Annotated in this window: 51 protein-coding genes and 1 riboswitch (1 of these 52 cut by a window edge); of the genes, 19 read left to right on the forward strand and 32 right to left on the reverse strand. The window is 71.0% G+C overall.

Annotated features, from left to right (window positions below; translation table 11 throughout):
* Positions 1-560, reverse strand: the beginning of a protein-coding gene (locus tag ACLBX9_RS19815; protein ID WP_447720141.1) for a type IA DNA topoisomerase. It extends 1,825 nt beyond the left edge of the window; 560 of the gene's 2,385 nt are visible here — the first part of the coding sequence; it begins with the start codon at positions 558-560; its stop codon lies off the left edge, out of view.
* A gap of 516 nt (positions 561-1,076) precedes the next feature.
* Between ACLBX9_RS19815 and ACLBX9_RS19820 the strand changes: the two genes are divergently transcribed.
* Positions 1,077-1,400, forward strand: coding sequence for a hypothetical protein (locus ACLBX9_RS19820; RefSeq protein WP_447720142.1), 324 nt, complete (start codon positions 1,077-1,079; stop codon positions 1,398-1,400).
* Between the two features lie 118 nt (positions 1,401-1,518).
* A riboswitch (cobalamin riboswitch) is annotated at positions 1,519-1,716 on the forward strand.
* A 108-nt stretch (positions 1,717-1,824) separates the two neighbouring features.
* The gene (locus tag ACLBX9_RS19825) at positions 1,825-3,987 is read left to right on the forward strand and encodes a TonB-dependent receptor (RefSeq protein ID WP_447720143.1); all 2,163 of its coding nucleotides are present in this window, start codon (positions 1,825-1,827) and stop codon (positions 3,985-3,987) included.
* Between the two features lie 272 nt (positions 3,988-4,259).
* Here the strand turns inward: ACLBX9_RS19825 and ACLBX9_RS19830 are convergent, their stop codons facing one another.
* A complete protein-coding gene (locus tag ACLBX9_RS19830; protein WP_447720144.1) occupies positions 4,260-4,925 on the reverse strand; it encodes a response regulator in 666 nt (221 codons plus the stop codon).
* A gap of 9 nt (positions 4,926-4,934) precedes the next feature.
* On the reverse strand, positions 4,935-6,275 hold the full coding sequence (locus ACLBX9_RS19835; protein WP_010684502.1) for a sensor histidine kinase: 1,341 nt from the start codon (positions 6,273-6,275) through the stop codon (positions 4,935-4,937).
* A 175-nt stretch (positions 6,276-6,450) separates the two neighbouring features.
* Here ACLBX9_RS19835 and ACLBX9_RS19840 point away from each other — a divergent pair, with 175 nt between their 5' ends.
* Positions 6,451-7,362: an MBL fold metallo-hydrolase gene (locus tag ACLBX9_RS19840; RefSeq protein ID WP_447720145.1), complete on the forward strand. Its 912-nt coding sequence runs from the start codon at positions 6,451-6,453 to the stop codon at positions 7,360-7,362.
* Between the two features lie 110 nt (positions 7,363-7,472).
* Here ACLBX9_RS19840 and ACLBX9_RS19845 read toward each other — a convergent pair whose 3' ends face one another.
* The 4 genes from ACLBX9_RS19845 to ACLBX9_RS19860 all read right to left on the reverse strand — a co-directional run bounded on the left by ACLBX9_RS19845 (position 7,473) and on the right by ACLBX9_RS19860 (position 12,258).
* Entirely contained in the window at positions 7,473-7,664 is a 192-nt protein-coding gene (locus ACLBX9_RS19845) for a hypothetical protein (protein WP_447720146.1), read from the reverse strand.
* 61 nt (positions 7,665-7,725) lie between these two features.
* Complete coding sequence (locus ACLBX9_RS19850; protein WP_447720147.1) at positions 7,726-10,194, reverse strand: branched-chain amino acid ABC transporter ATP-binding protein/permease; 2,469 nt, start codon at positions 10,192-10,194, stop codon at positions 7,726-7,728.
* A 4-nt stretch (positions 10,195-10,198) separates the two neighbouring features.
* A complete protein-coding gene (locus ACLBX9_RS19855) occupies positions 10,199-11,068 on the reverse strand; it encodes a branched-chain amino acid ABC transporter permease (RefSeq protein WP_010684498.1) in 870 nt (289 codons plus the stop codon).
* Between the two features lie 8 nt (positions 11,069-11,076).
* Entirely contained in the window at positions 11,077-12,258 is a 1,182-nt protein-coding gene (locus ACLBX9_RS19860) for an ABC transporter substrate-binding protein (protein WP_447720148.1), read from the reverse strand.
* 196 nt (positions 12,259-12,454) lie between these two features.
* Between ACLBX9_RS19860 and ACLBX9_RS19865 the strand changes: the two genes are divergently transcribed.
* Positions 12,455-12,871: a nuclear transport factor 2 family protein gene (locus ACLBX9_RS19865; protein ID WP_012320244.1), complete on the forward strand. Its 417-nt coding sequence runs from the start codon at positions 12,455-12,457 to the stop codon at positions 12,869-12,871.
* A gap of 4 nt (positions 12,872-12,875) precedes the next feature.
* Here the strand turns inward: ACLBX9_RS19865 and ACLBX9_RS19870 are convergent, their stop codons facing one another.
* Positions 12,876-13,577 carry a GntR family transcriptional regulator gene (locus ACLBX9_RS19870; protein ID WP_447720149.1) on the reverse strand — a complete coding sequence of 234 codons (702 nt, stop codon included), beginning with the start codon at positions 13,575-13,577 and terminating at the stop codon, positions 12,876-12,878.
* 360 nt (positions 13,578-13,937) lie between these two features.
* Here ACLBX9_RS19870 and ACLBX9_RS19875 point away from each other — a divergent pair, with 360 nt between their 5' ends.
* From ACLBX9_RS19875 to ACLBX9_RS19885, 3 genes are read left to right on the forward strand one after another with little or no spacing between them, the layout of a single operon-like run.
* Positions 13,938-14,138, forward strand: coding sequence for a hypothetical protein (locus ACLBX9_RS19875; protein WP_447720150.1), 201 nt, complete (start codon positions 13,938-13,940; stop codon positions 14,136-14,138).
* Positions 14,135-15,367, forward strand: coding sequence for an amidohydrolase family protein (locus ACLBX9_RS19880; protein WP_447720151.1), 1,233 nt, complete (start codon positions 14,135-14,137; stop codon positions 15,365-15,367). Before ACLBX9_RS19875 ends, ACLBX9_RS19880 begins: the two co-directional genes overlap by 4 nt.
* Positions 15,364-16,560: an amidase gene (locus tag ACLBX9_RS19885; protein WP_447720152.1), complete on the forward strand. Its 1,197-nt coding sequence runs from the start codon at positions 15,364-15,366 to the stop codon at positions 16,558-16,560. The genes ACLBX9_RS19880 and ACLBX9_RS19885 overlap by 4 nt, the downstream gene beginning before the upstream one ends.
* Before the next feature lie 369 nt (positions 16,561-16,929).
* Here the strand turns inward: ACLBX9_RS19885 and ACLBX9_RS19890 are convergent, their stop codons facing one another.
* Entirely contained in the window at positions 16,930-17,925 is a 996-nt protein-coding gene (locus ACLBX9_RS19890; RefSeq protein WP_447720153.1) for a GlxA family transcriptional regulator, read from the reverse strand.
* A 145-nt stretch (positions 17,926-18,070) separates the two neighbouring features.
* Here ACLBX9_RS19890 and solA point away from each other — a divergent pair, with 145 nt between their 5' ends.
* The 5 genes from solA (at position 18,071) to ACLBX9_RS19915 (ending at position 22,682) form a co-directional block, all read left to right on the forward strand.
* Entirely contained in the window at positions 18,071-19,240 is a 1,170-nt protein-coding gene (gene solA, locus ACLBX9_RS19895) for an N-methyl-L-tryptophan oxidase (RefSeq protein WP_447720154.1), read from the forward strand.
* An 83-nt stretch (positions 19,241-19,323) separates the two neighbouring features.
* Positions 19,324-20,163, forward strand: coding sequence for a transporter substrate-binding domain-containing protein (locus ACLBX9_RS19900; RefSeq protein WP_010684490.1), 840 nt, complete (start codon positions 19,324-19,326; stop codon positions 20,161-20,163).
* Between the two features lie 139 nt (positions 20,164-20,302).
* Positions 20,303-21,052 carry an amino acid ABC transporter permease gene (locus ACLBX9_RS19905; protein ID WP_010684489.1) on the forward strand — a complete coding sequence of 250 codons (750 nt, stop codon included), beginning with the start codon at positions 20,303-20,305 and terminating at the stop codon, positions 21,050-21,052.
* Positions 21,049-21,900: an amino acid ABC transporter permease gene (locus tag ACLBX9_RS19910; RefSeq protein ID WP_447720155.1), complete on the forward strand. Its 852-nt coding sequence runs from the start codon at positions 21,049-21,051 to the stop codon at positions 21,898-21,900. The genes ACLBX9_RS19905 and ACLBX9_RS19910 overlap by 4 nt, the downstream gene beginning before the upstream one ends.
* A 5-nt stretch (positions 21,901-21,905) precedes the next feature.
* The gene (locus ACLBX9_RS19915) at positions 21,906-22,682 is read left to right on the forward strand and encodes an amino acid ABC transporter ATP-binding protein (RefSeq protein WP_447720156.1); all 777 of its coding nucleotides are present in this window, start codon (positions 21,906-21,908) and stop codon (positions 22,680-22,682) included.
* A gap of 27 nt (positions 22,683-22,709) precedes the next feature.
* Here ACLBX9_RS19915 and glnT read toward each other — a convergent pair whose 3' ends face one another.
* The 5 genes from glnT to ACLBX9_RS19940 all read right to left on the reverse strand — a co-directional run bounded on the left by glnT (position 22,710) and on the right by ACLBX9_RS19940 (position 27,848).
* Complete coding sequence (gene glnT, locus ACLBX9_RS19920) at positions 22,710-24,017, reverse strand: type III glutamate--ammonia ligase (protein WP_447720157.1); 1,308 nt, start codon at positions 24,015-24,017, stop codon at positions 22,710-22,712.
* Positions 24,018-24,092: 75 nt separating this feature from the next.
* Positions 24,093-25,421 carry an FMN-binding glutamate synthase family protein gene (locus tag ACLBX9_RS19925; protein ID WP_447720158.1) on the reverse strand — a complete coding sequence of 443 codons (1,329 nt, stop codon included), beginning with the start codon at positions 25,419-25,421 and terminating at the stop codon, positions 24,093-24,095.
* A 14-nt stretch (positions 25,422-25,435) separates the two neighbouring features.
* Positions 25,436-26,116 (reverse strand): GltB/FmdC/FwdC-like GXGXG domain-containing protein, encoded by a 681-nt coding sequence (locus ACLBX9_RS19930; protein WP_447720159.1) that lies wholly within the window; start codon positions 26,114-26,116, stop codon positions 25,436-25,438.
* 36 nt (positions 26,117-26,152) lie between these two features.
* Positions 26,153-27,061, reverse strand: a complete 909-nt coding sequence (locus ACLBX9_RS19935; protein WP_447720160.1) for a class II glutamine amidotransferase — start codon at positions 27,059-27,061, stop codon at positions 26,153-26,155.
* Positions 27,062-27,161: 100 nt separating this feature from the next.
* A complete protein-coding gene (locus tag ACLBX9_RS19940; protein WP_447720161.1) occupies positions 27,162-27,848 on the reverse strand; it encodes a helix-turn-helix domain-containing protein in 687 nt (228 codons plus the stop codon).
* A gap of 193 nt (positions 27,849-28,041) precedes the next feature.
* Between ACLBX9_RS19940 and ACLBX9_RS19945 the strand changes: the two genes are divergently transcribed.
* On the forward strand, positions 28,042-28,395 hold the full coding sequence (locus ACLBX9_RS19945; protein ID WP_447720162.1) for a transposase: 354 nt from the start codon (positions 28,042-28,044) through the stop codon (positions 28,393-28,395).
* A 156-nt stretch (positions 28,396-28,551) separates the two neighbouring features.
* Here ACLBX9_RS19945 and ACLBX9_RS19950 read toward each other — a convergent pair whose 3' ends face one another.
* The 12 genes from ACLBX9_RS19950 to mobB form a co-directional block, all read right to left on the reverse strand.
* The gene (locus ACLBX9_RS19950) at positions 28,552-29,508 is read right to left on the reverse strand and encodes an acetamidase/formamidase family protein (protein WP_447720163.1); all 957 of its coding nucleotides are present in this window, start codon (positions 29,506-29,508) and stop codon (positions 28,552-28,554) included.
* A gap of 20 nt (positions 29,509-29,528) precedes the next feature.
* The gene (gene urtE / locus ACLBX9_RS19955) at positions 29,529-30,242 is read right to left on the reverse strand and encodes an urea ABC transporter ATP-binding subunit UrtE (protein WP_447720164.1); all 714 of its coding nucleotides are present in this window, start codon (positions 30,240-30,242) and stop codon (positions 29,529-29,531) included.
* A complete protein-coding gene (locus tag ACLBX9_RS19960) occupies positions 30,239-30,949 on the reverse strand; it encodes an ATP-binding cassette domain-containing protein (protein WP_447720165.1) in 711 nt (236 codons plus the stop codon). Before ACLBX9_RS19960 ends, urtE begins: the two co-directional genes overlap by 4 nt.
* Positions 30,946-32,046, reverse strand: a complete 1,101-nt coding sequence (gene urtC / locus ACLBX9_RS19965; RefSeq protein WP_447720166.1) for an urea ABC transporter permease subunit UrtC — start codon at positions 32,044-32,046, stop codon at positions 30,946-30,948. The genes ACLBX9_RS19960 and urtC overlap by 4 nt, the downstream gene beginning before the upstream one ends.
* Positions 32,043-33,662, reverse strand: a complete 1,620-nt coding sequence (gene urtB, locus ACLBX9_RS19970) for an urea ABC transporter permease subunit UrtB (protein WP_447720167.1) — start codon at positions 33,660-33,662, stop codon at positions 32,043-32,045. The genes urtC and urtB overlap by 4 nt, the downstream gene beginning before the upstream one ends.
* Positions 33,655-34,896: a transporter substrate-binding protein gene (locus tag ACLBX9_RS19975; protein WP_447720168.1), complete on the reverse strand. Its 1,242-nt coding sequence runs from the start codon at positions 34,894-34,896 to the stop codon at positions 33,655-33,657. The genes urtB and ACLBX9_RS19975 overlap by 8 nt, the downstream gene beginning before the upstream one ends.
* A 229-nt stretch (positions 34,897-35,125) precedes the next feature.
* On the reverse strand, positions 35,126-37,204 hold the full coding sequence (locus ACLBX9_RS19980) for a molybdopterin-containing oxidoreductase family protein (protein WP_447720169.1): 2,079 nt from the start codon (positions 37,202-37,204) through the stop codon (positions 35,126-35,128).
* Positions 37,205-37,646: 442 nt separating this feature from the next.
* Positions 37,647-38,267 carry a 5-formyltetrahydrofolate cyclo-ligase gene (locus ACLBX9_RS19985; protein WP_010684473.1) on the reverse strand — a complete coding sequence of 207 codons (621 nt, stop codon included), beginning with the start codon at positions 38,265-38,267 and terminating at the stop codon, positions 37,647-37,649.
* 79 nt (positions 38,268-38,346) lie between these two features.
* Complete coding sequence (locus ACLBX9_RS19990; RefSeq protein WP_244625561.1) at positions 38,347-38,577, reverse strand: hypothetical protein; 231 nt, start codon at positions 38,575-38,577, stop codon at positions 38,347-38,349.
* 638 nt (positions 38,578-39,215) lie between these two features.
* Complete coding sequence (locus tag ACLBX9_RS19995) at positions 39,216-39,509, reverse strand: avidin/streptavidin family protein (RefSeq protein WP_010684471.1); 294 nt, start codon at positions 39,507-39,509, stop codon at positions 39,216-39,218.
* A gap of 190 nt (positions 39,510-39,699) precedes the next feature.
* Positions 39,700-40,956, reverse strand: a complete 1,257-nt coding sequence (locus tag ACLBX9_RS20000) for a molybdopterin molybdotransferase MoeA (RefSeq protein WP_447720170.1) — start codon at positions 40,954-40,956, stop codon at positions 39,700-39,702.
* A gap of 4 nt (positions 40,957-40,960) precedes the next feature.
* Complete coding sequence (gene mobB / locus ACLBX9_RS20005) at positions 40,961-41,479, reverse strand: molybdopterin-guanine dinucleotide biosynthesis protein B (RefSeq protein WP_447720171.1); 519 nt, start codon at positions 41,477-41,479, stop codon at positions 40,961-40,963.
* 250 nt (positions 41,480-41,729) lie between these two features.
* Here mobB and ACLBX9_RS20010 point away from each other — a divergent pair, with 250 nt between their 5' ends.
* The 3 genes from ACLBX9_RS20010 to fdhF all read left to right on the forward strand — a co-directional run bounded on the left by ACLBX9_RS20010 (position 41,730) and on the right by fdhF (position 46,853).
* On the forward strand, positions 41,730-42,044 hold the full coding sequence (locus ACLBX9_RS20010; RefSeq protein ID WP_447720172.1) for a hypothetical protein: 315 nt from the start codon (positions 41,730-41,732) through the stop codon (positions 42,042-42,044).
* A 62-nt stretch (positions 42,045-42,106) separates the two neighbouring features.
* Positions 42,107-43,825: an NAD(P)H-dependent oxidoreductase subunit E gene (locus ACLBX9_RS20015; protein WP_447720173.1), complete on the forward strand. Its 1,719-nt coding sequence runs from the start codon at positions 42,107-42,109 to the stop codon at positions 43,823-43,825.
* Between the two features lie 55 nt (positions 43,826-43,880).
* Positions 43,881-46,853: a formate dehydrogenase subunit alpha gene (gene fdhF, locus ACLBX9_RS20020; RefSeq protein ID WP_447720174.1), complete on the forward strand. Its 2,973-nt coding sequence runs from the start codon at positions 43,881-43,883 to the stop codon at positions 46,851-46,853.
* A gap of 299 nt (positions 46,854-47,152) precedes the next feature.
* Here fdhF and ACLBX9_RS20025 read toward each other — a convergent pair whose 3' ends face one another.
* The 3 genes from ACLBX9_RS20025 to ACLBX9_RS20035 form a co-directional block, all read right to left on the reverse strand.
* A complete protein-coding gene (locus ACLBX9_RS20025; protein ID WP_010684465.1) occupies positions 47,153-47,482 on the reverse strand; it encodes a winged helix-turn-helix domain-containing protein in 330 nt (109 codons plus the stop codon).
* Positions 47,483-47,681: 199 nt separating this feature from the next.
* Entirely contained in the window at positions 47,682-49,670 is a 1,989-nt protein-coding gene (locus ACLBX9_RS20030; RefSeq protein ID WP_447720175.1) for a molybdopterin biosynthesis protein, read from the reverse strand.
* Complete coding sequence (locus ACLBX9_RS20035; protein WP_447720188.1) at positions 49,667-50,758, reverse strand: molybdopterin-binding protein; 1,092 nt, start codon at positions 50,756-50,758, stop codon at positions 49,667-49,669. Before ACLBX9_RS20035 ends, ACLBX9_RS20030 begins: the two co-directional genes overlap by 4 nt.
* A gap of 387 nt (positions 50,759-51,145) precedes the next feature.
* Here ACLBX9_RS20035 and ACLBX9_RS20040 point away from each other — a divergent pair, with 387 nt between their 5' ends.
* Genes ACLBX9_RS20040 through ACLBX9_RS20050 form a run of 3 tightly spaced genes read left to right on the forward strand, consistent with a single transcriptional unit; the run spans position 51,146 to position 53,366 of the window.
* A complete protein-coding gene (locus ACLBX9_RS20040; protein ID WP_447720176.1) occupies positions 51,146-51,841 on the forward strand; it encodes an ABC transporter permease in 696 nt (231 codons plus the stop codon).
* Positions 51,838-52,548 (forward strand): ATP-binding cassette domain-containing protein, encoded by a 711-nt coding sequence (locus ACLBX9_RS20045; protein WP_447720177.1) that lies wholly within the window; start codon positions 51,838-51,840, stop codon positions 52,546-52,548. Before ACLBX9_RS20040 ends, ACLBX9_RS20045 begins: the two co-directional genes overlap by 4 nt.
* Positions 52,521-53,366 (forward strand): substrate-binding domain-containing protein, encoded by an 846-nt coding sequence (locus ACLBX9_RS20050; RefSeq protein ID WP_447720178.1) that lies wholly within the window; start codon positions 52,521-52,523, stop codon positions 53,364-53,366. The genes ACLBX9_RS20045 and ACLBX9_RS20050 overlap by 28 nt, the downstream gene beginning before the upstream one ends.
* A gap of 493 nt (positions 53,367-53,859) precedes the next feature.
* Here ACLBX9_RS20050 and ACLBX9_RS20055 read toward each other — a convergent pair whose 3' ends face one another.
* The 3 genes from ACLBX9_RS20055 to ACLBX9_RS20065 form a co-directional block, all read right to left on the reverse strand.
* Entirely contained in the window at positions 53,860-54,225 is a 366-nt protein-coding gene (locus ACLBX9_RS20055) for a response regulator (RefSeq protein ID WP_447718273.1), read from the reverse strand.
* Between the two features lie 21 nt (positions 54,226-54,246).
* Positions 54,247-55,656: a sensor histidine kinase gene (locus ACLBX9_RS20060; protein ID WP_447718274.1), complete on the reverse strand. Its 1,410-nt coding sequence runs from the start codon at positions 55,654-55,656 to the stop codon at positions 54,247-54,249.
* An 18-nt stretch (positions 55,657-55,674) separates the two neighbouring features.
* Positions 55,675-55,935, reverse strand: a 261-nt coding sequence (locus ACLBX9_RS20065; RefSeq protein ID WP_447718275.1) for a PAS domain-containing protein, incomplete at its 5' end; no start/stop codon positions are given.

A 55,935-nucleotide genomic window follows, 5' to 3' on the forward strand; every position in this document is an offset into this window, starting at 1 on the left:
GGCGGGCGCAGGCGCAGCGAGATGGCCCGGGTGCCGTTCAGCCCGAGGTGGTAGTCCTCGTACTGCCTGCACAGCGCTTCGAGGTAGGCGGCGTAGTCGCGCTCGCCCGAGCCGACCTCCTTGGCCAGGGCCGCGAAGGCGCGCCGGATCGAGACATCGTCGAGCGCGCCGAGCTTGATCCGGTCGACGCGGCCACGCCAGCCGAGGTGCTCCAGCACCTCCCAGGCGATCATGGAACCCTCGCGCCCGGGATCGGTCGCGATGATCACGCGCTCGACGCCGCTCAGCGCCTGCCGGATGGCGGCGATCTTCGGCTCGTGCGATTGCCCGGACCGGTTCGTGCCGCAACTGACCGGGATCGTGGCGAGCGTGATGGGCAGCGCGTCGAAGCGCCAGGGCTTCCACTCGGGTCGGATACTGCCTGGCTCTTCGGCGGACAGCAGGTGCCCCTCGGCGGCCACGCAGACGGTGTTCGGTGAGCGGAAGAAGCGCTGCAGCTGCCGCATCGCCGAGGGTTTCTCGAAGAAGAACAGCGTGCGGCCGGAACGTGAAGGTGACATGTCGCTGCCCACGGTAGCGCCCGCCGCGCCCGACCACGAGTTCACATTTTGTTCCATAGCGGCCTCGCATGCAACCGGCTCGGCTCGAGAACGTCGCGGCGCGATCTCGGTCAGCGCACCGCGTGCAAGGAAAGACAGGTGGCTGTCCGGTTTGCGGCCGCAAGCGGCCCGTCCGTTTCCAGACTCAGCTGGTGGAGAAGCGGACGGTCGCCACTCTCAATCTCATCGCCTGGGGTGGCGACGACAGAGCCTTCGTGCGGTCTTGAGCGCTCACGCTGCTCGGGAGCATGGGTTCCGCCGCTGGTTGCACGGTTGTCCGTCCGCTCGAACCGGCCGGGCGGCAATGACCGAAGACGACGACAGTGATCGCCCTGGCGCATCCGGGCCCGCGCACGTCGACGACCTGTCTGGCAGGGAAGCCGCGCGCCGCGTTCGGCCATTCGTCGCACCGGGCGACCTCACCGAACTGTGGCGGCTGTGGGCCGTTGCCGCGTGACCAGCACAGATGAGGTCACGATGTCGAATCCCGCGAAGGGTCAGTCCGGTGACGGCCAGCACCATGCGACGCGGAGCGCACAGGAGCAGAAGACGGCCGAGGTCCAAGCGGCCGGAAGCGCCAAGGCCGATGCCGGCCATCCTGTGGTGATGGAGGGTGGGAAAGCCGAGACGCCGACGGAGGGCAGAGGCCATCCGAAATCGGCCGCGTCCAACGCACCGTCCGGCGCAACCAGCGACGCCGCCACGAGCATGGCGACGGCGGGCAAGGCCGAGAAGGAAGCCGCGGCGGCGGCAGGTGCCGACAAGGATCAGCACGGTCGCGGGCATCGCAAGGCTGAATAGCGGGACCGCACGCAGCGGGAGCGGCCGGCCACTCCCACAAGGCGCGCTCCCGAACGCAGCCAAAAGGGCACACGTCACAGGAACGCGCTCTGTCGCGTTGACGGAGCTTTGGCCGATCACCTAGCCTGACTGTGACGGTTCCCCTCGGGGATCAAAAGGGAACGCGGTGAGGGGTTCGCCCCGAAGCCGCGGCTGCCCCCGCAACTGTGAGCGGCGAGCCCAGCACCACCGCGTCACTGGATGAGACCCATCCGGGAAGACGGTGCGAGGGCGGCGACCCGCGAGCCAGGAGACCTGCCGTCAGCCGTGGTCACACGCGAAACGCGCCGGGCGGGGTGTCCTGGTGGGTGTCGAGACAGCCGCGCTGACGCGGTTGTCTCGGACTTGTTCGCGGTGACGTGCCACTGCCGTTGCCGAGGCTCCCGTGTTCCACCGTCAAACCGGCCGAAGGCTCTCGACCTTGTCGGGCCTCGGCCTCGCCGCACTCGCATCAGCGGCTGTAGCCCAGGACCGATCCACGTCGCGTGCGGCGACCACCGAGGCAACGCTGGAGGAGATCTCGGTCACGGCGGAGACCGCCGCGGCCACGGCTCCGCAAGCCGGTCCGTCCGCGAGCGCAGGCTATGTCGGAGGCACGACCGGCATCGGCGGGATCAGCACACCGGTGGACTCCGCCAGTTCCGGCGTCATCACGGGTGCGCAGGTCAACAGCCGCCCCGTGACCCGCCCCGGCGAGGTGCTGGAGGCGGTGCCGGGGCTGATCGTCACGCAGCACTCGGGCGAGGGCAAAGCCAATCAGTTCTTCCTGCGCGGCTTCAACCTCGACCACGGCACCGACATCGCGCTGTTCCTCGACGGCATGCCGCTCAACATGCGCACCCACGCCCACGGCCAGGGCTACGCCGACATCAACTTCCTCATCCCCGAGCTTGTCGGTGCCGTGGAGTTCCACAAGGGGCCGTATTTCGTGCGCGACGGCGATTTCGCATCCGCGGGCTCGGTGCGGATCGATTACCTCGACGCGACACCCAGGAACGTCGCCCTGACGTCGATCGGCAGCTTCGGCTACAAGCGCGCCCTGTCGATCACCACCGTGCCACTGGGCGAGGGCAACCTGCTCCTGGCTGGCGAGGCGCAGGTCTATGACGGCCCGTGGGTCGTCCCGGACGCGCTGCGCAAGATCAACGGGGTGGCCCGCTACAGCCAGGGCACACCGCTCGACGGATTCTCGATCACCGGCATGGCCTACGCAGCCCGGTGGACGGCGACCAACCAGATCCCCGAGCGCGCCGTCGTCGCTGGCCTCATCAGCCGCTACGACACGATCAATCCCGCGGATGGCGGAGACACCTCGCGCTTCTCGCTCTCGGGCAAGTTCAGTGCGACGGACGATACGGGCGTGACGCGGGCCTCGGCCTACATCATCCGGTCCCAGTTGAACCTGTTCAACGATTTCACCTACTTCCTCAACGACCCGGTCAATGGCGACCAGTTCCACCAGCTCGATCAACGCATTATCGGCGGCGGCGAGGCCCTGCACATCTTCCAGGGCGACCTGTTCGGGCGCCCGATGGAGAATGAGATCGGCGTGCAGACGCGGACCGACTCGATCCGGGTCGGTCTGTTCAACACCACGAACCGGCAGTACCGTTCCGGGGTGCTCGACGATCGCGTGCTGGAGACGAGCGGGGCCTTCTACTTCGACAACCGAGTCCGCTGGACCGATTGGCTGCGCACCTCGATCGGCTTCCGCGCGGACGGCTACTCCGCCAGCGTCGTCTCGGACACGCCGGCCAATTCCGGCCAAGCGCGGGACGGCATCGTCAACCCGAAGCTCGGCCTGACGCTCGGGCCGTGGTTCGACACCGAACTCTACGTGAATTACGGCGGCGGCTTCCACTCGAACGACGTGCGCGGCGTGACCGCCACCGTCGACCCGACGTCGTCGCTGTTCAACACCACCCGCTCGCCGTTCCTGGTGCCGTCCACGGGCTACGAGGTCGGGCTGCGCAACCGCTCCATCGCCGGTCTGGAGACGAGCCTCGCCCTGTTCCGGCTCGACTTCGCCTCGGAGAACCTGTTCCAGGGCGACACCGGCACGACGGAGCCGAGTCGCCCGACCCGGCGCTTCGGTGTCGAGTGGACGAACCGCTACGCCGTAACGCCCTGGCTGTCGCTGGAGGGGGATCTGACGATCACCAACGCCCGGTTCTCGGACTACGATCCGGTCGGCAACCGCGTGCCCGAGGCGCCCACCACCATCGCCTCGGCGGGCGTCACCTTCGGCGAGCCGCTCGGCTGGTTCGGCTCCCTGAGATTCCGCTACTTCGGCCCGCGACCCCTGATCGAGGACAACTCGATCCGCTCGCGACCGACCGCGCTGTTCAACGGCCGGGTTGGCTACAATTTCGAGACCGGCATCAGCGTCTCGCTGGACGTGCTGAACCTGACCAACAGCAAGTCCGACCAGATCACCTACGCGTACGTGTCCCGCCTGCCTGGCGAGGCGGCGGAGGGGCTGATCGACCGGGTCTTCCATCCGGTGGAGCCCACGGCCGTGCGCCTGACCATCGCGGGTCGCTTCTGAACCCGCCCGCGTGCGTCCGGACGCTCGGAGTGCCTCCTCTGGGCCGGAGGCCCGCGCGGAGACGACGGTCCGCGTCCATGCTTTGCTGCTCGAAGGCGGGCCGGCGCAGATCCACACCGAGCGGCCCGTCCGCTTGCGACCCAACCCAGCCGCCCCGACCGCTGCCGACTCTTCTCAGAAGCGGCCGCTCGTCAGCCGTCCGGCAACTTCGGCTCGGGGTGGATGTCAGTCTGTTGGCTTTTGGTCGAGAAGTCGTCAGAGCGCACGAAATCCTATGACTTCCGCAGGGGCATTCGTTCCTCGGAGGGCGATACAAGCCCGGCCCCGATCGCGATCCAGACGAGATGGGCATCGGTGCGCGCCCCGAGAGTGGCGCGGATCACCGAGAGGTTGTTGTGCACCGTCTTGAGGCTCAGACACAGCGCCTCGGCTACGCTCTGGGCGGTCATCCCGCCCGCGGTCAGGCTCAGGATCTCGAGCTCCCGCGGGCTGAGGTCGTCGAGCGCCGTGCGCCCCCCGGCCACCTCGTCCTGGGCGATCGCGTGCGCGATGTCGGCGCATATCGCTCGCTCGCCGCGGAGCACGGCGGCCACCGCCGCCAGCAGCTCACGGGGTGAGCTCGCCTTGCTGACATACCCGCTCGCCCCTGCGGCGAAGGCTTGGCGCGCGATCACCGCTCCGGTGCGCATGCTGAACACGACGATGCGGGCGGCCCCGTCCCATTGGCGGATGTGACGGATGGCCTCGATGCCGCTCGGGCCGGGCAGCGACAGGTCGAGGATCACGAGATCGGGCTCGTGAGCCTTGTATTGGCAATAGGCCGCTGCCGCGCTCTCGGCTTCCGCGACCACGACCAAGCCTGGCTGTCGCTCGATCAGGCGGCGATAGCCCTTTCGCACGACGGGATGGTCATCGACGAGGAGGATGGACGTGGCCATGCGGCGACCTCAGCCGACGGTTGGCACGGATGCGCAGGCCCGGATTCCAGTGCCGGTGCCGGTGAGCGAGAACGCTCCGCCGAGGGCGGCGAGCCGTGCGCGGATGCCGACGAGCCCCCGGCCGGTATGGGACGCGGCTCGGGACGCATCGCCGCCGCCGTCGTCGTCCAGCGTCAGCGTCACCGTCCGTGGCCCGGCCTCCGACCGGTCGAGCCGCAGGAAGACCCGGCTCGGCCTGCCGTGGCGCAAGGCGTTCGTCAGGAGTTCCTGCGCGATCCGGTAGAGGCTCGCCGCGACGTTCTCGGGCATGTCGGTGAGATCGCCCGTCACATCGAGATGCAGGGCCGGGCCGGACCTGAGTTGTCCTCGCCAGTCCGCGACGAGGCTACGCAGCGCCTCCTCCAGACCGGCTTCGGCGAGATCCGGCAGTTCGAGGCGGGCCAGCGCTCCACGCAGGCTCTCCCGCATGGTGGCGATGATCGCCTCGATGCCCTGGGCGTCATCGCGAAGATCCGCGCGCTCCGGGGGCGCTGCCAATTCGATCGCTGCGGCACGGGCACCCACGGCGGCAAGGCACTGGCCGAAGGCATCGTGCAGGTCGCGCGCGAGGGCCTGCCGCTCGTCTTCCTGAACCGTGACGAGCCGCTGCATCAGGCCCGCGCGCTCGGCTTCGGTGTGGGCGAGCCGGTCGGCGAGTGCGTTGCAGGCGCGGGCAACGCGGTCGAACTCGGTGGCGGCGAAGCGTGGCAGCGACGGTCGGGGGCCGGCCGTGTCGAGGTTCTCCAGCCCCTGCACGATCCGCCCGGCCGGGGCGACGAGGCGCATCACGGCGAGCCAGTTCAGCAGCACCGTCGCCGCAGCCAGACCGAGGGCGAGGCCCGCTGCAAGGCACGTCCGCCGCCAGAGACGCGCCGCCGATGCCATCGGATCGGGCCATGTCGTGACGCTGCCGATCGTGCGCTCGCGAAACACGACCGCCCGGATCGTTGGCGCGGTATCGGTTCCCCGGACGAGCGCCGTTCGGAACCACGCGGGGGCGGCATCGAGGCCGTCCCAGTCACCGCAGAAGCGGCGGGGCAATTCCACGCCGAGATGGATGTCGGCGCAGATGCCCGGCAGGAGCGTGAGGACCGCCGGTGCGGCTTGCGGCGCGCTGACCGGCATCGCGGCCGGCCCGGCGCTTCCGAGGCCCGGCTGCCGCGCCAGCTGCGCGGCGATCCGATCCGCCGACATGGCGGCTTCCGCACGGAGGCTCGCATGGGCGTCCCAGGCGGCCCATGCGATCGCCCCCGCCAAGCAGAGCACGGCGACCACGAGAAGGCGAAGACCGAGATGCGTGGGCAGGCTCATGGATCAAACGGCCGCGCTCGGAGCGAGGGCGTGATTTGGCACCGGGATCGTCGGGGTGCGCAAGCCATCGCTCGAGCAGACGGGAAGAATGCCCGGATCTCCGCGGGCGGACTTCCCTGGTCTGATCCCGGCACGATCCGGAGGATGGCGCTGTCCCCTCTCCGAGGAGTCGGCCATGTCGCCTCAACTCTCCCGCCGCACCCTGCTGGCCGCGTCCGCCCTGGTCCCGCTCGGGCTGCACCGCCCTGCGGCAGCCGCGCCCGTGAGGGGTCCGTACCGGGTCGGCGCGTTCACGGTGACACCGTTGCGCGACGGGCTCTTTCCGCTGGAGCCGAGCATGATCCCGGCCGCCGGGAGCCAAGCCGGACAGGCCTTGTTGAAGGATGCCGGCCTTCCCGCGACGGGCCCGTCGCCGGAGCCGGTCAACGCGTTCCTGATCCGACGCGGGGAACGGCACTGGCTGCTCGATGCGGGCTGCGGCACCGTGCTCGGGCCGGGGTTCAACCGTGTGACCGCGGCACTGGCGGCGGAGGGCGTGCGGCCGGATCAGGTCGAGACCATCTGGCTGAGCCATCTGCATGCCGACCACGCGGGCGGTCTCCTGACGCCGAACCGCCTCGCGCGGTTCGCGAACGCGGAACTCGTGTTGCAGGAGCGTGAGGTGACCTACTGGTCGGATGCGGCGGCCAGAGCCTCTGCTCCGGCCGCGTTGAGCCCGATGTTCGATACGGCGCAGGCGGTGCTGGCGGCCTATCCCGACCGGATCCGGCGTGTCTCCGGCGAAACGGAACTCGCGCCGGGCATCCATGCGCTGCCGCTGCCCGGCCATACACCGGGGCATATGGGCGTCATGATCGCGGACGGATCCGATCGGCTGCTGATCTGGGGCGATATCGTCCACTCGCGGGTGCTGCAGATGCCGCACCCGGATTGGACGGTGATCTGGGATGCCGATCCGGCGGAGGCGATCACGACGCGACGGCGCATTCTCGACCGCGCGGCGGCGGAGGGCTTGAGGGTGACCGGGATGCACCTCGCCACGAGCGGACGCATCGAGCGCGCCGATGCGGGATACGCGTTGACCTAGGCATATGCTCCCGGGATTGGATGTGCCGGGACGATCCTGAAGCGGGGGGACTTCGTCGTAGGGGCGCCGAGGCTGACGCGCCGGGTATCAGGCCGCGCAGGGTCTTGAGCCTACGAGCGTGGTGCGTGCGCGCCGCCCGGCACGGTCACGTCCGCGACCGCGACCGCGACCGCCCCCGGCTGGCTACCCGGGTGGCTCGCCGCCACCCCCAGGAACCGCCGGCTCAAGGTCGGGTCGGGGTGCCCGGTGAGTTCGAGCCGGTGCCCCGGCACGGGCCGCGCGCCGGCCCGTGCCCTTACCATGGCGCGCCTCATGATGCCGGAGGCGTACCTGCCCCGAGCGCGTCCCGGCACCGTGTCCCCGTCAGGCCGCTCCGAGATAGGCCGCTTCCAGCCCCTTGTCCGCCGACAGCTCCGCGGCCGTCCCGCGCGCGACGACCCGGCCCTGCTCCAGCACGTAGCCGCGATCGGCGACCGTGAGGGCCAAAGCCGCCATCTGGTCCACGATCAGGATGGTGACGCCCTCGTCGCGCAGCTCGGCCACGGTGGCGTAGAGAGCGTTGATCATCGCGGGGGCGAGGCCCAGCGACGGCTCGTCGAGCAGCAGGATGCGCGGATGCGCCATCAACCCGCGGGCGATCGCCAGCATCTGCTGCTCGCCGCCGGAGAGCAGGCCCGCCCGGCTTGCCGCCCGCTCGCGCAGCCGCGGGAACCGGTCGAGCAAGCGCTCCACCTCGGCCGGGTCGATCGGCGTCCCGCGCCCGAAGGCGCCGAGGCGGATGTTCTCGACGACGCTCAGCTCCGGGAAGACCTGCCGGCCCTCCGGCACCAGGACGAGGCCGCTCCGGGCGATCCGGTGGGCGGGCAGCGCGTCGATGCGCCGATCGTCGAACACGACCGATCCCGCGACCGGGCGGAGAAGCCCCGCGAGCGCCCGCATGGCCGTGGACTTGCCGGCGCCGTTCGCGCCCAGCAGGGCGACGGTCTCGCCCGGCCGCACGTCGAGATGGACGCCGTCGAGGACCGGCGCGGCGCCGTAGCCGGCGGTCAGGTCGAGGACGGCGAGGACGGCATCCGCCGGCCCCTGCCACGGCGCGCTCCGCGGCCGGGCCGGCGTGTCGGCGCCGCCGAGATAGGCGCGCAGCACCGCCGGGTCGCGCCGGATCTCGGCGGGCGTGCCCCGCGCGATCGGACGTCCGGCATCCATGACGAGGATGTGGTCGGAGATGCCCATCACCAGGGGCATGTCGTGCTCGACCAGGACCACCGCGACGCCGCTGTCGGCGATCCGGCGGATCAGCCGGGCCAGCCGGTCGGTGTCGGCCCGCGACAGGCCGGCGGCGGGCTCGTCGAGGAGCAGGACCGCAGGGCTGCCGGCGAGCGCCCGGGCGATCTCCACGAGCCGCCTGTCGACATGGGGCAGCTCGGCGGCCGGGCGGTCGAGGGCGCCGCGGTAGCCCACGAAGGCGAGGAGCGCGGCGGCCGTCGCGCGATCCCGCACCCGCGCGCGGCGCCAGAGTCGGCCCGGCGCGAGGCCGAGGGCCACGTTGTCGACCACCGGGAGCGAGCCGAACAGGCGCGTGGTCTGGTAGGTGCGCGCGATGCCGGCGCGGGCGACGACGTAAGCCGGCCGCCCGGCGAGGTCGCGTCCACCCAGCCGGATCGCCCCGGCGCTCGGGCGGTAGAAGCCCGAGACCATGTTGAGCACGGTGGTCTTGCCGGCGCCGTTCGGCCCGATCACGCTGGTGACGGCCGCCGGTCGGGCGGTGAGATCGACCCCCTCCGCCGCCGTGATGCCGCCGAAGCGGATGCCGATGCCGTCGAGGACGAGGGCCTCGCGCGCCGCCGTGCCGGGCAGCGGCGCCGCCCCGCCATCCCCTGCGGCCGGCGCCTCGCGGCCGCGGGGCAGCAGCCGGGCGAGGCTGCCGACCAGCCCCGAGGGCACCAGCCACAGCACCGCCAGGGTCGCGACGCCGAAGAACAGCAGGCGGTACTCGGCGAGGCCGGACAGCGCCTCCGGCAGCAGCACGGTGACGAGGGCCCCGAAGAGCGGACCGAGCACCGTGCCGGCGCCGCCGACGATCACCGACAGGACGAACAGGATCGACTGCGAGAACGGGAACGAGCTCGGCGCGATGAACAGCATCAGCGGCGGCAGTACCGCCCCCGCGAGGCCGGTCAGGGCGGCGGAGATCGCGAAGGCCAGGGTCTTCACCCGGACCGGATCGAAGCCCAGAGCCGCCGCGGCGACGTCGGCGTCGCGCACGGCGCGCATCGCCCGGCCGAGGCGGCTGCGGGCGAGGACATCGAACCCGGCGAGGCTCGCGCCGGCCGCGAGCACCGCCAGCACCGCGAGCCCGGCCGCGGTCACGGGTTCGCCGAACAGCGTCGGCGCGTCGGTGACGACGAGGCCGTTCTGGCCGCCGGTCAGCTCGCCGCCCTCGATCAGGCCGTGCTCGACGATGAAGCCGAAGGCGATCGTCAGCATGGCGAGGTAGGGGCCCTTCACCCGCATCGCCGGCACCGCCACGAGGCCGCCGACGAGCGCGGCGATCAGCGCCGCGGCCGGGAGCGCCAGCCAGAAGCTGACGCCGTGAAGTGTCAGGATCGCGCTCGCGTAGGCGCCGATCGCGTAGAAGCCGGCCTGGCCGAAGGAGATCAGCCCGGTCAGGCCCAGGAGCACGTTGAGGCCGACGCCGGCCACCGTGGTCAGCGCCACGAGGGCGATCACGAAGTGGCTGTAGCCGGTGGTCAGCGCGACGAGGCCGAGCGCGGCGGCGGTGAGGCCGGCGATGCCGAGCCGCATCGCCGGGGCCGAGCGCAGACGGTGCATCGCGTCAGACCTTGTTGACCGCGGCGCGGCCGAGCAGGCCGTCGGGGCGCAGGGTAAGGGCTAGGATGATCACCGAGAACACCACGAGCTGCGTGTAGGTCGAGCCCAGGGTCGCGGTGACGCCGGCCTCGACGAGGCCGTAGAGGAGCCCCGCCAGGATCACTCCGGTGGCGGAGCCGATGCCGCCGAGGATCGCCACCGCGAAGGCCTTGATGCCGAACAGCGTGCCGAGCTCGGCCGAGACCGAGAAGAGCGGCGCGATCAGCAGGCCCGCGATGCCGGCCAGCACCGCCGAGAGCGCGAAGGCGCAGGCCACGGTGCGGCGCACGTCGATCCCCATCAGGCGGGCGGCGTCGGCGTTCTGCGCCACGGCGAGCAGGACGCGGCCGAGATCGGTCTTCCGGAACACCGTGCGGATCGCGAAGGCGAGCGCGATCCCGACGACCGGGATCACGAGCTGCAGCGGGTAGATGCCGGTTCCGAGGATCTCCACCGGCTTCGTGGCCAGCGGCGAGGGCAGGCTGCGCGGCTCCTTGCCGAAGGTGAACAGCACGGTGTTGTCGAGGACGATGCCGCCCGCCACCGTCGCCAGGAGCCACGCGTCCGAGCCGCGCGCCACGAACGGGCGGACCAGCGCCCGCTCCACCACGAGGCCGAACAGGGCGCAGCCCACGAGCGCCAGGACGATCGCGGCCGGCATCGGCCAGCCGAGGGTGACGCCGAGCGCGTAGGCCAGGACCGCGCCCAGGGTGACGACGCTCCCCTGCGCGAAGTTCACGGTCCCCGACACCGCGTAGGTCACGTGGAAGCCGAGCGCCACGAGGCCGTACATGCTGCCGAGGCCGAGGCCGCTGACGAGGATGGAGGTCAGCATCGCCGGGCTCAGTTGGTCACCGCGACGATCTCACCGTCCTTGAAGCGGGTGAACACGTAGTCCTCCGGGCCCAGCGCGTCGTGCCGGCCGGGGGCGAAGGGCTTGTCGTAGGTTTTGATCAGGCCCGGGTAGGTGCCGATCTTGTAGAAGCCGTCGCGGACCTTCGGGCCCTCGGTGGAGCCGGCGGCCTGGATGGCCAGAGCCAGCAGGTGTGTCGCGTCGTAGGCGTTGGCGATGCCGACCGCGGGGGTGACGTCGGCCATCGACTTGATCGCCGGGTACTTGGCCTTGAGCGCGTCGAGCACCGCGGTCGCCTTCGGCGACGCGTTGCCCGCGAAGGTGAAGGTCTGGATGAAGTGCACCTTGCCGGCGCTCGGGCCGGCGAGCTCGTCGAAGCGGCCGCCCGCCGGACCCCAGTGCGAGACGACCGGCACCGACCAGCCCATCCGGTCCAGCGACTTCACCACCTGAGCCGAGGGGCCGACATTGCCGACGAGGAACAGCGCGTCGGCGCCGGCCTCCTTCAGCCGCGACAGCTGGGGCACCATGTCGACGTCGTTGGCCTCGTACTTCTCGATGCCGGCCGCCGGGAGGTTGGCGGCCTGCAGGGCGTCCTTGAGGCCCTTCTGGTTCGACTCGCCCCAGGCATTGTTGATGAGGATCATGCCGGGCTTCTTCGCCCCGTAGGTCTTCACCGCGTAGGCGACCAGCGCCTCGTCGACGAGGGCGTCGACAGCCGAGACGCGGAAGGCGTAGTTGTCGGCGGCGCCGTTGCGGGTGATGCCGGTGCCGGCCGCCCAGGGGCCGATGAACGGCACCTTCATCTGGTTGGCGATGGGCACGATCGCCATCGAGACCGGCGTGTCGAGGCCGCCGACCACCGCGACGACGCCGACCCTCTGGATCAGCTCGCGGGTCGCCAGCACGCCCTTGGACGGGTTGGCCTCGTCGTCGCGGGCCACGAGCTCGAGGGAGCGCCCGAGGACGCCGCCCTTGGCGTTGATCTCGTCGATGGCGAGCCCGATCCCGCGGGAGATCGCCTCGCCGGATTTCGCGGACTGGCCGCTCAGGGCCGTCACGAGGCCGATCTTGACGGTGTCGGCACCGTGCGCGGTCGTGACCGCGAGGCCGAGCAGCGCGCTCGTCGTCACCGCGATGCGGCGCAGGGTCGGGGGCAGGAAGGAGGCCATGGCGTGTCTCCGAGGGCGGGGCGCCCCAACCGTCCGCAACCTCCATGCCACCCAGAATTGGCAGATTCGGCCGCTGCACGGACCACTGACTGTAGGCCCGTAGGCATCCTGTGCTCAATCCAGCGTCAAAGTGCATACACTTCCTGCATGCACTGTCGCGGATTTTGCGGCACTCTGGACCGACAGGAGGCCTGCCATGACCGACGTGACCCACGATGCAGCGACCGCCCGCGACGCCGCCAACGTCACCGCCTACCTCGAGGCCTCGATGGTCCCGGATCCCGAGACGGCCGCCCGCTACATGGCGCCGGGCACCCGGATCGTGTTCACCGGCGCCCGGGTCTTCAACCATCCGTCCGAGGTCACGGCCTTCAATGCCGGCCGCTACGCCTGGGTGAAGAAGCGGATGGAGCGGCTGGACGTGGTCCCGGGCGACGGCGTCACCACGGTCTACAGCCTGGGCACCCTGTACGGCGCGTGGCCGGACGGCACGCCCTTCGAGGGCAACCGCTACGTCGACCGCTTCACCGTGCGGGACGGGCTGATCGTCGGCATGGAGGTCTGGAACGACAGCGCGGAGCGCCTGCTGACCAAGCACGGCCTCACTGCCTGACGGCTCAGGCTCCGCCGCCCGCCACGTAGGGGGCCAGCAGGCGTCCGAGGTCGCGCTCGCGCGGGGCCGGGGGCACGATGCGCGCCCGCTCCGCCACCGCGTCGAGGTGGTGGTCCATGAGCGCGGCGGCGCGGTCGGCATCGCCCGCGACCAGGGCGGCGACGATATCGCGGTGCTCGTTCACGGCGCAGTCCGAGGAATGCGGCCGGCTGTAGAGGGACAGGATCAGGGCGCAGCGGTAGCCGAGCTCCGCGACGTAGCGGGTCAGCACGGCGCTGCCGGTCATCTCGGCGAGCATCAGGTGGAATTCCGTCGCGAGCCGGATCGACAGCGCCTCGGGCCCGCCCCGGGCGGCCTCCTCGCGGGCGATCTGGTCCAGCAGCGCCTGACGCTGCGCCGGGCTGAGCTGCCCGGCGAGGCGGCGCACCACCAGCCGCTCCAGGCCGAGGCGCACGTCGAAGGTGTCGCGCGCCTCCTCCCAACTCGGCGTCGCCACGACGGCGATGCGATTGCGGCGCAGGTCGACCAGACCTTCCCCGGCCAGCCGCAGCAGGGCCTGCCGGGCGATGGTGCGGCTCACCCCGAACCGCTCGCCGAGGGCGTCCTCCGGCAGGCGGTCGCCGGGGGTGAGCGCCCGTTCCACGATGGCCCGGCGCAGGGTCTGGCAGATCGCGCCCACGCGATCCCCCTCGTCCGCCGCCTTCATCGACGTCGCGGCCTTCGCGCCGTCGCCCCTGCGGACTGGTCGATCATGATCCTCTCCGGGGCCGCACTCCGCTCCGGCGACCCGGGCGGACGTCCGGTGCGCTGTCTGCCGAAACGGACCTCCCGGTGCAACGGTCACGCCACGGGTTTCAGGCCCGCGCGAGGCCCGACGGCCTCTCCGGCGGACCGGTCCGAAGCAAGGCATCAGAGTTCAGGTCTCGCTGGCCTCCGTCATCGCTCGATGATGGATCACTATTTCAAAGCGTGTTTTTCAGCGCGGACAGGGGTCGCCAAGTCCGTTGGGACACAACAAGTCCGTTGGCATACAATTTGCCGAAAATACTGCTTCACGAGGTTTGCCATGCCGCGCTCATCGCATGCCCGCTCCAACCGCCGCGCCTTCGCGACCCTGCCGGTGCGTCCACGTCTCGGCGGAGCCGCGCGGCCGGGTGAGCCGGCGCAATCCGATGCGGCCGGGCATGTCGCGCGCGAAGCCTCCTACCTCGGCGGCGACCGGACCGATGCGGGTTCACCCCTGATGCCCTCGAAGGTGCACGCATGAGCTTCGATCTCGTCCTTCGGAATGGGCGCTTGGCGGAGGCGGACGCCGAGCCGATCGACATCGCGATCCGGGACGGCCGCGTCGCCGCGCTCGGCCGCGCCCTCGTCTGCGACGCGCCGGAGGAGGATCTCGGCGGCAGACTCGTCGTGCCGGGCTTCGTCGAGACCCACGTGCATCTCGACAAGTCCTGCCTGCTCGGCCGCTGCGCGTGCCGCGAGGGCACGCTGGCGGAGGCGGTGGCCGCGGTCGCGCAGGCCAAGCGCGCATTCACCGAAGACGACGTCTACGCGCGGGCGGAGCGGACGCTGCGCAGGGCCGTCACGCAGGGCACGATGCGCATGCGGACCCACGTCGAGGCCGATCCGCGCGTCGGGCTGACGAGCGTGCGTGCGCTGACGCGCCTGAAGCGGGATTATGCCTGGGCTGTCGCGCTGCAGCTCTGCATCTTCCCGCAGGAAGGCCTGCTCGACGATCCGGGCTGCGAGGCGGTGCTGGTCGAAGGTCTGGAGAGCGGCGCCGATGTCATCGGCGGCGCCCCCTACATGGATCGGGATTCGCATGGGCAGATCGCCCGCATCTTCGCGCTCGCGCGACGCTACGACGTCGACATCGACCTCCACCTCGACTTCGGCCTCGATCCCGCGCATCTCGACGCCGTCGAGGTGTGCCGGCTGACGGACCAGTACGGGTGGGGCGGGCGCGTCGCCGTGGGCCACGTGACGAAGTTCTCCTCCGTCCCGCCCGACCAGCTCGAGCGGATCGGGCGGATGCTCGCCGCCTCCGGGGTCGCGGCCACCGTCCTGCCCGCCACGGACCTCTTCCTGACCGGCCGCGACCACGACAGAGACGTGCCCCGCGGCGTCACGCCGGCCCACCGCTTGCGCGAATTCGGCGTCACCTGCTCGCTGTCGACCAACAACGTGCTGAACCCGTTCACGCCCTTCGGCGACTGCTCGCTCGTCCGGATGGCCAACCTCTACGCCAACATCTGCCAGATCGGCACGCCCGCCGGCCTCGCCGGGTGCCTGGAGATGGTGACGTCGCAATCGGCGCGCCTCCTGAACCTCGCCGACTACGGGATCGCGGAAGGGAACCCCGCCGACCTCGTCGTGCTCGACACGGACACGCCCGCGAACGCAGTCTCCGAGCTGGCGCAGCCGCTCTTCGGACTGAAGGCCGGTGCGCGTACCTTCACCCGTCCCGCTCCCACCCTCCACGAGCCGCGATGAGCATCACCGACACGATCGGCGCCTTCTGCGCCCACGGCCTCGTCGAGCGGCAGGATCGGGCGGACGGGCCTCTGGCCGGCCTCACCTTCGCGGTGAAGGACTTCTTCGATCTGGCCGGCGTGCCGACCGGGGCGGGCTCGCCCGAATGGCTCGCCACCCATCCGGTGCCGACGCGGACGGCCCCCGCCGTCGAGCGCCTGTTCGAGGCCGGCGCGAGGCTCGTCGGCAAGACGCACACCGACGAGCTCGCCTGGAGCCTCAACGGCGAGAACGCCCATTACGGGACGCCCATCAACGTCGCCGCACCGGGCCGCATCCCCGGCGGCTCGTCCTCGGGGTCCGCGGCGGCTACGGCGGCGGGCCTCGTCGATTTCGCGATCGGGTCCGACACGGGCGGCTCCGTCCGGCTTCCCGCGTCCTATTGCGGGCTCTACGGCATCCGCACGACCCACGGCCGGATCACGCTCGAAGGCGCCGTGCCGCTCGCCCCGAGCTACGACACGCTCGGCTGGTTCACCCGCGATCCCGAGCTGCTCCGCCGCGTCGGCCACGTCCTGCTCGCGCCGGTCGCGGAGCGGCCCCGTCCGCGCCGCCTGGTCGTCGCGCGCGACCTGTTCCACAGGGCGGGTCCCGACGTCGAGGCCGCCCTCGCCCCGGCGCTGGAGCGCCTCGCCGGGCTGTTCGCCGTGGTGGACGAGGCGACTGTCGCGGGCGATGACCAGGACGCCTGGCGCAACGCCTTCCGCCTCATCCAGTCGGCCGAAGCCTGGGCCTGCCACGGCGCCTGGATCACGGCGACGCGGCCGAGTCTCGGACCCGGCGTACGCGAACGGTTTGCGGCCGCCGCGGTGCTGGATCGCGGCGCAGTCGCGGCGGCGGAGCGGCTTCGCGCGACGATCCGCGAACGGATCCTCGGCCTGGTTTCCGATGCCGTTCTGGTCCTGCCGAGCGCGCCGGGGATCGCGCCGCTGCTGAACACGCCCGAGCCCGTGCTCGACGTCTTCCGGGCCCGGGCGCTCGATCTCCTGTGCTCCGCCGGCCACGCCGGCTTGCCGCAGATCTCCATCCCGGCCGCGCAGATCTCGGGTTGTCCGATCGGCCTCTCGATCGCGGCCGAGCCGGGCCACGATGAAGCTCTCCTCGCACTCGCGTCGGAACTCGGGTCGCTCACAACCGCCTCGCAGCGGCAATAACCCGCCGGCCGTCCCCTTCGTCTGATGCCTTCGACGGACGCCCGTCGCAGGGCCGCAGGATCTGGCATACAGTTTCCGTGAGGATGCTTCGGTCGGCGGGGCTCGGCCGTCATCACGAGCGAAGCGAAGTGACCCGAGGCAGCGGGCCGTCTGCCGGCGCGGCGCAACTGGGTTGCTTCGCTTCGCTCGCAAAGACGGCAGAGCCGAAGCGATCAACCGGAAACGGTATCGGGCGAGATCTGTCCGTTCGGCCGGCGCCGAGATCCCGACCGAACACGGCCGCCCGCGCCTGTCACAGTGCCGGATCTGGTTTTCCGGCTACCCATGGCTGCGGCCATGCCGTGGCCTGCGACTCGGCCCAAATACCACTCAGATCACATCCCGGTCCGCGGATGGGCTGCAGCCGAACTGCGCGCGGTAGCGGCGCGAAAAATGCGCCGCGCTCGAGAACCCGCAGGCGGTCGCGATCTCTCCGACCGTCAGGGGGCTCTGGCGCAACAGGCGCCGCGCGTGGGCCAGGCGGATGGCCCGGTACTGCGCCGAGAAACGCAGGCCCCGCTTGTCGAGGAAGAGCCGGTCGAGGTGACGGGCGCTGACGGCGGCGAGGCGGGCCATGGCCTGACGGCTCAGCGGCGCCTCGACCGTCTTCTCCATCGTTTCGAGAACCGTGAGCAGGCCCGGATGGTGGACACCGTACCGCTCCGCCGCGGACGCGCGCTGCGGGTCGTCCGCGGCCCCCACCGCCGTGTGCAGGAACCAGTCCGAGACGCGGCGCGCGAAGGCCGCGCCCATGCGTTCGGCGATCAGCCGGTGGGCCATGTCGAGGGGGGCGACCCCGCCGCCGCAGGTCAGGCGGTCGGCATCGGCCACGTAGCGCGCCCGCGTGAGCCGTGCCTCCGGAAATGCCTCAAGCGTGGCGCCGGCATATTCCCAGTGCAGGGTGAAGGCGCGCTCCTCCAGCAGCCCCGCCGCGGCCATCAGGTAGGGGCCGCCCGATATGCCGCCGATGCGGACGCCGAACCGGGCCATGCGCCGCAAGGCCGCGTGGATCGCCGGCCTGTCCCACCCGGTCGGCTCGCCGCCCGCGCAGATGAAGAGGGTGTGGAGATGCCCGCGCTCCCGCGGCAGCCCCTCGGTCAGGACCTCCACGCCGGAGGAGGACGCGACCCGTCCCGCGGCCTCGCCGAAGTAGCGCAGGCGATAGAGGGCGCGCCCCGCCAAGTCGTTGGCCGCCCGGAACGGCTCGCAGGCCGAGGCGAACGACAGCAGCGCGAAACCCGGGACGAGGAGGAAGCCGATCTCCTGCGGCCGGTCCCCCGATTCCGGGGGGCCTGCATCCGCCGTCTGCGTTCCGAGTTGGCTCATCCGTGCAAGAAACCGTCTGCTGCGGACAAGCGCAACCGGCACGGGACGCCATTCTGGCTGCTGCCCCTTCGATTCGGGACGCCATCCGCATGCCCAACGCCCTGTGCCCACCCGCGTTCGTCGCCAGCGCCCGCGGGCAGGCCCGATGACCCGCCGGGTCGACGTCGCGGTCCTCGGGCTCGGCGCCATGGGCAGCGCCGTCCTGTATCAGCTGGCCAAGCGCGGGGCCGCGGTCGTCGGGATCGACCGCTTCGCCCCGCCGCACGCGTTCGGATCGAGCCACGGCGAGACGCGGATCACCCGTCAGGCCGTCGGCGAGGGGCGCGACTACGTCCCGTTCGTCACCGCCTCGCACCGGATCTGGCGCGCGCTGGAAGCGGAGACCGGCGAGACCCTGCTGAACGCCTGCGGCGCCCTCGTCATGGCGCCCGGTCACGGGATCTCGTCCCATCACGGCAAGCCGGATTTCGTCGGCCGCTCGATCAGCGCCGCGCAGGGGGCCGGGATCGCCCACGAGGTGCTCGACGGCGCCGAGGTCGCCCGCCGCTTCCCGCAATTCCTCAACCTCGCGGGCGACGAGAAAGCCTATTACGAGCCGGGCGGCGGCTACGTGTTCCCGGAGCGCTGCCTCGCGGCGCAGCTTACCTGCGCGGCCGCGTCGGGCGCCGAGATCCGGACCGGCTGCACGGTGCGGGCGCTCGGCCAGGACGGGGCCGGGATCCGCATCGAGACCGAGGACGGCGCGATCCTGGCCGACCGCGCCGTGGTCGCCGCCGGCGCCTGGACGGCGCCGCTGCTCGGACGCCCGTTCGACCGGCTGCTCACGGTCCGGCGCCAGCTGCTGCACTGGTACAAGCTGGCGGACGACTCGGCCTATGGGCCGCAGGCTCCGGTCTTCATCTGGATGTACGGTACCACCGACACCGAGTACCTCTACGGCTTCCCGCCGCTGCCGGGAGAGGGCGCCATCAAGGTCGCCACCGAGCAGTACGACACGGCCACCACCGCCGACGGGGTGGAGCGCCGCGTCGATCCGTCGGAATCCGACGCGATGTACCGGCTGCGCGTCGCGGACCGACTGGCCGGCACCACACCGGAGGTCGTCCGGGCGGCGGCCTGCGTCTACACGGTGACCCCCGACCGCGGCTTCATCATCGACCGGCATCCCGGGATGGACCGGGTCCTCGTGGTCTCCGCCTGCTCGGGGCACGGCTTCAAGCACTCGGCCGGCATCGGCGAGGCCGTCGCCGCGGAACTGGCCGGCGGGCCGGGCCAAGTCGATCTCGCCCCCTTCACCCTCGCTCGCTTCGGTTGATACGCTGGCCGATGGCTCGTGGATTGCTTGAAACCATGCCAAGATCAGCGCCACGTTCAGTACAGGCCATCAGGACCGCTCCGATGCGACACACGATCCGCACCCTCCTGACGACCGGAGCGCTGGCGCTCGCGGCGCTCTCGGCCGTCGCGCTGCCCGGCCGGGCCGGGGCCGCCGACGGCGTCGAGGCGATCAAGAAGCGCGGGACGCTGATCGTCGGCGTGAAGGCGGATTACAGGCCGTTCGGCTTCCGCGATCCGAGCGGCACGATCATCGGGCTCGAGCCCGACCTCGCCGCCGACCTCGCCAAGCGGCTCGGCGTGAAGCTCGAGCTGGTGCCGGTGGTCTCGGCCAACCGGATCGAGTTCCTGCAGCAGGGCAAGGTCGATCTGCTGATCGCCACGCTCTCCGACAAGCCGGAGCGCCGCCGCGTCGTGCAGGCGATCGACCCGCAATACTATTCCGACTTCGTGAACGTGCTGCTGCCCAAGGCGTCCGGCATCACCGACTGGGCGCAGCTGAAGGGCAAGCCGCTCTGCGCGACCTCGGGCGCGTGGTACAACAAGGACGTGGCGCGCACCTACGGGGCGGAGATCATCGCGTTCGACGGCTCGGAGAAGCCGCTCTTCGCGCTCAAGCAGGGCAACTGCCTCGGCTACGTCTACGACCAGAGCATGCTGCAGGGTAAGCTGCTCGACGACGACTGGAAGGCCAACTACGCCCTGCCGCTCAAGGGCATCCTCGACGCGCCGTGGATGATGGCGGTGGCGCAGGGCAACACCACGCTCCAGGCCGCCGTCGAGGACGCCACCAAGGACTGGATGAAGACCGGCTTCATCGTCGACGAGGAGAAGAAGTGGGGCATCGAGCCGACCGCTTACTCGAAGGCGATGCACGAGAAGTACAAGAACGCGACCAACTGATGCGGTCCTGCACGACGGCTCGCGCGCGCTCCGCCGAAATGGACACCGGTTCGGCGCACGAGCGCGCGTCGGGACAGGGACGTGGAGCCGCGCGCGATTGCGACGCGATCGGGCGCGGCTGCAAGAGCGTTCGCCCGCGATGATCGCCACGATCCAGGCGTGGTTCCAACAGCTCTACGAGACCACGGGCTTCAATTTCACGGTCTTCTACGACCCCTACGACTGGGACCGCTACGTCGCCGGCCTGCGGATGACGCTGCTGCTCGGGATCAGCACGATCCTGTTGAGCCTCGTCATCGGCGCCGTCGGGGCGCTCCTGCAGAGCGGGCCGTCGCGCGTCCTGCGGGCGCTGGTCAACGGCTTCGTCGTGGTGTTCCGCAACACGCCGCCGCTCGTGCAGATCTTCTTCTTCTACTTCGGTCTCGGGACGCTGCTTCCGGATATCCGCTCGGCGGACGGCCTGCGCGCGCCGATCCTCAACAACGTCCAGTGGGCGATCATCTCGCTGTCGCTGTTCGCGGGCGCGTTCAACGTCGAGATCTTCCGCTCCGGGATCGAGGCCGTGCCGCGGACCACGGTCGAGGCCGCCGAGGCCCTGGGCTACACCCGCTTCAAGGCCTACCGCCACGTCGTCCTGCCGCTGGCCCTGCGCGTCTGCCTGCCGGCCCTGAACAACAACCTGATCAACCTCCTGAAGACCACGACGCTCGCCTACGCCATCGCGGTCCCCGAGACGCTCTACGCGGTCAAGCAGATCTGGTCCGAGTCGCAGAACGTCCTTGAGATGATGCTCGTCCTGCTCGCGACCTACGCGATCTTCGTCGGCGTGCTCGTCTGGATCATGCATCGCTGGGAGCGGGCCCTGCGCATCCCGGGCTACGGCCGATGACCGTCCCGGACCCGCAGGGCGGGCGACCGGGCGACCTGCCGGTCCTCCTGCCGTTCGCGCTCCCGAAGGACCGCCCGGCGGCGCGCCTCCGGCCGGCCCATCTCTGGCTGCTCGCCGGCCTCGCCCTCGTGGCGGTGCCGGCCTGGGCGCAGGGCGGGGCCGCCGTGTTGTCGCCGCTCGAGGTCGTGATCAAGTGGGCGCCCCTGCTGCTCACGGGCTTCGCCTTCAACGTCGCGATCTCGCTGATGGCGATGGCGATCGGCACCGTCGCGGGGATCGGGCTCGGGCTGGCCATGATGGCCGAGGGCCGCGTGCTGCCCCGCCTCGCGTGGTGTGCCACGCAGGTCTTCCGCAACGTGCCCTGGCTGGTGCTGCTGTTCTTCGTGATGTTCCTGGTGCCGTTCCAGGTCACGGTGTTCGGCATCCGGGTGCCGCTCCCCGACTGGGTCAAGGCGACCTTCGGATTCAGCCTGCCGGTCATGGCCAACGTCGCCGAGATCGTCCGCGGCGCGGTGCGCTCGGTGCCCAACACCCAGTGGGAGGCGGCCGAATCCCTGGCCTTCACCCGGCGGCAGACGCTGTGGCGCATCATTCTGCCCCAATGCGTGAAGCGGATGCTGCCGCCCTGGATGAACGTCTATTCGCTGATCGCCATGGCGACCGTTCAGGCCTCGATCGTCGGGGTCACCGAGATGCTGACGCTGACCGCGCAGGTCCACGCGGCCGAGGGCGGCCGCCCCGAGCTGTTCGCCCCGCTCTACGGCTTCGCGCTGCTCTGCTTCTTCGTCTACTGCTACCCGATCGACCGGCTGACCGCCCGCCTGGAACGCCGCTTCGAGACCCGTTGAGCCCGATGCCCGCACCCGTTGCCAGCAGACCGTCCCCGGCCTGGACGCCCGATCAGCCGATCGTCCGCCTCGCCGACGTGCACAAATCCTTCGGCACCTTCGAGGTCCTGAAAGGCATCAGCTTCGACGTGCGCAAGGGCGAGGTGGTCTGCATCATCGGCCCGTCGGGCTCGGGCAAGTCGACGCTGATCCGCTGCGTCAACGCGCTGGTGCCGGTCACGGCGGGCTCGATCGAGGTCGAGGGGATCGACGTCACCGATCCGCGGCTCGACAAGCTGGCGCTGCGCCGCAAGGTCGGGATGGTGTTCCAGCAGTACAACCTGTTCCCGCACAAGACCGCGCTGCAGAACGTGATGATGGCCCCCATCCACGTCCTCGGGCAGGACCGGCGCGAGGTCGAGGCCCGCGCCCGGGCGCTCCTCGCCAAGGTCCGGCTGGCCGGCAAGGAGGACGCCTACCCGGGTGAATTGTCCGGCGGCCAGCAGCAGCGCGTGGCCATCGCCCGCTCGCTGGCGATGCGGCCGGACGTGATGCTGTTCGACGAGGTCACCGCCGCCCTGGACCCGGAGACGGTCAAGGAGGTGCTGGTCACGATCCGCGAACTCGCCGAGGAGGGCATGACCTGCATGCTCGTCACCCACGAGATGAACTTCGCCCGCGACGTCGCCGACCACATCTATTTCACCGACCGCGGCGTGATCGTCGAGCACGGGCCGCCCGCGACCTTCTTCGCCTCGGCCCAGGACCCGCGCACCCGCCGCTTCCTCTCGCAGGTGCTCTGACGGTCGGCCGACGCGCCGGACGCCCGATCAGACGTCGAGCGTGGTCTCGCGCTCCCAGGCGGTGAAATGGGCGCAGTAGCTGTCCCACTCGCCCTGCTTGAGCTTGAGGTAGGCGGACGAGAAGGCGCCGCCCAGATTCACCCGCAGGGCCTCGTCGGCCTCGAAGGCCCGCAGGGCGTCGAGCAGGTTGAGCGGCAGGCGCGGGGCGCCGGAAACCGTGTGGCCGTCCCGGTACATGTCGACGTCGCTGTGCGGCCCGGGATCGGCCGCGTGCGCCAGACCGTCGAGGCCGGCGGCCAGGATCGCCGCCTGGAGCAGGTAGGGGTTGGCGGCGCCGTCGGGCAGGCGCAGCTCGAACCGGCCCGGCCCGGGCACCCGGACCATGTGGGTGCGGTTGTTGCCGGTCCAGGTCACGGCGTTCGGTGCCCAGGTGGCGCCCGAGATCGTGCGCGGCGCGTTGATGCGCTTGTAGGAATTGACCGTCGGGTTGGTGATCGCGGCGAGCGCCGGGGCGTGGCGCATGATCCCGCCCAGGAAGTGCCGGCCCCGGGCCGACAGGCCGAACGGCATCTCGGGATCCGCGAAGGCGTTCACGGTGCCGGCGCTGTTCCACACCGAGACGTGGCAGTGGCAGCCGTTGCCGGTGAGGCCGGGAAACGGCTTCGGCATGAAGGTCGCCCGCAGGCCGTGCCGCTCGGCCACCGACCGGACCATGAACTTGAAGAAGGCGTGCTTGTCGGCGGTGGCCAGCGCGTCGTCGTATTCCCAGTTCATCTCGAACTGGCCGTTCGCGTCCTCATGGTCGTTCTGGTAGGGCCCCCAGCCCAGAGCCAGCATGTGGTCGCAGATCTCGGCGATCACGTCGTAGCGGCGCATCAGCGCCTGCTGGTCGTAGCAGGATTTTTCTGCCCGATCCTGGTGGTCGGAGATCGCCGCCCCGTCCGCGCTCAGCAGGAAGAACTCGGCCTCGACGCCGGTCTTGACCCGCAAGCCCTCGGCGGCGGCCCGCGCCACCAGCTGCTTCAGCACCACCCGGGGCGCCTGATCGACCGGCGCGTCCGCCATGGTGCAGTCGGCCGCCACCCAGGCGACGTCCGGCTTCCAGGGCAGGCGGATCACCGAGGCGGCGTCCGGCATCGCGAACAGGTCGGGATGGGCCGGCGTGAGGTCGAGCCAGGTGGCGAAGCCCGCGAAGCCCGCACCATCGCGCTGCATGGCGCCGATCGCCTGCGCGGGCACCAGCTTGGCGCGCTGGCAGCCGAACAGGTCCGTGTAGGAGATCATGAAGTACTTCACGCCGTGCTCGGCGGCGTAGGCGGAAAGGTCGGTCGTCACGGCAGCCCCCTGAGCGCGGATCGGGTGGGGGCCGGCCGCGCCCCGTTCCGGCGCGACCGGCGGGGTTGAAGGGCCCTAGAAGCCCGCTTTGCCCGGGTACCAGTCGGTGCCGGCCAGCGGCACGCGGGCCATGGCGGCGGCCTCGAGCGTCAGCGCGACGAGATCCTCGGGCTCCAGATTGTGCAGGTGGTTGTGGCCGCAGGCGCGGGCGATCGTCTGCGCCTCCAGGGTCATGACCTTCAGGTAATTGGCGAGCTTCCGGCCGGCGCGGACCGGGTCGAGGCGGGCCGCCAGCTCGGGGTCCTGCGTGGTGATGCCCGCGGGGTCGCGGCCCTCGTGCCAGTCGTCGTAGGCGCCCGCCGTGGAGCCGAGCTTGCGGTACTCCTCCTCGTAGGCCGGGTCGTTGTCGCCGATGGCGACGAGCGCCGCGGTGCCGATCGAGACCGCGTCCGCCCCCAGCGCGATCGCCTTGGCGACGTCGGCGCCCGAGCGGATGCCGCCGGAGATGACGAGCTGCACCTTCCGGTGCAGGCCGAGATCCTGCAGCGCCTGCACGGCGGGCCGGATGCAGGCGAGCGTCGGCTGGCCGACATGCTCGATGAACACGTCCTGGGTCGCCGCCGTGCCGCCCTGCATGCCGTCGAGGACGACGACGTCGGCCCCGGCCTTCGCGGCGAGCGCGGTGTCGTAATAAGGCCGGGCGCCGCCGACCTTCACGTAGATCGGCTTCTCCCAGTCGGTGATCTCGCGCAGTTCGCCGATCTTGATCTCGAGGTCGTCCGGGCCGGTCCAGTCGGGGTGGCGGCAGGCGGAGCGCTGGTCGATGCCTTTGGGCAGGTCGCGCATGGCGGCGACCCGGTCGGAGATCTTCTGGCCGAGCAGCATGCCGCCGCCGCCGGGCTTGGCGCCCTGGCCGACCACCACCTCGATGGCGTCGGCGCGCCGGAGGTCGCGCGGGTTCGTGCCGTACCGGGAGGGCAGGTACTGGTAGACGAGGATGTCGGAATGGCCGCGCTCCTCGTCGGTCATGCCGCCGTCACCGGTGGTGGTGGAGGTGCCGGCCAGGCTCGCGCCGCGGCCGAGCGCCTCCTTGGCGTTGGCGGACAGGGATCCGAAGCTCATGCCGGCGATGGTGATCGGGATCTTCAGCGCGATCGGCTTCTTCGCAAACCGCGTGCCGAGGGTGACGCCGGTCCCGCAGGTCTCCCGGTAGCCCTCCAGGGGATAGCGGGACATCGAGGCGCCGAGGAACAGCAGGTCGTCGAGATGCGGGAGCTTGCGCTTCGTGCCGCCGCCGCGGATGTCGTAGAGGCCGGTGGCCGCGGCCCGGCGGATCTCCGCCATCGTGTGGTCGTCGAAGGTCGCCGACTTGCGCGGCGGCATCGGCGGGTTCTGGTAGGTCATGCCCGGTCTCCCGCTCAGTAGGCGTTGTCGATGTTGAAGCTGTAGAGTTTGCGGGCCGAGCCGTAGCGCCGGAATTCTTCCGGCCGGACGTCCGTGACCCCCGCCCGGTCCAGCAGGGCGGCGAGGTGCTCCACGTGCTCGGGGCGCATCGGCTTCTCGATGCAGTCGGCCCCGAGGCTCTTCACGCTGCCGCGCACGAACAGCTTCGCCTCGTAGAGCGAGTCGCCCAGCGCCTCGCCGGCATCGCCCAGCACCACCAGCGAGCCGGACTGGCCCATGAAGGCCGACATGTGCCCGATCGAGCCGTGCACGACGATGTCGATCCCCTTCATGGAGATGCCGCAGCGCGAGGCCGCGTTGCCCTTGATGACGAGGAGGCCGCCGCGCCCGGTGGCGCCGGCATATTGCGAGGCGTCGCCCTCGATCACGACGGTGCCGGACATCATGTTCTCGGCGACGCCTGGCCCGGCTGAGCCCTGCACCGTGACGGTGCCGCCGTCGTTCATGCCGGCGCAGTAATAGCCGACCGAGCCCCGCACCGTGACGGTGACGGGCCCGTCGATCCCGACCGCCACCGCGTGCTGGCCCCGCGGGTTCAGCACCTCGAAGGCGGTGTCGTTGGCGCCCGGGGCGACGCCGTGGAGGGCCTGATTCAGCGCGCGCAGGGGCGTCGCCGCCAGATCGAAGACGGGCATGGGCGAGATCCGTGACGTAAAAGGCTGCGGGGCGGCTCAGGCGGCCTGCCGCTGATCCCAGAAGTAGACGGTCGCCGGCTCGGGCTCCCAGACCCGGGCGGTCTCGATCCCCGGCAGGCCGACGAGCGCCCGGTATTCCGAGCCGAAGGCGACGTAGCGCTCGGTCTCGGCCATGATCGCCGGCTTGCAGGCGATCGGGTCGCGCAGCACCCCGAAGCCGGACTTGGTGCCGACCACGAAGGTGAAGAACCCGTCGAGATCCGTGAGCGCCCCCGCGAGCGCCGCGCCGAGGTCCCGGCCCCGCGCCATGGCGGTGGTGAGGTAGGCCGCCGCGACCTCGGAATCGTTCTGGGTCTCGAATTCCATGCCGTCGCGGGCGAGGCTCCGGCGCAGGTTGTTGTGGTTCGACAGCGAGCCGTTATGGACGAGGCACTGGTCGGCGCCCGTGGAGAACGGGTGCGCGCCCATCGTGGTCACGGCCGATTCCGTCGCCATCCGGGTGTGGCCGATGCCGTGGGTGCCCGACATCCCGGCGATCCCGAAGCGTGCGACCACGTCCTTCGGCAGGCCGACCTCCTTGTAGATCTCGACGCTCTCGCCGGCGCCCATCACGCGCAGGTCCGGCGAGAGGCCCTTCAGGGCGCTCCGCGTCGCGTCGAGGCGGTCGGTCGCCACGGTGATCACCGCGTGCGAGCTCTTCACCGCCACCTGCGCCGAGCCGCCGGAGGCCTCCGCGAGGCGCCGCTCCAGGGCGGGGAAATCCGCCTCCGGGCGTGCCGATTGCACGGTGATCTTCGACAGCCCAGGCGTCGGTGGCGCGTAGATCGCGAGGCCGGCAGAGTCCGGTCCCCGATCCGTCATGGTGACGAGCATGTCGGCCAGCAGGGCGCCGAGCTGCGGCTCCAGGGCGGGGTCCTTCAGGAACAATCCGACGATGCCGCACATGGCACCACCTCCGTCGCGGGTTCGCCCGTAGCATAGGCGGCCTCACACGCGGAAATCAACTGGCAGGAAATAAAATTTCTTCGTGAGAACTTTGAGCCGATCAGTCCGCCCCGCCGGACTGCGGATAGGCGATCACCGAGAGGTAGCGGGCCGGCAGCACCAGGAGTTCCGCCGGCCCGTGCGGGGCGTCGGCGTCGAAGAACAGGCTGTCGCCCGGCTGCATGTGGAAGTGCCGGTCCCCGTGCCGGTACAGCACCTCGCCCTCCAGCATGTAGAGGAACTCCAGGCCGGCGTGCTGGAAGGTCGGGAACACGTCCGAATCGGTCGTGAGCGTGATCAGGTACGGCTCGACCGTGACCCGGCTGGCGTTCTCGTGGATGTGCCCGAGCAGGTTGTACTGGTGCCCGGCCCGGGTGCCGCGCCGCTCCAGCTCGACGCCTTCGCCGGACTTGACGAAGACCGCGTTGCGGACCTCCTCGTAGCGCCGGAAGAAGCCGGTGATCGGCATGCCGAGCGCCTGGGCGAGCAGCTGCAGCGTCGTCAGGGACGGCGAGATGTTGCCGTTCTCGATCTTCGACAGCATGCCGGGCGACAGGCCGGTGGCCGCCGCAAGATCCGCGGACGTGATGCCCAGCCGCTTCCGGCGCTCGCGCACTTCGTGTCCGATCGCCCGTTCGAGGTTGTTCTCGCGCGGTTCGCGGACGGCGTGCGGATCCTGCGACAGGACCGGCTCGCGCGCCGGCTCCGGCCCATCCCCCGCCGCCCGGTTCGACGCGCCTGACGGCATGGCGGCTTCTCCTCCTCGGTGCGCGGGGTCCGGCCGCGCGTGTCCCCGGCCGCCCTGACGCGGCGCCGGACCTCTGTCAACGGATCGGCGCCCGCCAGCCCGGGGACGTCACCCGCTCCGCGTCGCCGGTCCGCTTCTTGCTCGCAGCTCGGTCACGGAGTGGACTCAAGGCTGGCGAATCGGGAGATCCTGCATGCGTCGATCCCTGCACACCGATGAGGAGATCGCCTTCCTGCTCGACGAGGCCACGCGCGGCATCCCCATCGCCGAGATCTGCGCGAGTGCTGGGATCTCGCTCGGCACCTTCTATCGCTGGCGGCGACGGCTCGGCGGTCTGAAGCCCGCGGGTGTGGCCCGGCTCGATCGGGTCGAGCGGGAGAATGCCGATCTCCGGGCGGAGGTGCTGCGGCTGCGGGCCGCCCTGCTCGTCCAGCCGCCGCGCGGAGCACCGGCCACGACGGAGCGCGCGGGCCTGCGCCAGCCGCCGCAGCATCGCGGCGCCTATGCCTGTGTCGGCCGGTTCGCCTTCGGGCGCAGCGCGAACTGAGGCGGTCTCCGGCTGGACGCGTCGGGTGCGGCGTCCCGCTCCGTCATCGCGAGCGCAGCGAAGCGACCCAGGGAAGCGGGACATCGGTAAGCGTGGCGCTGCTGGGTTGCTTCGCTGCGCTCGCAATGACGGGATCGGCCTCGGCCGAGACTGCGCTCAGGCTGCCCCGGATGACGCGAGGGCTGTCTTGGGCATCAGCATGTGCACGCCCTTGTTGCCGTCGACCGTCTGGGTGATCCGCAGGTTCCCGGCCAGCGAGCACAGCATGTAGGCCTGGTTGCGGGTGAGGCGGGTCCGCGCGCAGACGAGGCGCACCATCTCGCGGACGGCCTGGCGCATCGCCTCGTCGAGGCTCTCGTGCAGGCCGATCGACATCAGGTCGGTGGGGGTCTCGGCGAAAGGCCACGCGCCCGGGATGTCCTTGCGCACGGTGAGCCGGAACGTGCCGGTCAGCCCGGTCTCCAGGGCGGTGATGCAGACCTCGCCGTCGCCCTGCACGCCGTGTCCGTCGCCGGCGTAGAAGCCGCCGCCCGGGTTGAACACCGGCAGGTAGAGGGTGGTGCCGACGCGCAGCTCCTTGTTGTCCATGTTGCCGCCGAAGGCGCGGGGCACCGGGCTGCCGACCCGGCCCCAGGCGGCGGGCGGGGCGTTGCCCATGATGCCGAAGAACGGGTCGAGGGGCAGCTCCGTGCCCCAGGGCAGGCGGCAGAGGCCGCGGGCGGTGTCGATGTCGGCGTGGACGGTCTCGTACTCGGTGAACTCGTCCGGCAGGGTGCCCAGCAGCGGCAGGATCGCCACGAAGCCCCAGTCGAGGCGGAATTTCAGGTCGAGGATGTCGACCTGCAGCATGTCGCCGGGCTCGGCACCCTGCACGTGGATGGGCCCGGTGACGAAGTGCGGGCCGGGGCCGCGCTCCAGGGTGTCGAGGGCGTGGAGCAGGTCGGCGGGAACGCGGGCCGGATCGGGGTGGAGCGACTCGCGCCCGCCCGCCGGGTGCGAGTGCAGGGTGACGGTGTCGCCGGACGCGACGGTGAGGACGGGCGGCAGCGCGGCGTCGAAATAGCCGAGCACCATGGTTTCGGGCGTCGCGGGGATCTCGTGATGGGTCGACACGGCGGCTCCTGGTTTGTCCGTCAGACGGCGATGTGACGGGTGAGGGCTTCGGGGTTCAACACCTTCGGATCGCCGCGCTCGACGACGCTGCCGCGGGACAGAACCACCACGGCATCGGCGACCCGGAGGGCGAAATCGAGGTACTGCTCCACGAGCAGAACGGTGATCCGGCCCTTGAGCCCGGCGATCACCGCTTCGATCGCGGCGACGATCGAGGGCTGGATGCCCTCGGTCGGCTCGTCGAGCAGGAGCGCGCGGGGCCGCGTGGCGAGCGCCCGGGCGATGGCGAGTTGCTGCTGCTGGCCGCCCGAGAGGTTGCCGCCCGGGCGGTGCCAGAGGCCGCGCAGCGCCGGGAATAGCGTGACCGCCGCGTCCACCGCGTCGGTCCGCTCCAGCCCGTGGGCCCGGGCCGCCACCCTCAAATTCTCCGCGACGGTCAGATCCGAAAAGATCTCGCGTCCCTGCGGCACGTAGGCGAGGCCCGCGCGGGCGCGCTGGTCGGGCGACAGGCGCGTCAGCTCGGTCCGGTCGAGGGCGATCCGGCCGCGGCTTTCCGGGATCAGGCCGGTGAGGCAGCGCAGCAGCGTGGTCTTGCCGGCGCCGTTGCGGCCGAGCACGGCGAGGCAGGTCCCCGGCTCGACCGCGAGGCTGATCCCGCGCAGCACCTGGGCGCTGCCGTAATGCTGGTCGAGCCCCTCGACGGCGAGGCGCGCGGGTGCGGAGGCTGTGGTCATCGGCCGAGGAACACCTCGATCACTTGGGGCTCGGCCCGCGCGCCCGCCATGCTGCCCTCGTAGAGGGTGCGGCCTTCGTGCAGCACCGTCACCCGGTCGGCGATGGCCTCGACGAAGCCCATGTCGTGCTCGATCACCAGGATCGCCCGGTCCGGCCGGCGCAGGGCCCGGATCAGCGCGGCGGTCTGGGCAGTCTCGGCGTCGGAGAGCCCGGCCACGGGCTCGTCGAGGAGGAGCAGCGCCGGCTCGGCGGCGAGCACCATGCCGATCTCCAGCCACTGCTTCTCACCGTGGGCGAGGCTGCCGGCCGGCACCGCGGCGCGGGGTCCGAGGCCGATCTCGCCGAGCACGGCGGCGATGCGGGCCGGGCGGTCGCGCCGGCTCAGGGCGGGCCCGCAGCCGATCTCCAGGTTCTCGCGCACGGTGAGCGCCGGGAAGACGCTGGGCTTCTGGAACTTGCGCCGCACGCCGGCCTTCGCGATCTCGGCCTCGGAACGCTGGGTCAGGTCGACATGGTCGCCGAGCATCACCCGGCCAGAGACCGGCTTGGTGATCCCGGAGATCACGTCGAGGAGCGTGGTCTTGCCGGCGCCGTTCGGGCCGATCACGGCCCGCACCTCGCCGGGATCGACGGCGAGCGAGACGGCATCCAGCGCCGTGAACCGGCCGAAGGCAACGGTGAGGGCGTCGACCACGAGGGCGGTCATCGCATGCTCCGCAGCCAGGTCGGGCGCGGGCGCCAGCCCACGAGGTCGAGGAGCCCGTTCGGCAGGACCAGCACCACGAGCAGCACGAGCCCGGACAGGACGAACGGCCACGCCTCCGGCATCGCGGCGCTGAGCCAGAACTTCAAGCCGTTGACGAGGATCGCGCCGATCACCGCCCCGCCGAGCCGCCCCAGACCGCCGATGGCCACCCAGACGGCGATCTCGATGGACAGGTCGGGCGCCAGCACCCGCGGGTTGATGATGCCGACCTGCGGCACGTACAGGATGCCGGCCAGCGCCGCGATCATGGCCGAGAGGCACCAGATCCCGAGCTTCAGCCGGGTGGTGCTGTAGCCGAGCGTGCGCAGGCGGGTCTCGTCGTCGCGGCAGGCGAGCATCCGCCGCCCGACGGCGCTGCCGACGAGGAGCCGCGCGCCGGCGAGCACCCCCGCCAGCGTCAGGAGGGCGGCGACGGCGAGCCCGGTGACCACGCCGGGGGAGCCCATCGGCCAGCCGAACAGCAGGGGGAAGCCGGTCATGCCGTTGTTGCCGCCGAGCCCGGTATCGTTGCGGTACATCAGCAGCATCGCGACGTAGACGAGCGCCTGGCTGATGATCGAGAAGTAGACGCCGTTGACCCGCGAGCGGAACGAGGCGAGCCCGAACACGAAGGCGACCAGGCCGGCCAGCGCCAGGGCCAGGACGAACGCGTACGGCGCGTGGTCGAGGCCCGCCCAGTAGGCCGGCAGGCTCTTCCAGCCCATGAACTGCACGAAGTCCGGCAGCACCCCGGTCACCGCGGCGCCGTGGGCCAGCAGGTGCATCGCGCAGACATAGCCGCCGATGGCGAAGAACAGCCCGTGCCCGAGGCTGAGAATCCCGAGATAGCCCCAGACCAGATCGAGCGACACGGCGAGGATCGCGAAGGCGGCGAGCTGGCCGAGCGCGTTGACGAGATACGGGGCGGGCGGTGCCACGAGGAGGGCCGCCGCGGCGGCGAGGCAGAGCCCGACGAGCCCGGCGACCAGGGGATCGCGCGCGGCGCGCCGCGCCGGTCCGGTTGCCGGAGCGAGGGCGGCCTGCACGGCGCCGCTCATCGCCGCCGCCGCACGGCGAACAACCCCTCGGGCCGGCGCTGCAGGAACAGGATGATGCCGACCAGCACGATCACCTTGGCGGCGACCGCGCCGGAGACCGGCTCGATCAGCACGTTGGCGCCCCCGACCCCGAGGGCCGCCACCAGGGTCCCGACGAGGCTGCCGACGCCGCCCAGCACCACCACCATGAAGCTGTCGACGATGAAGCCCGACCCCATGCCGGGATTGACGCTGTAGATCGGGCAGAGCGCCACCCCAACGAGCCCGGCCAGGCCCGATCCCAAGCCGAAGGCCAGGCGGTCGACCCGCCGGGTCGGCAGCCCGAGGCAGGCGGCCATGTCGCGGTTCTGGGTCACGGCGCGGATGTCGAGCCCGAGCGGGGTGCGGCGCAGGATCAGGAGCGTCAGGACGAGGGTCGCCGCCGCGAAGCCGATGGCGAACAACCGGTTCCAGGTCATGACGAAATCGGCATAGAGGGGCACGCCGCCGCTGACATAGGCCGGCATGACGAATTGCAGGTTCTGGGTGCCGACCGTCACGCGGACGAGGTTCACCAGGAACAGGCTCACCGCCCAGGTGGCGAGCAGGCTCATCAACGGCCGCCGGTAGAGGTGGCGCAGGATCAGCGCCTCGACCACGATCCCCACCAGGGCGACCGCCCCGAACGCCACCGGGATGGCGGCGAGCAGGTACAGGTCGATCAGACCGGGGGCGAGGCGGCGGAAGGCCTCCTGCACGCCGTAGGTGGCGTAGGCGCCGAGCATGATGAACTCGCCCTGGGCGAGGTTGATCACGCCCATGAGCCCGAAGATGATCGCGAGCCCGGCCGCCGCCATGAACAGGATGCTGGCGAAGCTCAGGCCGTTGTAGACGACCGCGAGGCCATTCCCGATCGCGACCGCCCGGGAGACCTGCGTGAGCCCCGCATCGAGGGCTGTTCGGAAGGCCGGATCGGTCGCGTAGGCGGGATCGGTCTTGAGGGCCGCCAGCCGCGCCTGCGCGGTCCCCGACGGACTGGCCGCCACGGCCGCGATGGCCGCCCGGCGCCGGGCCGGATCGGGCGACGACAGGGCGGCCGCCTGGGCGAGGCCGGCGATCGTCCCCTTCAGCGCGGGATCCGCCTCCGCGTCGCGAGCCCGGTCGAGCACGGCCGCCGGGACGGTGGCGATGCGCCGCTCCAGAACCGCGAGGCCGGCGGCGCGGGCGGCCGGATCCGGGCCGGCCAGCAGCGCGACGGCGCCCCGCGCGGTCTCGACGGCCGCGCGCTGGCGCAGGCCGAGGACCGGCGCGCGCGCCTCGGCAGCCGGCCGCGTCGCGCCGGTGAGCGCGTCACGGCCCTCCGGCGCGCCCGGTCGGTCGAGCAGGAGCGCGCCGTCCGCCGGGCAGGACAGGCGGCGCTCGGCCAGCGCGCCGAGGAGCCGGCCGGCGAAGGTGAGATCCTCCGCCGGCAGATCGCCGCCGGCCTGGACGAGGCCCTCGGCCCCGCGAACCTGCGCGGTGCCGTCCCCGCACAGATCCGCCGCGAAAGCCGCACGATCGAGCGGCGCCGCGCAGGCCGGAACCGCCAGCAGCGCCAGGCAGCAGAGGGCCAAGAGCGCGCGGAACGGATCAGCCATAAGGGCTGAACGGGACCGGCTTCGGGGCGTCCGGGGATTGCCAGAGGACGTCGAAGCCGCGCTTCTCGTTGACCGAGCCGATGAACACGCCGCGGGAGACGTAGTTGTTCTCGCCCGTCATGGTCAGCGTGTAGCCCGACGGGTCGTCGAAGCTGAGGCTCGCGAAGGCCTTGCGCACCTCCGGAACCGCGAAGGACCCGGCCTTGGCGGCGGCGAGCGCCCAGAGATGGACGCTGTCATAGGCCGAGACCATCGGGTCGATCACCGTGTCGGCGCTGAACGGGACGTTCTTCGCCTTCACGTAGGCGGCCCAATCGGCGAGGAATTTCTGGTTGCGCTCGCCCTTGGCGGCCTGGAGATAGGCCCAGCAGTTCAGGTGGCCGACGAGCTTGGCCGTATCGAGCCCCTCGAGATCGGCTTCCACCATGTCGAGGCCGAGGATCGGCACGTCGGTGGCGCTGATGCCCTGGTTGGCGAACTCGCGCAGGAAGTCGGGGATCGAGGAGCCGACGACCGTGAGCACCACGATCGCCTGGCCGCCCGGCTGGCTGGCGAAGCTGCGGACTTGGTTCACCAGCGTCTGGAAGTTCGAGAAGCCGAACGGCACGTATTCCTCGCGCCACGCGCTCTCGGGGATGCCCTTGCTCGTCCAGTAGCCCTTGAGCTGCTTGTTGATCGTGCGCGGCCAGACGTAGTCCGAGCCGATCATGAAGAAGCGCTTCGCCCCGACCCCGTCCGGGCCCATCAGGTAATCGACCGCCGGCAGCACGGAACTCGCGGGCGGCGAGTTCACGTAGACGACGTTCTTCGAGTTCTCGTCGCCCTCGAAATGGAGCGGGTAGAACAGGAGGCCGTCATTCTGCTCGACGACCGGCAGCACCGACTTGCGCGACACGGAGGTCCAGCAGCCGAACAGGGCGGCGACCTTGTCCTGCTGGAGCATCTGCCGGCCGACCTGGGCGTAGAGCGGCCAGTCCGAGGCGGGATCGGAGGTCAGCACCTCGATCTGGCGGCCATTGACGCCGCCGCGCCCGTTGATCGCGTCGGCGGCCATGCGGACCACGTGGTTCAGCCGGCCCTCGAGATTGGCCATCGTGCCCGACGACGAGAACAGGCAGCCGAGCTTGACGGTGTCGGCGGCGAAGGCCGGCCGGATGAGGGCCGGGGCCGCGAGCAGCGCCGCCGTGCCCGAGAGGCCTGTGCCCAAGACGCCGCGTCGCGTGAGGTGCGTCATCGACCCCGAAGCTCCCCTGGATGGACCGCCCGATTGTCGGCCGAGGGTGGGGAGACGGGAAGGTCAAAGAGGCTGCAGGTCGGCGCGGGGCTTGCGCATATTGGCGGCACTTGTGCGCGCGGCGGGCGGTCTTCCGCCGGGAACGTCAAAATTGTCGTCTCGGGTCTCGAACCGGTGTCGCCCGGCGACCCAGGACGGGAGGCCCGCCTGTCACCCCGTCCGGCCGGTATCAGGCCGCCATCGTCGCCGCGGCCTCGGCCTCCGCGCGCATCCACACGGCCGTGTCGTGGAAGACCGCGCCCCCGGACGGGAGTGCGGCCTCGTCCGAGGTCAGCGCATTGATGCCGTGCCCCGGGCCGCCGAATTCGGCGGCCGGCCAGATGCTCTCCACCACCACGGTGCCCGGCCGCTGGCCCGGCACGTACCGCGCATGCAGAACCACCTCGCCCTGCGCGCTGCCCAGGCGGGCGAGCGCGCCGTCCACGACGCCGAAGCGGAGGCCGTCCTCCGGGGCGATCAGCACCTGCGGGCGGCCCTCGCGCTTGCGGGCGTTCGGCGTCTCCGTGAAGGTCGAGTTCAGGAACTGCCGGGCCGGAGCGGTGACGAGACGCAGCGGTCGCTCGTCGGTGGCGCCGTCGATCAGCGGCAGCCAGTCGGGCAGCGGGGACAGCCGGCCCTCCGTATCCCCCAGGGCCCGCCAATCGGCCCGGAAGCGGAACCGGCCGTCCGGATGCGCGAACCCGTCGAGGAAGTGGGCGGATCGGAACGGCAGCTGGACATCCAGCCAGCGCCGCTCCGCCAGCGCCGCGGCGGACGGGTAGCCGGAGGCGCGCAGCGTCGCGTCCGCCAGCTCCAGCGCGGTCATCCGGAAGGTCGGGTGGTCGAGGCCGAAGCGATGGGCCAGGGCGCAGACGAGGTCGTGGTTGGAGATCGCCTCGCCGGGCGGGTCGATCGCCGCGAGTCCGATCTGGATGTGGCTGTGGCCCATCGCCTGGTAGATGTCGTCGTGCTCCAGGAACATCGTCGCCGGCAGCACGATGTCGGCGTAGCGCGCCGTCTCGGTCATGAACTGCTCGTGCACGACCGTGAACAGGTCGTCGCGCATCAATCCCTGCCGTACGCGGTTGCTGTCCGGGCAGACCGAGGCGGGGTTGCCGCTCTGCACGAGCAGGGCGTGGACGCCGGGGCCGCCGTGCAGCGCCGCCGCGTCGCCGGTCAGCACGCTGGCGATGCGGCTCATGTCGAGCTCCCGGATCGCCGGGTCGCGCAGGGCCGTGCCCTCGATCAGCGATTTGTCCCAGCCGAAGATGCCCTTGTTGGTGAACAGGGCGCCGCCGCCCTCGTGCCGCCACTTGCCGGTGACGGTGGGCAGACAGGTCACGGCGTGCATCGCCGCGGCGCCGCCGCGCCCGCGGGTGAAGCCGTAGCCGCAGCGGATGTAGGCCCGCGGCGTGGCGTTGTAGAGCGCCGCGAAATCCTCGATCTCCGCGATGGTCAGGCCGGTGATCTCGGACGCCCAGGCCGGTCCGCGCGGCGCCAGATGCGCCTCGAGCGCCTCCGGCGCGTCGGCGTAGGCCGCCATGTAAGCCCGGTCGGCATGGCCGTCGCGGAAGGCGCAGTGCATCACCGCGCAGGCGAGCGCCGCATCCGTTCCGGGCCGGACGCCGAGGTGCAGGTCGGCCGCCGCCGCGGTGCCGGTGCGGTACGGGTCGATGACCACGAGCTTCGCCCCGCGCTCCTTCCGGGCGCGCGTGACATGGGACATGACGTTGACCTGGGTGGAGACCGGGTTGGTGCCCCACAGCACGTTCAGGTCGGCGACCGCCATCTCCCGGCTGTCCGAGCCCGAGATCCGGCCGCAGCCGGCGGTCCAGCCGGCCCCCGCGATCGTGGAGCAGATCGTGCCCTTGCGGCCGGACCAGCGCAGGGCATGGCGCAGCCGGAAGATGCCGTCGCGCTGCACGAGGCCCATCGTGCCCCCGGAGCTGTAGGCCCAGGCGGCTTCGCTGCCGTGGCGCCCGGTCGCCGCGTCGAAGCCGGCGACGACGCGGTCGAGCGCCTCGTCCCAGCCGATCCGGCGGAACGCGCCGCTGCCCTTCTCACCCGTGCGCAGGAGCGGGTGGAGCATGCGGTCCGGATGGTGGATCCGCTCGGCGTAGCGGGTCACCTTGTTGCAGATCACGCCGCCCGTGTACGGGTTGTCCGCGCCGCGCACGGTTCCGATCCTCGCCCCGTCCAGCACCTCGACGTCCAGCGCGCAGGTGCTGGGGCAATCGTGCGGGCAGACGGAAGATCGGATCTCGGGCATCGGCGCGCCTCTGGCTCAGTCAGCGCGGGCGACCGTAGCCGCGCCGCACCGGGATGGCGAGTGAGAGCAGCGTCCGTGCCGGCCCGTCGTCAGGCGTCTGGCGACGGATTCCGTGTCCGCTGTCCGAGCTGGCCTTCTTCGAGACGGGCCAGGCGCTTTCGGCCAGACGTCGTCACGCCTGATCGCCCTCGCGCGCAAGACCGGGCGGTCTGCAGAGCGCCCATCGCGGCCGTCCATCCGCCCTCGGCTGAAGCCCAAAAGCACGCGTCGGTGCGGTGTGGGGATTTGGTCTGCGGCGCACCGCAGGTCGACGTCGAGCCCGCAACGCGCGAAGCCAGACTGCGACCGACGGTAGAGGTCGCCAGATCGGATCTGTTGGTAACAGGTGACCTCGGTCGACTCACCCGATCAGCGCAGTCGGACGTCGGCCATCCAGGCCGCGTCACCCCTCCGTGATGATCCGCTCCAGCGGAATGTCGTGCGATTGCGGGCAGATCGTCTTCAGGCGTCCGAGTTCGAAGCCGACACCAATGGAGCGCGGCCGCTGCGGCATTGCGGCAATCGTCCGATCATAGAAGCCGCCGCCATAGCCGAGCCGGTAGCCCTGACTGTCAAAACCGACCAGCGGCACCACGAGGAGGTCGGGGAAGACCGTCTCGCCCGACTCAGGCATCGGGATCTTCCAAGTTCCCTGCACCATCAGGCTGCCAGGGGACCACTCACGGAAGACGAGCGGCTGCCCGCGCTCGATGATCACCGGCAGGGCAAGGCGTGAGCCGCGCTCCTGCATCGCGGTGAGAACGGCTCGTGGATCATACTCGCCGCGGAAGGGCCAGTAGAAGCCGATCAATCTGCCGGCATACGGCGCGAGCGCCGCTTCCAGGGCCCGGCTGATCCTCTCGCTCCAGGCGGACCGATCCTCAGCCGAAATGCTGCGACGCTGCGCGATCAGTCTGTCCCGGGTTTCCTTTCGCCAGTCACGGATCGTCGGCCAATCCGCATTGGCGGCTGGCCATTCCGGACCGGAGCCGGTGACCTCACACACCTCATTCACGGAACTCATGGTCTCGCTCCCGCCGCTCCCGCCTTGCTGTCTCTAAAAACGCCACTGGTCAGTACAGGCGCATCCCGTGTCGCGTCGGCTATTGCCCGCCGAAGGCGCGCAAGGGGCGTCCGGCTTCCGACCGGTGCATCATCACGGCGGTTCCCGCGGCATCATCGATCGCGGCAAGCCGAGGCCCCACGGCTGCATGAAGGGACATCTCGCTGCGATCCAGGACGAGGTTGACGCGCTCGCACCATTCGCTGTCCGGGCTGTCAGCGGCTTCCGCTTCTCGAAGCGCCTCGGCGATCACTTGATGAACCTCGCTCACGAGCTGGCGTGTCAGGGGTGGCCGTGTTCTCGCAGCATATGCCTCACTGATGATGCCGGCCCACTCGTCCGCCGTTCGACCAGAGTGCGTGCCCATATGCCCTCCCCTGCGCCCCGAAATGTACTCAATATTCAGTTCAAGCCCGAGTGATTACACTTACATTGAGCATCAGATACATTCATCAAGCACTGAACCCAACGCTTGGCGACAACGGCGTTTCCACGACGGGAACAGGCCGATTGAACAACCGCGCAACGCCGCGCAGTCCTCGGGAGGGGACATACACAAGGTGGCTGCCGAACCGGGCCGGTCCTCGGTACGGTTACGGCGAGCGACAGGATCGCGCGCCGGGGCCACTGCAGGTGACGGCCGCCGTCATGAGCACGTCGGGCGGTGGATCATTCGCTTCGGATCGCATGCAGCCGGCCGCTTCACGCCTATCCCGGCCATCCAGCGAGCTTTGACGACGTCGCGCAAGCGGTTGCCATCGGCTGTTCGCGGACCGGGGTTCGACGATGACAGGATGGAGGATGAACCGAACAGCCGATCTGTGTCGGCAATTGATGCCCCGGCCGCCCGTCGCTTCGATCTCGCCTCGCGTTCGCGGGAAAGGATCGAGCCTGGACGAGGCTCCGCCTTCAGGTGTTCTCGACCTTCGAGAAGATGGTCGTCTCGAGCGCGATGTGGCCCTCCGCGGCCTTCGGCTGCGAACACCGTTCGACGGCGTGAAACACCGCGTGGATCGCCGCGGCCGTTTTCTCGTCGGCGCGGACGAGGCGCCCGGTCCAGGCCGTGATTTCCTGTGGCGACGACGTGCTGGTCACGAAGCCGATGATGTCACCCTCGGCCGTGCCGACCAGGATGCGGCTTCGATGCGTCTGCGCGAGGCCGGGATCGGCGGCGGTGTAGGTCCCGGACACGGCCTCGCCCATCTGGAGGAGGCGAAGTTCCGCGCCTGCTTGGCTCCGCCAGACACCATCGAACATCGTTGCCCAAGCCCGCCGATCGAGCGGCCGTTCGCACGGCCAATCACAAGCGATATAGCAGGTTTGATATAACGGATGCGTGGGCCCGGCAATGCTGGCGCGGTCCGCGTCTGGTGGGGTTCCGGGTGCGGCCTCGCTACCAGAGGGCTCCATGCGGATGGAACCGCACGACGTCGCCCGGCACGACCTCGGTCCGGCCATCCTCCAGCTCCACGAGGCCGTCGGTTTCGGTGAGCGATGACAGCATGCCTGCGCCGTCGCGCTGGAACTTCCGGGCTTCCCAGGTGCCGTCGGCGTCCCGGGCGAGGCTGACCCTGACGAACTCTCTGCGGCCCGCGCGCTTCCGATAGGAGAAGGCCGCCCTGACGGTGAATCCGGGCGGCGGCGCGTAGGCCTCGCCGGCGAGCCGGGCGAGGAGCGGCCGCACGACGAACAACAGGGTGACGTAGACGGCGACCGGGTTGCCCGGCAGGCCCAGGAACGGCTTGCCGTCGATCATGCCCATCGCGACCGGCCGTCCCGGCTTGATCCCCAGCCTCCAGAACACGAGGCGCCCGATGGTCGCGACGGCGGTCTTCACATGGTCCTCGTCGCCGGTCGAGACGCCGCCCGAGGTGAGGATCACGTCATGCTCGGCAGCCGCCGCCGAGAGCCTCGCGGCGACCGCCGCCGGGTCGTCACGGATGACGCCGAGGTCACGCACCGCGACGCCCATCCGCCGGAGAAGAGCGAGCAGCAGGATGCGGTTCGAGTCGTAGATCGCGCCCGGTCTCAGGGGCGTCCCCGGCTCGACGAGCTCGTTGCCCGTCGAGAACACGCCGACCCGCAGGGGGCGGCGGACCTTCACCGTGCGCAGGCCGACCGCGGTCGCCAGAGCCAGGTCCTGCGGCCGGAGACGCCGGCCGGCCGGGACGATCGACGAGCCCTTCGCCACGTCCTCGCCGGCGTCACGGCTGTTGGCGCCCCGCTTCAGCCCGAGCGGCAGGGACACCCGGCCGTCGGGCAGGACCTGGACGTCCTCCTGCATGAAGACGGTGTCGGCCTCCGCCGGCATCGGGGCCCCGGTGAAGATCCGGGCGGCCGAGCCCGCCACCGACACCCCTTCGGACGAGCCGCCGGCCGTGACGACCGCCCCGACCGTCAGCACCGTGGCGTCGGAGGCGCGCAGGTCCGCGAAACGGACCGCGTATCCGTCGACGGCCGAGTTGGGGAATGGCGGGACGTCGATGGGCGCGACGCAATCCTCGGCCAGGATGCGTCCGTCGGCGTCCGAGACGGGAACGTCCTCGGTACCGACGACCGGTACGAGCCGCTCGCCGAACAGGGCGTGCGCGTCCTCGATGGTCATCAGAGGACCGCCGAACGCGAAGCAGTCGTCGCTGAGCTGGGCCATCCGGCTAGAGCCTCCCGAGGACGTCTTCGAAGGAAACGGCCACGTCGAGCATCAGCCCCGTCACCGCCTCCGCGTCGTTCAGATTTACGACGGGAATGCCCGAGGCCGGAAATGCGACGTCGCTCGCGATGCCCACGACGGTGGCGTCCAGAGGATGGATGGGCGGGCGGCCGTTGTCGGCGCGGTGGACCTCGATCTTGGGGATCGGCTCCCGCTTGTACCCTTCCACGACGACGAGGTCGCAGGGGCTGATCCGCCGCAGGAGCTGACCGAGGGTCGCCTCCCGCTCGTCGCGCAGCTCGTGGACCTGGGCCCACCGCCGGCTCGACGAGACCAGGACCTCGCTCGCCCCCGCCCTGCGGTGCTCGTAGGAGTCCTTCCCGGGCCAGTCCGTGTCGAAGTCGTGGTGGGCGTGCTTGAGGGTCGCCACCTTCACCCCGCGGGCGACGAGCAGGGGGATGGCCCGGACCAGCAGGCTGGTCTTGCCGGCCCCGCTCCACCCGGCAAGTCCGATTACGCGCATGCCGGACACCGCTGACAGCCTCCCTCGTGCCGTTTCCACTGCCCCGCGGAATGGCTCAGGGCAAGCGTCGGCCACGCCGCCGGGACGCGCGACCGCGACCCCGCGCAAATTGAAACGCCTTCAAAAACGATATAACACCTCCGCTATAACGGCTGCCATTTGGTATGCCACGAGCGAGCGCCACGCCAACGGACCCGAACGGGCACGCCATGCACGACTTCAACCGTCCCTCGATCGCGCAGGCCTGAGCATGGGCGACGCATCCCCCACGGCGGACTGGGCCGACATCGTGACGGACGCCTACTGCGCCGACGCGAAACCGCCGCTCACGCAGGAGCTCGCCGACCGAGTCCGCGAGGCGCTCGCGAAAGCGGTCGCTGCCCCGGCCGGCGACGCGCCGGGCTCCCTGATGGACCGCCTGAACGAAGGCCTGGACGCGTTCGAGACCGAGCTGCGCTCCGTCGTCGGCCCCAGGGTCACGTCCCTGGACGAGGCGACGGGAGCCGTCGCGATGAAACACCGGTCCGAAGCCGGCCAGCCGCTCCGGGCCTTCGGCGGCCAGTAGCCCCGACCGGACCGCAGGATGCCGCGACCACCCGCCCCAGCAGTTGAGAACCAGATACCGCAATGAGTGAGGCACCGGGGACAGTCAGGACCTTCTCGCATCCCGGCCGGGGGCGGAACAAGGCGCGCAGCGTCCCCAAGGGGCGCCAGGTCGAGCCGCGGGCGAAGGTCGAGGTCGAGGAGCTTCTCGGCTCGCGCCCGCGCCAGCGCGACCTGCTCATCGAGCACCTCCACCTGATCCAGGACACCTACGGCCAGATCAGCGCCGAGCACCTGGCGGCGCTGGCCGACGAGATGGCGCTGGCCTTCGCCGAGGTGTTCGAGACCGCGACCTTCTACGCGCATTTCGACGTCGTGAAGGAGGGCGACGCCTCCATCCCGCGGCTGACCGTCCGGGTCTGCGACAGCATCACCTGCGCGATGTTCGGCGCCGACGAGCTGCTGGAGACGCTCCAGCGGGAGCTCGCCTCCGACGCCGTCCGCGTCGTGCGCGCACCCTGCGTCGGCCTGTGCGACCACGCGCCCGCCGTCGAGGTCGGGCACAATTTCCTGCACAAGGCCGACCTCGCCTCCGTCCGGGCCGCGGTCGAGGCCGGCGACACGCACGCCCACATCCCGGACTACGTCGACTACGCGGCGTATCGGGCCGCCGGCGGGTACGCGACCCTCGACCGGCTCCGCAGCGGCGACCTCCCGGTCGACGACGTCCTGACGGTGCTCGACGACGGCGGCCTGCGCGGCCTCGGCGGCGCGGGCTTCCCGACGGGGCGCAAGTGGCGCTCGGTGCGCGGCGAGCCCGGGCCCCGGCTGATGGCGGTCAACGGGGACGAGGGCGAGCCCGGCACCTTCAAGGACCAGCTCTACCTCAACACCGACCCGCACCGTTTCCTCGAAGGCATGCTGATCGGCGCCCACGTCGTCGAGGCGCCCGAGGTCTACATCTACCTGCGCGACGAGTATCCCATCTCCCGCGAGATCCTGACGCGCGAAATCGCGAAGCTCCCCGCGGGCGGCCCGCGCATCCACCTGCGCCGCGGCGCCGGCGCCTATATCTGCGGCGAGGAATCCTCGCTGATCGAGTCCCTCGAAGGCAAGCGCGGGCTGCCGCGGCACAAGCCGCCGTTCCCGTTCCAGGTCGGCCTGTTCAACCGTCCGACGCTGATCAACAACATTGAGACGCTGTTCTGGGTCCGCGACCTGATCGAGCGGGGCGGCGCGTGGTGGAAGAGCCACGGCCGCAACGACCGCGTCGGCCTGCGCTCGTACTCGGTCTCGGGGCGCGTGAAGGAGCCGGGCGTGAAGCTCGCCCCGTCCGGCCTCACCATCCAGGAACTCATCGACGAGTATTGCGGCGGCATGGCGGACGGCCACACCTTCGCGGCCTACCTGCCGGGCGGCGCGTCGGGCGGCATCCTGCCGGCGTCGATGAACGACATCCCGCTCGATTTCGGGACGCTGGAGAAGTACGGCTGCTTCATCGGCTCCGCCGCCGTGGTGGTCCTGTCGGACCGGGACGATGTGCGCGGCGCCGCGTTGAACCTGATGAAGTTCTTCGAGGACGAGAGCTGCGGGCAGTGCACCCCCTGCCGTTCGGGAACCCAGAAGGCCCGTATCCTGATGGAGCAGGGCGTCTGGGACACCGAGCTCCTGGGCGAGTTGTCCCAGTGCATGCGGGACGCCTCGATCTGCGGCCTCGGCCAGGCCGCCTCGAACCCCCTCAGCAGCGTCATCAAGTACTTCCCGGACCTGTTCCCCGCGCCACACGCCGCGGCGGCCGAGTGAGGCAACCGATGGCGCCCGCGAACCCTATCCCGATGTCCGAGCCAGGAGCGGCCGCATGAGCAACGCCCCCGAACAGCGCGGCGACAAGACCGAGAAGCCCGAGATCCGGGCCGACGGGCTGCAGGATGCCGGCGGCCCCGCGCCGGGCCCGAAGCCGGGGGCCGGCGGCTCCTACTCGGAAGGCGCAAAGGCGGGCGGCCAGGCGGCCCCGGAGCCGTCGGGCCTGCACGATCTGAAGGAGCGGCCGACCGCCCCCCCGACCATCGCGTTCGAGCTCGACGGACAGCAGGTCGAGGCCGCCCCCGGCGAGACGATCTGGGCCGTCGCCAAGCGCCTCGGCACCCACATCCCGCACCTCTGCCACAAGCCCGAGCCCGGCTACCGCCCGGACGGCAATTGCCGCGCCTGCATGGTCGAGATCGAGGGCGAGCGCGTGCTGGCCGCCTCGTGCAAGCGCACGCCGGCCGTGGGCATGAAGGTCAAGTCCGCGACCGAGCGCGCCACCAAGGCCCGCGCCATGGTGCTCGAACTGCTCGTGGCCGACCAGCCCGAGCGCGAGACCTCGCACGACCCGACCTCGCATTTCTGGGTGCAGGCCGACTTCCTCGACGTGTCCGAGAGCCGCTTCCCCGCGGCCGAGCGCTGGACCGGCGACTTCAGCCACCCGGCCATGAGCGTCAATCTCGACGCCTGTATCCAGTGCAACCTCTGCGTCCGCGCCTGCCGCGAGGTCCAGGTCAACGACGTGATCGGCATGGCCTACCGCTCGGCCGACGCCAAGATCGTGTTCGACTTCGACGATCCGATGGGCGGCTCGACCTGCGTGGCCTGCGGCGAGTGCGTCCAGGCCTGTCCGACCGGCGCGCTGATGCCGTCCGCCTACCTCGACGCCGAGCACAACACCCGGACGGTCTATCCCGACCGCGAGGTGACCTCGCTGTGCCCCTATTGCGGCGTCGGCTGCCAAGTCTCCTACAAGGTGAAGGACGAGAAGATCGTCTACGCCGAGGGCGTGGACGGCCCGGCCAACCACAACCGGCTCTGCGTGAAGGGCCGCTTCGGCTTCGACTACGTCCACCACCCCCACCGCCTGACCGCGCCGCTGATCCGCCTGGACAACGTCCCGAAGGACGCCAACGACCAGGTCGACCCGGCCAACCCGTGGACGCACTTCCGCGAGGCGACCTGGGAGGAGGCGCTCGACCGCGCCGCCGGCGGCCTCAAGACGGTCCGCGACACGCACGGCCGCAAGGCGCTGGCCGGCTTCGGCTCCGCGAAGGGCTCGAACGAGGAGGCCTACCTCTTCCAGAAGCTCGTCCGGCTCGGGTTCGGCTCGAACAACGTCGACCACTGCACCCGGCTGTGCCACGCCTCGTCGGTGGCCGCCCTCATGGAGGGGCTGAACTCGGGCGCCGTGTCGGCGCCGTTCTCGGCGGCGCTCGACGCCGAGGTCATCATCGTGATCGGCGCCAACCCGACCGTGAACCACCCGGTGGCGGCGACCTTCCTCAAGAACGCCGTGAAGCAGCGCGGCGCCAAGCTGATCGTCATGGATCCGCGCCGGCAGGTGCTGTCGCGGCACGCCTACAAGCACCTCGCGTTCAAGCCCGGCTCGGACGTGGCGATGCTCAACGCGATGCTCAACGTGATCATCGAGGAGCGGCTCTACGACGAGCAGTACATCGCCGGCTACACCGAGAATTTTGAGGCGCTCAAGGAGAAGATCGTCGAGTTCACGCCGGAGAAGATGGCCTCGGTCTGCGGCATCGACGCGGAGACCCTGCGCGAGGTCGCCCGGCTCTACGCCCGCGCCAAGTCGTCGATCATCTTCTGGGGCATGGGCATCAGCCAGCACGTCCACGGCACGGACAACTCGCGCTGCCTGATCGCCCTCGCCCTCGTCACGGGGCAGATCGGGCGGCCGGGCACCGGCCTGCACCCGCTGCGCGGCCAGAACAACGTCCAGGGCGCGTCCGACGCCGGCCTGATCCCGATGGTCTATCCGGACTACCAGTCGGTCGAGAAGGCCGTGGTGCGGGAGATGTTCGAGGAGTTCTGGGGTCAGAAGCTCGACCCGCAAAGGGGCCTCACCGTCGTCGAGATCATGCGGGCGATCCACGCCGGCGAGATCAGGGGCATGTTCGTCGAGGGCGAGAACCCCGCGATGTCCGACCCGGACCTCAACCACGCCCGGCACGCCCTGGCGATGCTCGACCACCTCGTCGTGCAGGACCTGTTCCTGACGGAGACCGCCTTCCACGCCGACGTGGTGCTGCCGGCCTCGGCCTTCGCCGAGAAGGCCGGCACCTTCACCAACACCGACCGTCGCGTGCAGATCTCGCAGCCGGTGGTGTCGCCGCCGGGCGACGCGCGGCAGGATTGGTGGATCATCCAGGAACTGGGGAAGCGCCTCGGCCTGCCCTGGAACTACGGCGGCCCGGCCGACATCTTCCGCGAGATGGCCATGGTGATGCCGTCGTTCAACAATATCACCTGGGAGCGCCTGGAGCGCGAGGGCGCCGTGACCTACCCGGTCGACGCGCCGGACAAGCCCGGCAACGAGATCATCTTCTACGCCGGCTTCCCCACGGAGAGCGGGCGCGCGAAGATCGTCCCGGCCGCGGTGGTGCCCCCGGACGAGTTGCCGGACGACGACTACCCGATGGTCCTGTCGACCGGCCGCGTGCTGGAACACTGGCACACCGGATCGATGACCCGGCGCGCCGGCGTCCTCGACGCGCTGGAACCCGAGGCGGTCGCCTTCATGGCCCCGAAGGAGCTCTACCGGCTCGGACTGGAGCCCGGCGACACGATGAAGCTGGAGACGCGCCGCGGCGCGGTCCATCTGAAGGTGCGCTCCGACCGCGACGTGCCGGTCGGCATGATCTTCATGCCGTTCTGCTACGCCGAGGCCGCGGCCAACCTGCTGACGAACCCGGCGCTCGACCCGATGGGCAAGATCCCGGAGTTCAAGTTCTGCGCGGCCCGGGTCTCCACCGTCCACGCGACGCCCATGGCCGCCGAGTAGGCGGCGTGACCTCCGGCGGCGCGCCCAGGCGTGCCGCCGGACTGTGACGACGGACATCGGGCGGATGCGGCTGGCCTGCCGGCACCGAGCCGCGGGCAGAGACCGTTTCCGGTCGATCGAGTCGGTGCCGTCTTTGCGAGCGAAGCGAAGCATTCCAGTCGGCGCCCCGCTGACAGATGTCGCGCAGCCCTGGGTCGCTTCGCTGCGCTCGCGATGACGGAGCGGGCTGCGCAGACCGAAGCCGACGCCCCACCTCGAGAGACCGCTCCCGACGGATGCGCGCCTCCGCGCGGCGATCCTTAGGAATCGGGCTTCATCAGGGAGGCGAGGAGGTCGAGCTCGCCCGCCACGGCCTCCGAGGCGAGCCGCTCCATGCGCAGGTAACTGTCGAGGATGGCGTCGCCCGTGCTGGTCAGAACCGCCCCGCCGCCCCGGCGTCCGCCCTTGCTGGCGGAGACGAGCGGCTCCTGGAACGCCTTGTTCAACGTATCGATGAGGTACCAGGCTCGCTTGTAGCTCATGCCCATCCGGCGCCCCGCGGCGGCGATGGAGCCGGTGTCGCGGATGCCGCTCAGGAGGGCGGCCTTGCCCGGTCCCAGCAGGGTGTCCGAGCCGAGCTCGATCCGCAAACTGATGCTCGTGTCCTCGCCCAACGCACACCGCCGCTTCGATGAAGGCCCCAGCGCCTCGCAGGCGTCCCTACGCGAAACGGCCGCGCCGATCATCCCGGCGGGCGACAGGATCGTCCGTCCCGTTCCGTCGTTGCGGGTCCACCGCATCGCGGCTCCGGGGCACGCCGCCCGCGACGAGGCCGGCCAACCGCGCGCGTCACGCGGATTCTGCAGCCGGCGAGAAGCCCAGAGCGCGCAGTGCCGCGGCCGTCTCGGGCTCGCCCAGCAGTCCCAGGAAGGCTGCGAGCGCGGGCATCCCCTTGGCCTGCTCGCAATACGCGAGGTCGTAAGCCTCCTCCGTCAGCGGACGGAAGCCCAGCCCGTAGGCATCCGCGACGCTCGCAATGGCCACGCCCCAGTCCGCCCTGCCCTGGGACACCGCCGCGGCGACGGCGTTGTGCGAGCGCGGCTGGTTCCAGAACCCCGCCGGCCGGGCACCGTTCAGCAGCCCGTCCACGAGCAGCCGCGTGCCCGATCCGGCATTGCGGTTGACCATCACGGCGTCGGAGTCGGCGAGCGCGGCGGCGACCGCGTCCGCGGCGTCGCGACCTTCGAACCGGGCGTCGCCGCGGCGGAACACGAAGCCCTGGAGGCGGCGCCAACCGGGGGCGAGGGACATCCCTTCGGCGAGGAGCGGGATGTTGTACCGGCCCGTCTCGGGATCGAAGAGGTGCATGGCGGCGACATCGCATTCGCCGCGTTGCAGGGCGGCGAGGCCGCCCGCCGACCCGACCCAGATGGTGCGGGCCCGGTAGCCGCGCTTGGCGAACAGGCCGACCACCCGGTCCAGGCCGATGCAATGGCTGCCGACGATCGTCAGGTCGGGCGCCCGGACGCCGGCGCCCAGGCGGACCACGGCGACGCCCTCTCCGGCCTCGACGCCCGCGCGCGCGGCCGGAACCGCGAAGAACCCGTCCGCCTGCGAGAAGGCGGTGACCGAACCCGAGCCCTTCGGCAGCGGCAGGGCGATCGTCCCCTCGGGACCGTGGGCGAGGGAAGTCATCACGAACTCGGTGCGGCCGAGCTCGGAGGGCACCCGTTGCGACACGCGCGCCGCGATCGTCTCGTCCTCCCGCGGCGGCAGCCCGGCAAGCGCCCGCACGAGGGGAACGACGAAGTCGTGGAAGGTGAACATCGCGGAGGTGGGGAACCCCGGCAGGACGATGACCGGCTTTCCCTGCGCCACCGCCACGCAGAGCGGCTTCCCGGGCTTCAGCGCCACGCCGTGGAACAGGATTCCCGGCTCGCCGAGGCGGGACAGCACCCGGTGCGACACGTCGCCGGCGCCTTTGGACGTGCCGCCCGAGAGCACGACGAGGTCGCTGTCCCGGAGGGCGGACCGGAGGGCGGCCTCGAGGACGGAAGCCTCGTCGCGCACGATCCCGAGCTGGACCGGCTCCCCGCCGTTCTCGCTCACCGCGGCCGCGATGATCGCGCCGTTGGAGTCGTAGATCGCGCCCTCGGGCAGGGGCTCGCCCGGTGCGACCAGCTCGTCCCCCGTGGACAGGATTGCGACCCGCGGGCGTCTGGTGACGTCGACGGCCGCCAGGCCGCACGCCGCCAGCATGCCGATCTCGCGGGCGGTGATCCGCGTTCCCGCGCGCAGCACCGTCTCGCCGCGGGCCATGTCGGCCCCGGCATAGCCCACGAACTGCGCCGGCCGCACCGCGGTCAGGACATCGACGGCGAGGCTCCGGGCGTCGAACTCCGTGTGCTCGACCATCACCACCGCGTCGGCGCCGCGGGGGATCACGCCGCCAGTGGCGATCGGTGTCGCCGTTCCCGGCTGGACGACGACGGTCGGCGCGACGCCGCAGGCGAGGATCTCGCGGTTCAGGGTGAGACGCCGCGGGCTCGCCGGCCCGGCTCCTTCCGTGTCGGTCGCGCGCAGGGCGAAACCGTCGACCAGGGATCGGTCGAAGGGCGGGACGTCCATCGGCGAGGCGACGTCGCGGGCGAGCACGCGCCCGAGCGCGTCGTCCAAGGACACCGTCTCGGACGGCAGGCGCGCGTGCGGGACCGCCGCCCGGAAACGCGCGAGCGCCTCGTCCCGGCTCATCACCTTGAGAAACTGCTCCTGGCTCGAGGCCGCGGCGAGGCGCGCGGCGAAATCCGCCGCCTCGTCACGATCCGCGTCGGCGCTCACAGGGCCCAAACCTCTGCCTCCTCGCCCGCCTGGAAGCCTTCGCTCTCCGGCTCGACCACGACGATGCCGTCCGCCTGCACCAACCGACTGAGCGGAAGGCCGGCTCCGCCGAGCGGCTCGACGCCATCCGGCCCGCTTCGGACGAAGACGACCTCGGACAGACCGATCGACGAGACGATCTTCCGGAGGAGGACGTGCCGCCGAGGCGAGCTTTCCCGCGCGCCGGCGAGCCGCGCGATGAGGGGACGGCCGAGGGCCAGGAACGCGGCGAGCGCCGCCTCGGGACGCCCGGGCACCACAAGAACCGGCCTGCCGGCCGCGGAGCCGACCGCGGTGGTTTCCCCGGGCCGCATCGCGATGCCGTGCGCGCGGATTTCCCCGGCGAGGGCGAGGGCCGCCGCGCTGTGGTCCGAGCGGCCGAAACCGCTGCCCCCGACCACCAGCACCGCGTCCGCCGTACCGCCGCGGAGGGCCTCGGCGATCTCCTCGACTCCCCGGGCGCGAACCGCCTCGGTCGCCCCGCCCGCCCGCGCGATCAGACGCCGGAGCAGGGGCGACACGGTATCGAGGCTGGACGTCCCCGCGGCGACGACGCGCAGGAGCGGCTGACGGACCTCCACCGCCGTCAGGCCGACCGCCTCCAGGACGAGCAGGTGAAGCGGCTCGATCCGGGTGCCCGCCTCGATCAGCCCCGCGTTGCCGGCAACGTCGTCGCCCACCCCGCGCACGCCCTCCCGCGGGGCGATGTCCGCGACGACCATGCCGTCCGCGAATCCCTCCGGGGGCAGGACGGCATCGGTGCCGGAGGGCAGCGGCTGTCCCGCCTCGACCCAGGGCGGTGGCCGCGCCAGGAAGATCGGCGCGTAGGCCGACGCGCCGCCCACCGCAGCGGCCTCGACCGCGAAGCCGTCGTGCATCGCCGTCAGGCCCGCGGGCACGGCGGCGTGCGCGACGACCGCCGCCGCGGCGACGCGTCCGAGCGCCTCTGCGAGCGGGACCGTTGCGGGGGTGACGGGAGCAGCCGCGCCGCCGAGCAGGTTCGCCGCCTCCCGAAGCGGGATCAGCGCCGAGGACGCATTCCGGATCATCGTGGCGGCGATGCGCCATCCGGGACCGATGTTCAAGGGCCGGCGTGGCGGTCGACCCGGCGTGCACCGCGCTCACGTCCCGACGGACGCCGCGTCGGCGTGTCCACGGGCGGCCCTGCCTGGACTGCGCCGCCGACGAGGCCCCCGCGGCGAGCAAGGTCATCCGCGAACGGGGCCGTGCGCACATCCCCGGCGGGGGCGACGGCCGCATCGGGCGTCCCGACGACACGACAACGGTCGCCCCGGGCGGTATGCTCGCCGACGATCCGCGCGCGCTTTTCTGGTCGCCATGACAGGTCCCTTCCGCCGAACCCGCATCCTGAGGTCGGCCTCATCGGCCGGTCTCGTCACCCGCCTCGTCCCAGTCCCGAGGACTGCCCCGGGCGCATGATGCAGACGCTCCAGGACGTCCTGTCCCGCCTGTTCAGCCTGGATCGCGACGTGCTGGCGATCGCGTGGCTGTCGCTGCGTGTCAGCCTCACCGCCGTCGGTATCGGTCTCGTGCTCGGCATACCGCTGGGCGCGTTCCTGGCTGTCGCCCGCTTCCCCGGACGCGGCGCCGCGGTCGGCCTGCTGAACGCCTTCATGGGGCTGCCGCCGGTGCTCGTCGGCCTCACGCTCTACCTCGTCCTCTCCCGCTCCGGACCGCTCGGACCGCTCGGCCTGCTGTTCACCCCCGGCGCGATGATCGCCGCGCAGGCGACGCTCGCGACCCCGCTCGTCGCCGCCCTGACGCAGCAGGTCGTCGCCGACGCCCGGGTGCATCTCGGGGAGCAGCTGCGCTCCCTCGGGCTCTCGGCGCCGCGTCAGGCCGGGGCGATGATCTACGACGTGCGCTTCTCCCTCGTGACCGCGGCGCTCGCCGCGTTCGGCCGGGCGATCTCGGAGATCGGAGCGGTCCTCGTCGTCGGCGGGAACATCGACGGGTATACCCGCACGATGACGACGGCGATCTCGCTGGAGACCCAGAAGGGCGATCTCAGCCTCGCCCTGGCGCTCGGCCTCGTGTTGATCGGCCTCGTCCTGGTGGTCAATCTCGCCGTGGCCCTGCTCCGCCGGCATGCCGCGCAGGTGTATGGATGAGCGCGACGCCGGCCGTCCGCCTCGAAGACGTCACTCTGTCCCTCGACGGGCGAACGGTGCTCGACCGCCTCTGCCTGGAGGTCGCGCGGGGCAGCGTCACGGCCGTCATCGGCCCGAATGGCGCGGGCAAGAGCGTCACCCTCAGGGTCGTCGACGGGCTCCTGCGACCCGACGGCGGAACGGTACGGGTCGGCCCGCAGCGCCGGGCCTTCGTGTTCCAGCGGCCGGGGCTGATCCGCGCGACCGCGGCCGCGAACGTCGCGCTGGCTCTCGGAGGCCTGCCCCGTCCTGCGCGCGCCGCGCGGGTGGAGGAAGCGCTCGCCCGCGTCCGCCTCTCGGAGCGCGCCCGCGATGCCGCGACGCGGTTCTCCGGCGGCGAGCAGCAGCGGCTGGCGCTGGCCCGCGCCTGGGCGGTCGGACCGGACCTGCTGCTCCTCGACGAGCCGACCGCAAACCTCGACCCCGCCTCGACCGAGATCGTCGAGGACCTGGTGTCCGCGATGGCGCGTGCGGGCACCACGGTGGTGCTCGTCTCGCACAATCTCGGGCAGGTGGCGCGCCTCGCCGACACGGCGATCGTGCTGGCCTCCGGCCGCGCCATCGAGCATGGTCCGGCCCGCCAGATCCTGTTCTCGCCCCGCACGTCCGAGGCGCGGGCCTACCTCGCCGGGGAATTGCCGTGGACCCCTTCCGTCGTCGCCTCCTGACCTTCGCGTTGGCCGCGCTCCTGAGCGCGGCCGGCCTGCTGCCGTCGGCCGACGCCGAACCGACCTCGATCGTCGTCGCCTCGACGACCTCGACCGAACAGTCCGGCCTGTTCAAGCACATCCTCCCGCTCTTCCGGGAGACGTCAGGGATCGACGTGAAGGTGGTCGCCCTGGGCACGGGCCAGGCGCTCGACGCCGCGCGCCGCGGCGATGCCGACGTGGTCCTGGTCCACGACCGTCCGGCCGAGGACAAGTTCCTCGCCGAGGGCTTCGCGAAGCGGCGGTACGACGTGATGTACAACGATTTCGTGCTGATCGGCCCGGCCTCCGATCCGGCCGGCGTGCGCGGCCTGAGCGTGAATGCGGCCTTCGCCAAGCTCGCGGCCAGCCAGGCGGCGTTCGTCTCGCGCGGCGACCGCTCGGGCACCCACAGCGCCGAATTGCGCAGCTGGAAGGAGGCGGGCGTCGATCTCGCGTCCGTGCGCGGCCCCTGGTACCGGGATGTCGGCCAGGGCATGGGTCCCGCGCTCAACACGGCCTCGGCCCTCGGCGCCTACATCCTCGCCGACCGGGGGACATGGCTCGCGTTCAAGAACCGCGCCGATCTGGTCATCCTGGTTCAGGGGGACCCGAAGCTCTTCAATCCCTACGGCGTGATGCTGGTGAACCCCGATCGGCATCCTGGCGTGAAGGCGAAGGAGGGACAGGCCTTCATCGACTGGCTCGTCTCACCGGAGGGGCAGCAGGCGATTGCGGGCTACAAGGTCGGCGGCGAACAGCTGTTCTTCCCGAGCGCCGGCGCGCGCGTGACGCGCTGACCCGGCATCCGCGAGCCGGGGGGCCGGACTGGCGTCGACGCGCTGAGGCCGCGTGCGACATCGGACGAAGCTCATCGTGGCGCCTTTGCGGAAGACCTCGGCCGTGCACCGCCCGCCTCACCAAACTCCGGTCGGCTGCGCTGATGTTCGAGTGTCGCGTCGGCGAGCCTGATTATGCCAGGATACGGAGCGCGGGTACGGACCGACCCCGACGAAGCCATCGCATGAACGGCCGCCTTCGCGGCGCTCCCTTGTGGGTATCGCGGGCAATCCCGGATATTTAGGAGGCCGTCCGCTTTCCCTGCGCGCTCGCTCCGAAGCGGATCAGCGGCTTGCGGCCATTCCGAGAAGCGCAACCATCGGTTCTGAACGGCCGGGTCGGGTGGAAAGCGGCCAGTCTGGTTCCGGAGGATCAGAACAGAGAAGGGGCCATCACCCGCGCTTACTTGGCCGTCCTCGCCCTGCGAACTGGAAGGTCTGCCGTTCGGATCAATCAGGCCGCGAACTGCCGCAGCGCTCGGGTCACCTCGTCCCGCTTGTACGGCTTGGAGAAGAACACACCGCGCACCGGGAGATCCTCGGGCGTGGGGCGGTGCTTACCCGAGATGATGATCAGTTCGATGGGCGGCCAGCGGTCACGGATCATGGCCGCGAGCTTCATCCCGTCGACGCCGCCGGGCATGTCGATGTCCGTGAACACCACCCGGATGTCGAGGCGGTTCTCCAAGATGCGGACCGCCTCGTCGGCGCTGCGAGCCTCGACCACGTCGAACCCCGCCGTCTCGACGAGGTCGACCGCCATCATGCGCTGAAGGGGCTCGTCCTCGACCACGAGGATCACGGCGGAGGCCGTTGGCATGGCTTGTCCCATGATGGCTTCCTAGGACTGATGGATCTGCGCGAGCGGCGCGCGCATCTCGGCCCGGAAACCGGTGGGCGCGTAGCGCAGGTCGACGTCGCCCGTTCCGACCAATCCGAGGCGGATCAGTCGCGAGCCGAAGCCGCGTCTGGCGGGTTCCTTCACGGGCGGCCCACCGCTCTCCTCCCAGTCGAGCACCAGGTCACCTTCGTCGCCATCGCCGTCGACGCGCCAACTGACCCCGACGTGGCCCTCATCGTTGGAGAGGGCCCCGTACTTCGTCGCGTTGGTCGCGAGTTCGTGCAGCAGAAGAGAGACAGATAGGGTCGCGCGCGGCCCAAGCGAGACCTGCGGCCCAGAAACCTTGAGCCGTGTGGTCTGGGCGAAGGTGCGCAGCACCGCGCTGGCGACCGCGTCCAGGGGCGCCGCCGTCCATTCCTGCTGCAGAAGGACGTCGTGCGCCGCCGAGAGCGCGTGGATGCGCTTCTCGAACGCCTCGACTGGTTCCCGGTCAGGGACCGTCTTCAGGGTCTGGGTCGCGATGGAGAGGACCATGGCCAGCATGTTCTTCATGCGGTGGCTCAGTTCCTGGTTGAGCACTCTCTGCTGCTCCTCCGCCTCCAGGCGACCGATGGCGGCCCGGGTACGGTCGGCGACGTTGCGCAGGAAAGCCTGCTCCTCAGCCGTCCACGCGTGCGGGTCGGCCTTGAGGGCAAAGAACAGGGTGACGAACTGGCCATGCTCCATCAGCGGGATATTGGCGATGGACCGGACACCCAGGGTAGCCAGGGCGTCGCTGCCGTCAGCCGTGCGCGGGTCGACCGTCGCGTCGGCGATGAACACGGCCCGGCCCGCCTTGAGGTCGTCGACGTAAGACCCGTAGCTCCGGAACGAGTACACGCCGTTCAGGCTCTCGACCCCCTCCGCGACGTGATCGTGAGCGATGGTGACGGTCTCGCGCACGTGGTCGACATCGCCGTACCCCACGTGGCTGAGCCCTAGCGTGCGCGTCAGGATCTCGGCGGCGACCGGGGCGACCTCCGCCTTAGCGGTGACGTGGCGCAGCCGGTCACCGAGTTCGATCAGGGCGTTGCGGCGTTCTTCGGCCTGCTTGCGCTCGGTAATGTCGATGAACATGACGGCGATACGCTGATCCGCCTCTTTGTGGCCGTGCGCCTCGAAGGTGCGGTTGAGGGCGGGCACGGCGACCTCGAACGTCGCGGGCTCGCCGGTGTCGACCACGCCCGCATAGATGTCGATCAGCCATTGCGGGATGGTTGGGATCACCTCGCGGATGGTTCTGCCCACGGTTTGGTTCGCGGGCAGGCTCGACTGGGTCTCGAAGGCGGGATTGACCTCCAGGAAACGCAGGTCGACCGCGCGGCCCGCGTCGTCCCGCAGGATCTCGCCGGAGAAGAACCCCTCATGCATGCTGGTGAACAGGCCGCGCTAGCGGTCCTCGCTCGCCGCGGCGGCGCGCTCAGTATCCTTCTGGACCGTGACATCCCGGGAGACCGAGAGCAGCTTCTCGGGAACACCTTCCGCGTCGAGGATCGGCGTGACCTGGACGTCCCACCAGCGCGGGCTGCCAGCCATGGTGCTGGCTCCGCCCTGGAAGCGGCCGATGCCGCCCGCCTTGGCCGCCACGACGGCAGCCTTGGCGTCTGCGTTGCCCTGGCCCTGCCAGAAGTCCGGCCAGGGGCAGCCGCG

It is taken from the genome of Methylobacterium sp. A49B (assembly GCF_053346215.1).

What these genes read in the sequence shown, in the direction of transcription:
- ACLBX9_RS19820 (WP_447720142.1), top strand. Translation starts at nt 1,077, where the DNA reads ATGTCGAATCCCGCGAAGGGTCAGTCCGGTGACGGCCAGCACCATGCG.
- ACLBX9_RS19830 (WP_447720144.1), bottom strand. Translation starts at nt 4,925, where the DNA reads ATGGCCACGTCCATCCTCCTCGTCGATGACCATCCCGTCGTGCGAAAG.
- ACLBX9_RS19835 (WP_010684502.1), bottom strand. Translation starts at nt 6,275, where the DNA reads ATGAGCCTGCCCACGCATCTCGGTCTTCGCCTTCTCGTGGTCGCCGTG.
- ACLBX9_RS19840 (WP_447720145.1), top strand. Translation starts at nt 6,451, where the DNA reads ATGTCGCCTCAACTCTCCCGCCGCACCCTGCTGGCCGCGTCCGCCCTG.
- ACLBX9_RS19845 (WP_447720146.1), bottom strand. Translation starts at nt 7,664, where the DNA reads ATGGTAAGGGCACGGGCCGGCGCGCGGCCCGTGCCGGGGCACCGGCTC.
- ACLBX9_RS19850 (WP_447720147.1), bottom strand. Translation starts at nt 10,194, where the DNA reads ATGCACCGTCTGCGCTCGGCCCCGGCGATGCGGCTCGGCATCGCCGGC.
- ACLBX9_RS19855 (WP_010684498.1), bottom strand. Translation starts at nt 11,068, where the DNA reads ATGCTGACCTCCATCCTCGTCAGCGGCCTCGGCCTCGGCAGCATGTAC.
- ACLBX9_RS19860 (WP_447720148.1), bottom strand. Translation starts at nt 12,258, where the DNA reads ATGGCCTCCTTCCTGCCCCCGACCCTGCGCCGCATCGCGGTGACGACG.
- ACLBX9_RS19865 (WP_012320244.1), top strand. Translation starts at nt 12,455, where the DNA reads ATGACCGACGTGACCCACGATGCAGCGACCGCCCGCGACGCCGCCAAC.
- ACLBX9_RS19870 (WP_447720149.1), bottom strand. Translation starts at nt 13,577, where the DNA reads ATGAAGGCGGCGGACGAGGGGGATCGCGTGGGCGCGATCTGCCAGACC.
- ACLBX9_RS19875 (WP_447720150.1), top strand. Translation starts at nt 13,938, where the DNA reads ATGCCGCGCTCATCGCATGCCCGCTCCAACCGCCGCGCCTTCGCGACC.
- ACLBX9_RS19880 (WP_447720151.1), top strand. Translation starts at nt 14,135, where the DNA reads ATGAGCTTCGATCTCGTCCTTCGGAATGGGCGCTTGGCGGAGGCGGAC.
- ACLBX9_RS19885 (WP_447720152.1), top strand. Translation starts at nt 15,364, where the DNA reads ATGAGCATCACCGACACGATCGGCGCCTTCTGCGCCCACGGCCTCGTC.
- ACLBX9_RS19890 (WP_447720153.1), bottom strand. Translation starts at nt 17,925, where the DNA reads ATGAGCCAACTCGGAACGCAGACGGCGGATGCAGGCCCCCCGGAATCG.
- solA (WP_447720154.1), top strand. Translation starts at nt 18,071, where the DNA reads ATGACCCGCCGGGTCGACGTCGCGGTCCTCGGGCTCGGCGCCATGGGC.
- ACLBX9_RS19900 (WP_010684490.1), top strand. Translation starts at nt 19,324, where the DNA reads ATGCGACACACGATCCGCACCCTCCTGACGACCGGAGCGCTGGCGCTC.
- ACLBX9_RS19905 (WP_010684489.1), top strand. Translation starts at nt 20,303, where the DNA reads ATGATCGCCACGATCCAGGCGTGGTTCCAACAGCTCTACGAGACCACG.
- ACLBX9_RS19910 (WP_447720155.1), top strand. Translation starts at nt 21,049, where the DNA reads ATGACCGTCCCGGACCCGCAGGGCGGGCGACCGGGCGACCTGCCGGTC.
- ACLBX9_RS19915 (WP_447720156.1), top strand. Translation starts at nt 21,906, where the DNA reads ATGCCCGCACCCGTTGCCAGCAGACCGTCCCCGGCCTGGACGCCCGAT.
- ACLBX9_RS19925 (WP_447720158.1), bottom strand. Translation starts at nt 25,421, where the DNA reads ATGACCTACCAGAACCCGCCGATGCCGCCGCGCAAGTCGGCGACCTTC.
- ACLBX9_RS19930 (WP_447720159.1), bottom strand. Translation starts at nt 26,116, where the DNA reads ATGCCCGTCTTCGATCTGGCGGCGACGCCCCTGCGCGCGCTGAATCAG.
- ACLBX9_RS19935 (WP_447720160.1), bottom strand. Translation starts at nt 27,061, where the DNA reads ATGTGCGGCATCGTCGGATTGTTCCTGAAGGACCCCGCCCTGGAGCCG.
- ACLBX9_RS19940 (WP_447720161.1), bottom strand. Translation starts at nt 27,848, where the DNA reads ATGCCGTCAGGCGCGTCGAACCGGGCGGCGGGGGATGGGCCGGAGCCG.
- ACLBX9_RS19945 (WP_447720162.1), top strand. Translation starts at nt 28,042, where the DNA reads ATGCGTCGATCCCTGCACACCGATGAGGAGATCGCCTTCCTGCTCGAC.
- urtE (WP_447720164.1), bottom strand. Translation starts at nt 30,242, where the DNA reads ATGACCACAGCCTCCGCACCCGCGCGCCTCGCCGTCGAGGGGCTCGAC.
- ACLBX9_RS19960 (WP_447720165.1), bottom strand. Translation starts at nt 30,949, where the DNA reads ATGACCGCCCTCGTGGTCGACGCCCTCACCGTTGCCTTCGGCCGGTTC.
- urtC (WP_447720166.1), bottom strand. Translation starts at nt 32,046, where the DNA reads ATGAGCGGCGCCGTGCAGGCCGCCCTCGCTCCGGCAACCGGACCGGCG.
- urtB (WP_447720167.1), bottom strand. Translation starts at nt 33,662, where the DNA reads ATGGCTGATCCGTTCCGCGCGCTCTTGGCCCTCTGCTGCCTGGCGCTG.
- ACLBX9_RS19975 (WP_447720168.1), bottom strand. Translation starts at nt 34,896, where the DNA reads ATGACGCACCTCACGCGACGCGGCGTCTTGGGCACAGGCCTCTCGGGC.
- ACLBX9_RS19980 (WP_447720169.1), bottom strand. Translation starts at nt 37,204, where the DNA reads ATGCCCGAGATCCGATCTTCCGTCTGCCCGCACGATTGCCCCAGCACC.
- ACLBX9_RS19985 (WP_010684473.1), bottom strand. Translation starts at nt 38,267, where the DNA reads ATGAGTTCCGTGAATGAGGTGTGTGAGGTCACCGGCTCCGGTCCGGAA.
- ACLBX9_RS19995 (WP_010684471.1), bottom strand. Translation starts at nt 39,509, where the DNA reads ATGGGCGAGGCCGTGTCCGGGACCTACACCGCCGCCGATCCCGGCCTC.
- ACLBX9_RS20000 (WP_447720170.1), bottom strand. Translation starts at nt 40,956, where the DNA reads ATGGCCCAGCTCAGCGACGACTGCTTCGCGTTCGGCGGTCCTCTGATG.
- mobB (WP_447720171.1), bottom strand. Translation starts at nt 41,479, where the DNA reads ATGCGCGTAATCGGACTTGCCGGGTGGAGCGGGGCCGGCAAGACCAGC.
- ACLBX9_RS20010 (WP_447720172.1), top strand. Translation starts at nt 41,730, where the DNA reads ATGGGCGACGCATCCCCCACGGCGGACTGGGCCGACATCGTGACGGAC.
- ACLBX9_RS20015 (WP_447720173.1), top strand. Translation starts at nt 42,107, where the DNA reads ATGAGTGAGGCACCGGGGACAGTCAGGACCTTCTCGCATCCCGGCCGG.
- fdhF (WP_447720174.1), top strand. Translation starts at nt 43,881, where the DNA reads ATGAGCAACGCCCCCGAACAGCGCGGCGACAAGACCGAGAAGCCCGAG.
- ACLBX9_RS20035 (WP_447720188.1), bottom strand. Translation starts at nt 50,758, where the DNA reads ATGATCCGGAATGCGTCCTCGGCGCTGATCCCGCTTCGGGAGGCGGCG.
- ACLBX9_RS20040 (WP_447720176.1), top strand. Translation starts at nt 51,146, where the DNA reads ATGATGCAGACGCTCCAGGACGTCCTGTCCCGCCTGTTCAGCCTGGAT.
- ACLBX9_RS20045 (WP_447720177.1), top strand. Translation starts at nt 51,838, where the DNA reads ATGAGCGCGACGCCGGCCGTCCGCCTCGAAGACGTCACTCTGTCCCTC.
- ACLBX9_RS20055 (WP_447718273.1), bottom strand. Translation starts at nt 54,225, where the DNA reads ATGCCAACGGCCTCCGCCGTGATCCTCGTGGTCGAGGACGAGCCCCTT.
- ACLBX9_RS20060 (WP_447718274.1), bottom strand. Translation starts at nt 55,656, where the DNA reads ATGCATGAGGGGTTCTTCTCCGGCGAGATCCTGCGGGACGACGCGGGC.